This window comes from Acinetobacter sp. Swhac1 (assembly GCF_013390985.1).
GTDB lineage: Bacteria > Pseudomonadota > Gammaproteobacteria > Pseudomonadales > Moraxellaceae > Acinetobacter > Acinetobacter towneri.
This window is the reverse complement of record NZ_JACASN010000004.1, coordinates 115344-160921: the sequence shown is the minus strand read 5'-3', so window position 1 is coordinate 160921 and position 45578 is coordinate 115344. Positions and strand designations below refer to the sequence as shown.

At 40.5% G+C, this 45578-nt stretch carries 49 protein-coding genes, 3 tRNA genes and 3 pseudogenes (1 of these 55 only partly in view); 24 read left to right on the top strand and 31 right to left on the bottom strand.

The window, feature by feature from the left end:
* Positions 1-525 (bottom strand): annotated as a pseudogene (locus tag HX743_RS03535) (transposase); the annotation flags it as partial.
* 70 nt (positions 526-595) lie between these two features.
* Here HX743_RS03535 and HX743_RS16550 point away from each other — a divergent pair.
* From HX743_RS16550 to HX743_RS03525, 3 genes and pseudogenes are all read left to right on the top strand, one after another.
* A pseudogene (locus HX743_RS16550) lies at positions 596-727 on the top strand (IS982 family transposase); the annotation flags it as partial.
* 12 nt (positions 728-739) lie between these two features.
* Positions 740-1144 (top strand): annotated as a pseudogene (locus tag HX743_RS03530) (1-acyl-sn-glycerol-3-phosphate acyltransferase); the annotation flags it as partial.
* A 98-nt stretch (positions 1145-1242) separates the two neighbouring features.
* Positions 1243-1992: a YebC/PmpR family DNA-binding transcriptional regulator gene (locus HX743_RS03525; RefSeq protein WP_178318524.1), complete on the top strand. Its 750-nt coding sequence runs from the start codon at positions 1243-1245 to the stop codon at positions 1990-1992.
* A gap of 76 nt (positions 1993-2068) precedes the next feature.
* On the opposite strand, the gene HX743_RS03520 is transcribed toward HX743_RS03525, so the two are convergent.
* Positions 2069-2539 carry an Lrp/AsnC family transcriptional regulator gene (locus HX743_RS03520; protein ID WP_178318523.1) on the bottom strand — a complete coding sequence of 157 codons (471 nt, stop codon included), beginning with the start codon at positions 2537-2539 and terminating at the stop codon, positions 2069-2071.
* Positions 2540-2994: 455 nt separating this feature from the next.
* A complete protein-coding gene (locus tag HX743_RS03515) occupies positions 2995-3759 on the bottom strand; it encodes a glutathione S-transferase family protein (RefSeq protein WP_178318522.1) in 765 nt (254 codons plus the stop codon).
* A 267-nt stretch (positions 3760-4026) separates the two neighbouring features.
* On the opposite strand from HX743_RS03515, the gene ychF reads away from it, so the two are divergent.
* Positions 4027-5118: a redox-regulated ATPase YchF gene (gene ychF / locus HX743_RS03510; RefSeq protein WP_178318521.1), complete on the top strand. Its 1092-nt coding sequence runs from the start codon at positions 4027-4029 to the stop codon at positions 5116-5118.
* A gap of 127 nt (positions 5119-5245) precedes the next feature.
* Here ychF and HX743_RS03505 read toward each other — a convergent pair whose 3' ends face one another.
* Positions 5246-5737 carry a hypothetical protein gene (locus HX743_RS03505; protein WP_026438320.1) on the bottom strand — a complete coding sequence of 164 codons (492 nt, stop codon included), beginning with the start codon at positions 5735-5737 and terminating at the stop codon, positions 5246-5248.
* Positions 5738-5856: 119 nt separating this feature from the next.
* Between HX743_RS03505 and HX743_RS03500 the strand changes: the two genes are divergently transcribed.
* The 5 genes from HX743_RS03500 to dapC all read left to right on the top strand — a co-directional run bounded on the left by HX743_RS03500 (position 5857) and on the right by dapC (position 12221).
* Positions 5857-6594 (top strand): AzlC family ABC transporter permease, encoded by a 738-nt coding sequence (locus HX743_RS03500; protein ID WP_171062558.1) that lies wholly within the window; start codon positions 5857-5859, stop codon positions 6592-6594.
* Positions 6591-6938, top strand: a complete 348-nt coding sequence (gene ygaH, locus HX743_RS03495; protein ID WP_004971441.1) for an L-valine transporter subunit YgaH — start codon at positions 6591-6593, stop codon at positions 6936-6938. Before HX743_RS03500 ends, ygaH begins: the two co-directional genes overlap by 4 nt.
* 181 nt (positions 6939-7119) lie before the next feature.
* Positions 7120-8337, top strand: coding sequence for a formate-dependent phosphoribosylglycinamide formyltransferase (gene purT / locus HX743_RS03490; RefSeq protein WP_178318520.1), 1218 nt, complete (start codon positions 7120-7122; stop codon positions 8335-8337).
* 27 nt (positions 8338-8364) lie between these two features.
* Positions 8365-11031, top strand: coding sequence for a [protein-PII] uridylyltransferase (glnD, locus tag HX743_RS03485; RefSeq protein ID WP_178318519.1), 2667 nt, complete (start codon positions 8365-8367; stop codon positions 11029-11031).
* A 20-nt stretch (positions 11032-11051) separates the two neighbouring features.
* Entirely contained in the window at positions 11052-12221 is a 1170-nt protein-coding gene (dapC, locus tag HX743_RS03480; RefSeq protein WP_178318518.1) for a succinyldiaminopimelate transaminase, read from the top strand.
* Between the two features lie 73 nt (positions 12222-12294).
* On the opposite strand, the gene HX743_RS03475 is transcribed toward dapC, so the two are convergent.
* Both HX743_RS03475 and msrB read right to left on the bottom strand, forming a co-directional pair.
* Complete coding sequence (locus HX743_RS03475; RefSeq protein ID WP_019836246.1) at positions 12295-12774, bottom strand: glutathione peroxidase; 480 nt, start codon at positions 12772-12774, stop codon at positions 12295-12297.
* Complete coding sequence (gene msrB / locus HX743_RS03470; RefSeq protein WP_096902313.1) at positions 12771-13190, bottom strand: peptide-methionine (R)-S-oxide reductase MsrB; 420 nt, start codon at positions 13188-13190, stop codon at positions 12771-12773. Before msrB ends, HX743_RS03475 begins: the two co-directional genes overlap by 4 nt.
* Before the next feature lie 153 nt (positions 13191-13343).
* On the opposite strand from msrB, the gene HX743_RS03465 reads away from it, so the two are divergent.
* On the top strand, positions 13344-14579 hold the full coding sequence (locus HX743_RS03465; protein WP_178318517.1) for a pyridoxal phosphate-dependent aminotransferase: 1236 nt from the start codon (positions 13344-13346) through the stop codon (positions 14577-14579).
* A 209-nt stretch (positions 14580-14788) separates the two neighbouring features.
* Positions 14789-15520: a hydroxyacylglutathione hydrolase gene (gene gloB / locus HX743_RS03460; RefSeq protein WP_178318516.1), complete on the top strand. Its 732-nt coding sequence runs from the start codon at positions 14789-14791 to the stop codon at positions 15518-15520.
* A 47-nt stretch (positions 15521-15567) separates the two neighbouring features.
* Here the strand turns inward: gloB and HX743_RS03455 are convergent, their stop codons facing one another.
* Complete coding sequence (locus HX743_RS03455) at positions 15568-15840, bottom strand: hypothetical protein (protein WP_178318515.1); 273 nt, start codon at positions 15838-15840, stop codon at positions 15568-15570.
* Between the two features lie 420 nt (positions 15841-16260).
* Between HX743_RS03455 and HX743_RS03450 the strand changes: the two genes are divergently transcribed.
* Complete coding sequence (locus HX743_RS03450; RefSeq protein WP_004971452.1) at positions 16261-16464, top strand: hypothetical protein; 204 nt, start codon at positions 16261-16263, stop codon at positions 16462-16464.
* Positions 16465-16708: 244 nt separating this feature from the next.
* On the opposite strand, the gene HX743_RS03445 is transcribed toward HX743_RS03450, so the two are convergent.
* From HX743_RS03445 to HX743_RS03425, 5 genes are all read right to left on the bottom strand, one after another.
* Positions 16709-16793 (bottom strand) — tRNA-Leu (locus HX743_RS03445).
* Positions 16794-16829: 36 nt separating this feature from the next.
* Positions 16830-16903, bottom strand: a tRNA-Trp gene (locus HX743_RS03440).
* Between the two features lie 33 nt (positions 16904-16936).
* Positions 16937-17021, bottom strand: a tRNA-Leu gene (locus tag HX743_RS03435).
* Between the two features lie 117 nt (positions 17022-17138).
* Positions 17139-17990, bottom strand: a complete 852-nt coding sequence (locus tag HX743_RS03430) for a protein kinase (protein WP_178318514.1) — start codon at positions 17988-17990, stop codon at positions 17139-17141.
* The gene (locus HX743_RS03425) at positions 17980-19509 is read right to left on the bottom strand and encodes a DUF3336 domain-containing protein (RefSeq protein WP_178318513.1); all 1530 of its coding nucleotides are present in this window, start codon (positions 19507-19509) and stop codon (positions 17980-17982) included. The genes HX743_RS03430 and HX743_RS03425 overlap by 11 nt, the downstream gene beginning before the upstream one ends.
* A gap of 185 nt (positions 19510-19694) precedes the next feature.
* Between HX743_RS03425 and HX743_RS03420 the strand changes: the two genes are divergently transcribed.
* On the top strand, positions 19695-20567 hold the full coding sequence (locus HX743_RS03420; RefSeq protein WP_096902520.1) for an ATP-binding protein: 873 nt from the start codon (positions 19695-19697) through the stop codon (positions 20565-20567).
* 76 nt (positions 20568-20643) lie between these two features.
* Here the strand turns inward: HX743_RS03420 and HX743_RS03415 are convergent, their stop codons facing one another.
* Positions 20644-20955 (bottom strand): hypothetical protein, encoded by a 312-nt coding sequence (locus HX743_RS03415; protein WP_178318512.1) that lies wholly within the window; start codon positions 20953-20955, stop codon positions 20644-20646.
* 354 nt (positions 20956-21309) lie between these two features.
* Between HX743_RS03415 and HX743_RS03410 the strand changes: the two genes are divergently transcribed.
* A complete protein-coding gene (locus tag HX743_RS03410) occupies positions 21310-21567 on the top strand; it encodes an EexN family lipoprotein (protein WP_004971457.1) in 258 nt (85 codons plus the stop codon).
* Between the two features lie 94 nt (positions 21568-21661).
* Here the strand turns inward: HX743_RS03410 and tsaD are convergent, their stop codons facing one another.
* Entirely contained in the window at positions 21662-22678 is a 1017-nt protein-coding gene (gene tsaD, locus HX743_RS03405) for a tRNA (adenosine(37)-N6)-threonylcarbamoyltransferase complex transferase subunit TsaD (protein WP_004971458.1), read from the bottom strand.
* Between the two features lie 146 nt (positions 22679-22824).
* Here tsaD and rpsU point away from each other — a divergent pair, with 146 nt between their 5' ends.
* Both rpsU and HX743_RS03395 read left to right on the top strand, forming a co-directional pair.
* Positions 22825-23040 carry a 30S ribosomal protein S21 gene (gene rpsU / locus HX743_RS03400; protein ID WP_001136722.1) on the top strand — a complete coding sequence of 72 codons (216 nt, stop codon included), beginning with the start codon at positions 22825-22827 and terminating at the stop codon, positions 23038-23040.
* A 31-nt stretch (positions 23041-23071) separates the two neighbouring features.
* Positions 23072-23518, top strand: a complete 447-nt coding sequence (locus tag HX743_RS03395; protein WP_178318529.1) for a GatB/YqeY domain-containing protein — start codon at positions 23072-23074, stop codon at positions 23516-23518.
* Between the two features lie 153 nt (positions 23519-23671).
* Here HX743_RS03395 and HX743_RS03390 read toward each other — a convergent pair whose 3' ends face one another.
* From HX743_RS03390 to HX743_RS03325, 14 genes are all read right to left on the bottom strand, one after another.
* On the bottom strand, positions 23672-24034 hold the full coding sequence (locus tag HX743_RS03390; protein ID WP_004971462.1) for a hypothetical protein: 363 nt from the start codon (positions 24032-24034) through the stop codon (positions 23672-23674).
* A 60-nt stretch (positions 24035-24094) separates the two neighbouring features.
* A complete protein-coding gene (locus tag HX743_RS03385; protein WP_096902524.1) occupies positions 24095-24469 on the bottom strand; it encodes a GFA family protein in 375 nt (124 codons plus the stop codon).
* Between the two features lie 48 nt (positions 24470-24517).
* Positions 24518-25954 (bottom strand): M48 family metalloprotease, encoded by a 1437-nt coding sequence (locus tag HX743_RS03380; protein WP_178318511.1) that lies wholly within the window; start codon positions 25952-25954, stop codon positions 24518-24520.
* A gap of 105 nt (positions 25955-26059) precedes the next feature.
* Positions 26060-27034 (bottom strand): D-glycerate dehydrogenase, encoded by a 975-nt coding sequence (locus tag HX743_RS03375; RefSeq protein ID WP_104851813.1) that lies wholly within the window; start codon positions 27032-27034, stop codon positions 26060-26062.
* A 63-nt stretch (positions 27035-27097) separates the two neighbouring features.
* The gene (locus HX743_RS03370) at positions 27098-27748 is read right to left on the bottom strand and encodes a hypothetical protein (RefSeq protein WP_004971470.1); all 651 of its coding nucleotides are present in this window, start codon (positions 27746-27748) and stop codon (positions 27098-27100) included.
* 170 nt (positions 27749-27918) lie between these two features.
* Positions 27919-29808, bottom strand: coding sequence for a M48 family metalloprotease (locus tag HX743_RS03365; RefSeq protein WP_004971472.1), 1890 nt, complete (start codon positions 29806-29808; stop codon positions 27919-27921).
* Positions 29809-29904: 96 nt separating this feature from the next.
* The gene (purF, locus tag HX743_RS03360; RefSeq protein ID WP_096902526.1) at positions 29905-31443 is read right to left on the bottom strand and encodes an amidophosphoribosyltransferase; all 1539 of its coding nucleotides are present in this window, start codon (positions 31441-31443) and stop codon (positions 29905-29907) included.
* A 25-nt stretch (positions 31444-31468) separates the two neighbouring features.
* Positions 31469-32050: a CvpA family protein gene (locus HX743_RS03355; RefSeq protein ID WP_178318510.1), complete on the bottom strand. Its 582-nt coding sequence runs from the start codon at positions 32048-32050 to the stop codon at positions 31469-31471.
* A 3-nt stretch (positions 32051-32053) separates the two neighbouring features.
* A complete protein-coding gene (locus HX743_RS03350) occupies positions 32054-33055 on the bottom strand; it encodes a quinone-dependent dihydroorotate dehydrogenase (RefSeq protein WP_004971477.1) in 1002 nt (333 codons plus the stop codon).
* Positions 33056-33166: 111 nt separating this feature from the next.
* Complete coding sequence (gspM, locus tag HX743_RS03345) at positions 33167-33646, bottom strand: type II secretion system protein GspM (RefSeq protein WP_178318509.1); 480 nt, start codon at positions 33644-33646, stop codon at positions 33167-33169.
* Positions 33646-34785, bottom strand: a complete 1140-nt coding sequence (gene gspL / locus HX743_RS03340) for a type II secretion system protein GspL (protein WP_178318508.1) — start codon at positions 34783-34785, stop codon at positions 33646-33648. Before gspL ends, gspM begins: the two co-directional genes overlap by 1 nt.
* A 46-nt stretch (positions 34786-34831) precedes the next feature.
* The gene (locus HX743_RS03335) at positions 34832-35287 is read right to left on the bottom strand and encodes a histidine phosphatase family protein (protein ID WP_004971483.1); all 456 of its coding nucleotides are present in this window, start codon (positions 35285-35287) and stop codon (positions 34832-34834) included.
* Between the two features lie 154 nt (positions 35288-35441).
* Positions 35442-36515, bottom strand: a complete 1074-nt coding sequence (locus tag HX743_RS03330; RefSeq protein WP_178318507.1) for an NAD(P)H-dependent glycerol-3-phosphate dehydrogenase — start codon at positions 36513-36515, stop codon at positions 35442-35444.
* 27 nt (positions 36516-36542) lie between these two features.
* A complete protein-coding gene (locus tag HX743_RS03325) occupies positions 36543-37118 on the bottom strand; it encodes a nitroreductase (protein WP_104851808.1) in 576 nt (191 codons plus the stop codon).
* Positions 37119-37497: 379 nt separating this feature from the next.
* On the opposite strand from HX743_RS03325, the gene HX743_RS03320 reads away from it, so the two are divergent.
* A complete protein-coding gene (locus tag HX743_RS03320; RefSeq protein ID WP_178318506.1) occupies positions 37498-37875 on the top strand; it encodes a hypothetical protein in 378 nt (125 codons plus the stop codon).
* Between the two features lie 109 nt (positions 37876-37984).
* On the opposite strand, the gene rhlB is transcribed toward HX743_RS03320, so the two are convergent.
* A complete protein-coding gene (rhlB, locus tag HX743_RS03315) occupies positions 37985-39136 on the bottom strand; it encodes an ATP-dependent RNA helicase RhlB (RefSeq protein ID WP_004971493.1) in 1152 nt (383 codons plus the stop codon).
* 110 nt (positions 39137-39246) lie between these two features.
* The gene (locus HX743_RS03310) at positions 39247-39459 is read right to left on the bottom strand and encodes a cold-shock protein (protein WP_004648643.1); all 213 of its coding nucleotides are present in this window, start codon (positions 39457-39459) and stop codon (positions 39247-39249) included.
* Positions 39460-39936: 477 nt separating this feature from the next.
* Here HX743_RS03310 and HX743_RS03305 point away from each other — a divergent pair, with 477 nt between their 5' ends.
* From HX743_RS03305 to HX743_RS03285, 5 genes are all read left to right on the top strand, one after another.
* Positions 39937-40191 carry a sulfurtransferase TusA family protein gene (locus tag HX743_RS03305; RefSeq protein ID WP_096902533.1) on the top strand — a complete coding sequence of 85 codons (255 nt, stop codon included), beginning with the start codon at positions 39937-39939 and terminating at the stop codon, positions 40189-40191.
* Between the two features lie 165 nt (positions 40192-40356).
* Entirely contained in the window at positions 40357-41226 is an 870-nt protein-coding gene (gene rpoH / locus HX743_RS03300; RefSeq protein ID WP_004971496.1) for an RNA polymerase sigma factor RpoH, read from the top strand.
* Between the two features lie 171 nt (positions 41227-41397).
* Entirely contained in the window at positions 41398-41763 is a 366-nt protein-coding gene (locus tag HX743_RS03295; RefSeq protein WP_178318505.1) for a DUF423 domain-containing protein, read from the top strand.
* Between the two features lie 42 nt (positions 41764-41805).
* The gene (gene thiS / locus HX743_RS03290; protein ID WP_104851805.1) at positions 41806-42003 is read left to right on the top strand and encodes a sulfur carrier protein ThiS; all 198 of its coding nucleotides are present in this window, start codon (positions 41806-41808) and stop codon (positions 42001-42003) included.
* 13 nt (positions 42004-42016) lie between these two features.
* Complete coding sequence (locus HX743_RS03285; RefSeq protein ID WP_004971502.1) at positions 42017-42799, top strand: thiazole synthase; 783 nt, start codon at positions 42017-42019, stop codon at positions 42797-42799.
* A gap of 81 nt (positions 42800-42880) precedes the next feature.
* Here the strand turns inward: HX743_RS03285 and HX743_RS03280 are convergent, their stop codons facing one another.
* Positions 42881-43492, bottom strand: a complete 612-nt coding sequence (locus HX743_RS03280; protein WP_168419162.1) for a glutathione binding-like protein — start codon at positions 43490-43492, stop codon at positions 42881-42883.
* 216 nt (positions 43493-43708) lie between these two features.
* Here HX743_RS03280 and HX743_RS03275 point away from each other — a divergent pair, with 216 nt between their 5' ends.
* Positions 43709-45160, top strand: a complete 1452-nt coding sequence (locus HX743_RS03275; protein ID WP_178318504.1) for a SulP family inorganic anion transporter — start codon at positions 43709-43711, stop codon at positions 45158-45160.
* A 185-nt stretch (positions 45161-45345) separates the two neighbouring features.
* Positions 45346-45578 carry the start of a tRNA (guanosine(46)-N7)-methyltransferase TrmB gene (gene trmB, locus HX743_RS03270; protein WP_004971514.1) on the top strand. 484 nt of this gene lie beyond the right edge of the window, so the window shows 233 of its 717 coding nt (coding positions 1-233); it begins with the start codon at positions 45346-45348; its stop codon lies beyond the right edge, outside the window.

Here is a 45578-nt window from a genome sequence, read left to right as displayed (position 1 = left end):
GCTTGTGATTCCAGCAGCAACTCTCAACATGCCGTAAATACGAGAAGCACAAACCAAAGCCCCAATCGGAATTTTCCTCAGTGAGTTCAATGAGCTGTTCAGCAATGAGTGCATTGTCATCGCTGAGTTTGGCTTGATAGCGGTAGCAGGTTTCACTAATGCCAAATGCTTTACAAGCCAAACGAATACTAATGGCATGCTGGGCAACTGCCTGTTGTGCCATCTTACGCCGGCAAGATGGCTTTACCCTTGCGCAGCAGTGCTGCTCATTGCCATCGCTTTCTGGATGATTTCGGCCTTTAATCGCTCTTCCGCATACATCTTTTTAAGTCTGGTATTTTCGGCTTCTAGCTCTTTCAGTCGAGCCATTAATGATGTATCCATACCACCATATTTGGCACGCCATTTATAAAAGGTGGCATTACTCATGCCGTGTTCACGGCAAAGGGTCGCTACAGGTGTGCCAGATTCTGCCTGTTTCAATATGGACATGATCTGACTGTCAGTAAATTTAGATGTTTTCATGCAGAATCTCCTGCTCGTATCTTAAGAGAAAATTCTACTTTTAGATCCTATTATTTTTAGGGGGGATTACCAATACAATTTAGTAACGAGTAAAGCACGTAGTATTCATGGATTTTTTAGTGGAATATATGCTTCGTTATGTGCATATCAATTAACCCATCGGAATAAGCCAATAATTCAAATTATGGAATCATCGGCTTAAGCAGGATTCCGATTAATTAAAAAAGAGCTTTTTAAAGGACCGCTTAAACCTACTTTGGAAAAAATCGGCGGCATTCCAGTCGACCGTAAATCTAGCAAAGATGTAGTTTCACAAATGGTTGAACTTTTTGATCAAAATGAACATTTCAATTTGGTCATTGCACCTGAAGCAACTCGTGCAAAAACTGGTGAAGCCCGCAAGCCAATTCGTACAGGTTTTTGGCATATTGCCAAAGCAGCCAATGAGCCTATCGTTTTAATGTATGCCAACTCACAAACTAAAGTAGGCGGGATTATTGGAAAAATTTATCCGACAGATTTAGATCACGATATTGCACTTATCCAACAATTATATAAAGAGCACGTAGGCTTAGACATTATTATCCCTGAGCCAAAAACATCGCCAAGCAATGGTTAAAAACCTAAAACTCTGCCCTTTATCTAAAAAAAGGGCTTATGTTAGAATGGGCGCAATTTTGATAGGCATACTGCCAATCTGTAAGGAGCAAAGTTCGCATGGCGGGTCATTCCAAGTGGGCCAACATTAAGCATCGTAAAGCCAAACAAGATGCTAGTCGTGGTAAGTTGTTTACCAAATTTATTCGTGAATTAACAACTGCTGCAAAGCTCGGCGGTCCAGATGCGGCAAGTAACCCTCGTTTACGTGCTGTTGTGGAAAAAGCACTTTCAGTTAACATGACACGTGACGTCATTAACCGTGCCATCCAGCGTGGTGCAGGCGGTGAAGATAACGACGATCTTAAAGAAGTAACCTATGAAGGTTATGGTGTTGGTGGTGTTGCTGTTATTGTAGAAACCATGACAGACAACTTAAACCGTACCGTGCCAGATGTACGTCACTGTTTCTCTAAGACTGACGGTAACTTAGGCACAAATGGTTCTGTAGCGTTTCTATTCACAAAACGTGGGGAAATTTCATTTGAAGATTCCTCTTTAGAAGATCAAGTCATGGAGGTTGCTTTAGAGGCTGGCGCAGAAGATATTGAAGTGTCTGAAGATGGCATTTTGGTTATTACCACGCCAGAAGCTTTTGGTACAGTTCAAGATGCGCTAACAGCAGCAGGTTTGAAATCTGACAATGCTGAAGTGGTCATGAGTCCATCGACTAAAGCAGAAATTACGGACATCGACCAAGCGAAAAAAATCATGAAAATGATTGATATGCTTGAAGATTTAGATGATGTTCAAAACGTATATACCAACGTGGAATTCTCCGATGAGGTTTTAGCACACTTAGACGCCTAATCTGTCTAAGTGCAATTCCTAAAAACGCACGTTCTCGTGCGTTTTTTAATAGATCACGCAAAATAATTCTAATGAATTAAACTTTATTTAATAAACCATGACAGTTTAAAACATCATATTCTTTAATCACAAAACTAGAATGCAAACCTGCCACATGCTCAATTTTACCAATCCGCTTTAGTAAAATTTCACTGTAATTTTCCATATCTCGCGCCACAACCTCTACAATAAAATCTGCAGTCTGACCTGTCACCAAAAATGCGCGTATCACTTCAGGAATACTTTCCAGTTCATCCAAAAATTTGGCAAAAATATCAGTATCGTGTTTGCTCAAAGATACCTGCAACAACACATGTAAACTAAAACCCAGTTTTTGATAATTAATTTCACGCTTTAAACCTGAAATAATTTTATGATCGATCAGACTTTTAATACGTCGATGCACTGAACTTACCGACAGATTAACCCGCTCGGAAAGCTCATTTAAATTGACATCTTCATAGCTTAAAATTTCTAAAATATGCTTATCGTAACGATCCAATTCCATTTTAAGCACTCAATTTAATCAGATAAAAATTAAACACATACCACCATTATACTTGAATTGTTTTGCAGACTAAGCATTTTTAATGAAAATTCTTTCCATTAGTAAAGCAAAATCTTTATCTTTTAGAAATAACCGCTGATCGCTAGAGCAACTACATTGACAAAAGGGATTTCACTGAACTTATTGTTTTAAAAAGTTTAAATTTTCAACAATCCAATAAATAACGGCTTCGTTCATAAATTGTCACAATCCTAGCCGTCTATTTTTTTCAAGTTTAAGAAATGTATTAAAAACAGATGTGCTCAACAATAAGTACAATGCGCTGCCAAACTCAGTACAGAATTTTAATTAGAATCACTAAAATTCTTTGTTCTAATTCTTGGCTCTAGGGTTTTAGCCATCAGCATACAAAAATAGGCACAGATTGCGCGTAGGTTTATTTAAGGCAATAACATTCAAATACCGCGCCAATCTACACGTGCGTTACGCTCAGTTTGATAAATACGAGAAACATATTGCCCTAAAGGCAAATCCAGCAAATACTTTTTATAATCTTTAAATTCTACAGAAATGACTTCATCGTGTTCTTTTTCCCACGGCGTACCTGAAATTTCTAAAATAGGTGCAAGCATCGAACACACTGAAATATCGGCTAACCCTAAACGCTCACCTACAAAATAACGTCCATAATTATCAATTAAATGTTGATTTAAAATGACAATTAATTCATCCATTCGCTGTTTAGATTCTGCGACTTTATCTTGATCAAGCTGATAACCCTTAGATACCAAAGCTTTAATAATTGGCTTGGAATATTTAGAAAATTGACGCAAATAGCCTTTTTCACCAATTAAAATTTCCAGAGGTTCTTCACTTTCAGATAGTGCATGCGCCAAACCCCAACGACGCACATGCTGCCCCAATTCATCAGCCAAAGTATTTATGGCTAAGGCATGTTTATATTGCTCAGCATCACTGCGTAACAAGGCATGTTCGGGATAAATATCGTCCAAATATAACGCAATTTGAGTCGAATCTGCTATCCAGCGCTCTTGATCACGTAAAATAGGTAATTTATTTTGCCCTGTTTTTAATTGGGCAAAAGCGCGATGCACACCTGGAATTAAGTTTTGCGCTTCATAATATAACTCTTTATGATCCAATAACCAGCGAGCTTTCTCACAAAAATGAGACAAAGGAAACTGGTATAAGATGCGCATAAAATCTCCATATTTAAATTTTGATATCCAAAGCAGTATCAATACTGTGCTTGTCATACTTTAGTCATAGCTTCTTATAATTACAATGTACTTTTTATTCAAAATACAGGCGAGACAGTCAACACTACAAAATCAATTCCTGTTAGACATTCAACAAATAACGCCAAGCAAACTGGATTGGAGAAACATCTGTTCGATGACCTGACTTTATCAGCCCTTTCATGTAAAATCGTGCCTAATTTTTAAATAACACGTTGTGAGTTATTCATGGGTTTTAATTGTGGTATTGTGGGCCTGCCAAACGTTGGTAAATCTACGCTTTTTAATGCTTTAACCAAAGCTGCAATTGCAGCGGAAAACTTCCCATTTTGTACCATTGAGCCAAATACAGGCATTGTACCTGTGCCAGATTCACGTTTGGATAAATTGGCGGAAATCGTAAATCCGCAACGTGTATTACCCACCACGATGGAATTTGTGGATATTGCAGGTTTGGTTGCAGGTGCATCTAAAGGTGAAGGTTTAGGTAACCAATTCCTTGCCAACATTCGTGAAACCGATGCAATTGCGCATGTGGTTCGTTGCTTTGAAGATGAAAACGTGATTCACGTAAATGGTAAAATTGACCCATTAGATGACATTGCAACCATTAATACCGAACTTGCTTTGGCCGATTTAGAAACGGTAAGCAAAGCCATTACACGCTTAGCAAAATCTGCCAAAGGTGGCGATAAAGAAGCTTTAGCGACCAAAGCCGTTTTAGAAAAAATTCAACCTTTACTAGATGATGGCAAGCCTGCGCGCGCAGCCAATTTAGATGATGATGAACGCAAATTGGTTCGTGGTTTTGGTTTATTAACCTTAAAACCAACCATGTATATTGCCAACGTGGCAGAAGATGGCTTTGAAAACAACCCGCACTTAGATGCAGTTAAACAACTTGCTGCAGAAGAAAATGCGATTGTGGTTCCTTTATGCAACCAAATTGAAGCCGAAATTTCATTGCTTGAAGATGAAGACCGTGCAGAGTTCTTAGAAGCTCTTGGTATGGAAGAACCAGGTCTGAACGTGGTGATTCGTGCAGGTTATGCGCTGTTAGGTCTGCAAACTTACTTTACTGCAGGCGTACAAGAAGTCCGCGCGTGGACAGTGAAAGTAGGTGCAACTGCACCACAAGCGGCAGGTGTAATTCACACTGACTTTGAAAAAGGCTTTATCCGCGCAGAATGTATTGCTTATGAGGATTTCGTACAATACAACGGTGAAGCAGGTGCAAAAGAAGCAGGTAAATGGCGCTTGGAAGGTAAAACTTATATCGTTCAAGACGGTGACGTTTTACACTTCCGCTTTAATGTCTAACTTGTTTTAATGCTTAATTTTAGAACAATCCTTGCAGCAAAGCATTGATTCAACAAAAAAACCTCGATGTAAGCATCGAGGTTTTTTATGGAAGATTCTGCATCACATCAATGCAAAGCAACCTCAACTAAGACTGTACCACATTACCCTTTTGTTTCGGGTCGGTATTACCCAATTCAGGATGCGCCAAAGCATCGGCACATTGTTTTTTATCACGTTCATAATCGGCTTGTTTTTGTGCAAGACTGCTTGAACTGTCAATCGTCGCACGTGCCCAAATTTCCAAACTGGTCAAGGCCTTACGACACAGCGCATATTTCCCTTCCGTTACAGAGTCGGTCATTTTGACATTAATACGCCAGTCGGTACTTAATTTACGGGCAGGTTTGCGGACTTTATCTTCAATTAAGTTACGCTGTTTACGATACACGTACGGCTCAACTTCATTCATTAATTCCCACGCGGCTTGCGCATACACAGTCGCATCATTGGTGAGTTTTGGCGCAGGCTTAATTTCTACTGTTTTTTGCGGGTTGTTGTCATTGCTACACGCTTGCAATAACAGGCTACTGCATAACATTGAAGCAAGCAGGATTACAGGTGTTTTCAATTTCAACATATCGGTTCGCCCATACAAACAATTCGGCATCATGCTAATGAATTCAAGTATAATACACAATCTTCATTTGACCCATCGTTCAACTTTCTCCCACAAGGTGTGTCGTGTCCGTACACAATATTCAAACTGCGCCCGCAGCAAGTTTTTGGCAAGGTGCAAAAGATAGTCAGGCGATTATTTTCACCTATCTGCCTGTTTCTTTTGCTTTTGGTGTTTCTGCAACTCAATTCGGCTTTAGCGCATGGGAAGCCTTATTTTTATCTTGCTCGATGTATGCAGGGGCGAGTCAATTTTTAGTCGTTGCCTTATTGGGCAGTGGAACTTCAATCTGGATGACCGCATTAACGGTAATCGCCTTGGATATTCGACATTTACTTTACGGCCCGGCCTTACAAAACCTGATTCAAGATCGTTTAAACCTCAAAAAAACTGCAATTTGGTCATGGGGTCTGACCGATGAAGTTTTTGCCTCAGGCATGATTAAACTGTCACAGCGCCGTCAGGAATGGTCTGAATCATGGATGCTTGGACTGAGTTTATTTAGTTGGTTGTCTTGGGCATTAGGCTCTTTGTTAGGCGGATTATTTGCCGATCAAGTCACTAAAATGCCACAGTTTTTGCAAGCGGCGCTCGATTTTTTATTGCCTGCTTTATTTCTTAGCTTCTTATTGGCAGCATTTGAAAAGAAACACACCTTTGTCGTGGGAATCACCATTCTAGTATCTGCCGTAGCTTGTTATTTTATTGACTTATCTGCTGCAATTTTTATTGGGATTTCTTCAGGTATTTTGGCGGGATTATTTAAACACTATGTTTTAAAACAACCCGACCCTGAACATACAGGAGCAAAATCATGAGTTTAGAAATTATTTTGGTCGGTATTATGGTCGGTATCGCAAACTTCGCCTCACGTTTTGGGCCATTTTTTGTGATTCAAAAGTTTCAACAAGGCTCACAGCAACGTGGTGCTTTATGGCTTAAAATCGCTTTGGGCAGCATTGGTATAGCCGCAATTAGCTCTATGCTTGTGGTTGCAACCTTGCCACCTTTGCTTGAAACACCCAATAAAAGTTTTGCGATGTTAATTGGCTTTTTAGTACTCACAGGTTTGTATTTTAAGTTTAAGAAAATCGTCCCTGCCACGCTTACCGCAGCCATCACCTATGGTTTAATTTATACCTATGTGCCATTTTCGTTCTAATGTTGCTGAAATTTAGAGGTTGGATCGCCCAAATGAGCTATTTCAGGATTCAGCCCTAATTACTATAAAGCACTGAATGCAATACAACGAGATGACAAAATCATGATTTTATTGCAAACAGGGCTTAACTCATGGAACAGTTCTGCTATGCTAAAAGCCCACTTTAGCAAGGACGATTCACATGAGCGTGACCATTGGTACTCCCCTTCAATCTTCTGCTTTCAAGGTTTTGCTATTGGGTTCAGGGGAACTCGGTAAAGAGGTGGTAATTTCACTGCAACGCTTAGGCGTAGAAGTACATGCCGCCGATCGCTACGACCATGCGCCAGCCATGCAAGTCGCACATTATGCTTATACTTTAAACATGGCAGATGCCACAGAATTAAAACAACTGATTGAAAAAATTCAACCCAATTTAATTGTGCCTGAAATTGAGGCCATTGCGACATCAGTTTTACTTGAAATTGAAGCGCAAAATATTGCAACAGTGATTCCATCTGCCAAAGCGGTAAATTTGACCATGAACCGTGAAGGCATTCGTCGTTTGGCTGCAGAAGAATTAGGTTTGCCGACATCCGCTTATCGCTTTGCCAATTCTCTCGAATCTTTCCGCGCTGCATGTGATGACATTGGTTATCCAAACTTTGTGAAGCCTGTGATGTCATCTTCAGGCAAGGGACAATCGCGTGTCACCTGCTTTGATGAAGTTGATGCAGCTTGGGAATATGCCCAGACTGGCGGGCGCGTCAATCAAGGCACTGTGATTGTTGAATCACAAATTGACTTCGATTTTGAAATTACCTTATTAACCGTACGTGCTAAAAACCCAGAAACTGGTGCGATCGAAACTTCATATTGCGACCCAATTGGTCACCGTCAAGATGCAGGCGACTATGTAGAAAGCTGGCAACCTCAAGCCATGAGTGATGCTGCCTTGACTGAAGCCAAACGAATTGCACACAAAGTGACTACTGCCTTAGGTGGTTGCGGTATTTTTGGTGTAGAGCTGTTTGTGAAAGGCGATAAAGTCTGGTTCAGTGAAGTATCTCCACGTCCACACGACACAGGTTTGGTGACATTGGCTTCACAATTCCAAAGTGAATTTGAATTACATGCCCGCGCGATTTTAGGCTTACCTGTCAATACCACACGCCATAGCGTTGCAGCCAGTGCGGTGATTTATGCAGGTGTCGATGCAACGAATCTTTCATTTTCTGGCCTGAATCTTGCATTAGCACTTCCCGATACAGATTTACGTTTATTTGGCAAACCTGAAGGTTTTGAGCGTCGTCGTATGGGCGTTGCCACTGCACGAGCAGAAACCACAGAGCAAGCGCGTGAGCTAGCTCAGCATACTGCGGACACTGTTCGCGTACATTTAAACGAAAATCAAAATTAAGCTCGTCATTGCATAACGGAATTGTCCATGATCATTACATTACCCTTGCTGAATTATGTAAAAAGCAACCATGACATTCAGGCCATTAACCAATGGCGCACCGATGTCGAAAATCAGCTACAACAATGTTTTGAAAATGGACAATCCATTCGTGAAGTGATTTTGGCGCGTTCTAACCTGATTGATGAAGCGCTCACTTTCTTATGGCAACATGCTGAATTAGACAAAACCGATTTGAGCCTATTTGCAGTGGGCGGCTATGGGCGTAAAGAAATGCTGCCCTATTCCGATGTCGATATTATGGTGTTGTCGGAAGATGCAATCACATCAGAACAAGAACAACTTATTTCGACCTTTATTTCGTCTTTATGGGATGTTGGCAACTTCAAACCTGCCACCAGCGTGCGGACTATTCAAGACTGTGTGATTCAGGCAACCAGTGATTTAACTGTTGCAACTGCCTTGATTGAAGCGCGTTTAATTACAGGAAATCAGCAGCTTGCCAAATGGCCGCGTCGTATTGTTTCGCAGACTTGGACAGATAAAACCTTTTTTGATGCCAAAATGGAGGAGCAAAGCAAGCGTTACGCGCAGCACAATGACACCGAAAGTAATTTAGAACCTGATATTAAAAATGCTCCGGGCGGTATTCGTGACATCAACCAAATTGGCTGGATTGCCAAACGCCATTTTCGCGTCAATCGTATTTACGACTTGGTGCATTTAGGTTTTATTTCAGAATTTGAATTGGGTGTACTTGAAGAAGCCGAAAGCTTTTTATGGGAAATCCGTCATCATCTCCATCGTTTAACCAAACGTGATGAAAACCGTTTATTGTTTGATTATCAGCGAGATATTGCAGCAACTTTTGGCTATGTTCGAGAAGAAGGTAAACCGCAAAATTACCCGATTGAACAATTTATGAAGCGTTATTATCGCTCTGCACAGCAAGTTTCCACTTTAAATGAAATGTTGCTGGCCTATTTTAATGAGTCGGTCATTACCCCGCGTTTGCCTAATTATGAACGTAACATTGAAGAAATTAATGAAAATTTTAAACTGGTCGATGGCAAACTTGCCGTGCAGCACCACAAAATTTTCTCAGAAAAACCAAGCGCAATTTTAGAAATTTTCTATTTATTGGCCAATCGTCCTGAAATTGAAGGAATTCGCGCACGAACACTGCGCCTGCTGACACTTGCAGCCAAGCGTATTGACCAAAGTTTCCGTGATGATCCAACGCATCAAGCGCTGTTTATGGCAATTTTGCGCTCACCGCACCGCTTGTATAATACCTTGGTGACTATGAAACGCTTAGGTGTATTGGGCAATTACATCCCCGCTTTTGGTCAAATTACAGGTTTAATGCAATACGACTTATTCCATATTTATACAGTCGATGCCCACACTCTACTATTGCTGCGCAATTTAAGCCGCTTCAAAGAACCTGAATTTGCGAAAGATTTTCCTGTGGTCAGCTCGGTATTTCAACGTTTAGCCCGTCGTGACATTATTTATTTGGCTGCGATTTTCCATGATATTGCTAAAGGTCGTCGTGGTGATCACAGTGAACTTGGTGCGGTAGATGCGATTGAGTTTTGCCGTAAACACGGATTTACTGAACGTGAATGTAACCTTGTGGCATGGTTAGTCAAAAATCACTTGTTGATGTCAGTCACAGCACAGAAAAAAGATATTTCTGACCCCGATGTGGTCAAGGAATTTGCCGAAAAAATGGGAGATATGGAGCATTTAGATTATCTCTATACCTTAACGGTTGCTGATATTAATGCGACTAATCCAACACTCTGGAACTCATGGCGTGCATCCTTAATGCGCCAACTTTATACGCAAGCGCGTGATGTCATTCGCTCAGGACTTGGGCGTCCCGTCGATTATCAAATGCTGATTGAAGACACCAAATTTGCGGCAAGCGAGTTACTGGTTAAAGATTTTGAACTCAGTGCTGTTGAAAAAGTCTGGCAAGAACTGGGCGATGAATACTTTATTAAAGAATCTGCCGATGAAATTGCATGGCATACCCGCGCGATTTTGGAGCATGGCGATAATCCTGCACCATTAGTGCTCATGCGCGCGCACCGAAAATCAGCACAAGACGCAGTACAAATCTTTATTTACACGCAAGACCAACCCAACCTATTTGCCACAACTGTCGCTATTTTAGACCGCATGAACCTTGACGTTCAGGATGCACGAATTATTACTGCGACCAAAGCCTTTAGTTTGGATACTTACGTGGTCTTAGACCGTTTTGGCACACTCTTAACAGACCCTGAACGTGAAGAAATGGTGATTGAGGCTTTAGTGAATGCCTTGAGCCAGTCAGATAAATATCCGGGTCTGATGCAACGCCGCATTCCGCGTCAATTACGTCATTTTGACATTGAAAATACAGTAGAAGTGACTTTCAATGCAGCGCTGAATCAAAACATGGTCGAAATTGCCACACTAGATCATCCCGGGTTACTCGCCAAAATTGGCGGCTTGTTTATGATGCAAGGCTTAGATATTCACTCCGCCAAAATTGCCACCCTGGGCGAACGTGCCGAAGATATTTTCTTCGTCACCAAAAAAGATGGCAACCCAATGACAAAGTCTGAAGCAGATATCTTTGCCATCCAGCTCAAAGCTGCTTTAGATGAGGCCTCTAATCAGGTCTGTGGTCAACATTAACTTCAATTTACGGAACATCCATGAACTCAAGTTTGTCCTTATTACATCCTTACCCTTTTGAAAAGTTAAACAAACTATTTCAGGACGTACAACCTGCAAATTTGCCGTTAATTCCACTATCTATTGGCGAACCTAAACATCCTGCACCTGAATTTGTCAAACAAGCCATTATTGATAATTTTCAGCATTTATCGACTTATCCGAACAGCAAAGGTCTGCCTGAATTACGTCACAGCATTGCCAATTGGCTGACACAACGCTTTCATTTAAAGCAAGTTAATCCAGACACACAAGTTCTCCCCGTTTCAGGTACACGTGAAGCGATTTTTTCCTTCGTACAAGCCTTGATTCGACGTGAAGATGCGCCTTATGTAGTGATGCCCAATCCGTTTTATCAAATTTATGAAGGGGCAACTTTATTGGCAGGTGCTCAACCCTATTTCATCAATTGCACCGAAGACAATAATTACTTGGGTGATTTTGATGCTGTACCTGCAAAAGTCTGGGAAAAAACTGCTTTATTATTTGTCTGTACACCGGGAAATCCAACGGGTGCTGTCCTTTCAAAAGAACAATTTAAAAAGCTGATTGCCCTGTCAGATCAATATAATTTTGTCATTGCATCTGATGAATGTTATTCAGAATTATGGTTTGACCAAGCGCCTACAGGTTTACTGGAAGTCTGTGCCGAACTTGGACGCGATGACTACAAAAACTGCATCGTATTCCATTCTTTGTCTAAACGCTCAAACTTACCCGGCATGCGTTCAGGCTTTGTTGCGGGCGATGCCAACTTATTAAAACCTTATTTGCAATATCGTACCTATCATGGTGCGGCAATGCCTGTACAACATCAATTGGCATCTATTGCAGCTTGGGATGATGAACAGCACGTTGAAGATAACCGTATGCAATATCGCGCCAAGTTTGAATTATTCCAAACGGAACTTGGGCATTTACTGCCATTAAAAAAACCAGATGCAGGTTTTTATTACTGGCTCAAAGTCGACCATGATGAAAATTTTGCCAAAATATTGATGGAAAAAGCCCATATTAAAGTGCTTCCAGGGCGATATTTATCTCGTGAAACCGCACAAGGTAACCCAGGTGAAAACCATGTTCGCTTAGCTTTGGTTGCAGATTTGGCGCAATGTGAACAAGTAATTCAACGTCTTAAAGCGATTTTATAAGTTAATGATTTCAATTAAATTTAAGGCGATCATCTGATCGCCTTAATTATCTTACTTGCACAAGCGCAAGCCTTTATCGTAAAGCCTTTTCAATTTCCGCCTGCAAATCTTCAGGTTTTGTGGTCGGAGCAAAACGGTTCAACACCTTGCCATCTTTGCCAATTAAAAACTTGGTGAAATTCCATTTAATTCCGTTGCCCAAAATACCTTTACTATTATTGGTCAGGTAACGGAAAATCGCATGTGCTTCAGGACCTTTCACATCAATTTTGCTAAACATTGGAAAACTGACACCATAGTTTTTTTGGCAGAAGCTCCCAATTTGCTCATTGGAGCCCGGATCTTGCCCACCAAACTGATTGCACGGGAAGCCCAATATTTCTAGCCCCTGATCTTTATATTGTTGATATAACTTTTCTAAACCTGCAAATTGAGGCGTAAAACCACATTTACTGGCTGTATTTACAATCAACAAAACTTTCCCTTCATAATCACTAAAAGCTTTATTTTGTCCATCTAACAACTCGGCTTCAAATTGATAAATGTTAGTCATGGATAATTTCCCTCATCATTTTTTTCTTGTGTTTTGAGTTCTAAAGAAGCCGAATTGACACAATAGCGCAATCCTGTTGGCTGTGGACCATCATCAAAAACATGCCCTAAATGTGCGTCACAATGATGACAAACAATCTCAGTACGCTGCATGCCATGCGAACCATCCTGATGTTCTTCAATCACCCCAGGCTGGATTGGACGATAGAAACTTGGCCAACCGCTACCGCTGTCATATTTTGTTTCAGATGAGAATAGCGCTGTACCGCAACAACGACAGGTATAAATCCCCTCTTGTTTAGTATTCCAATATCTCCCCGTAAAAGCAGGCTCCGTGCCTTTTTGACGTGTAATCCGAAATTCCTCTGGTGATAACTCTCTTTGCCATTCTCGGTCTGTTTTATTGAGTTTTCCCATCACTAACTCCTTTAAATCTTTGACATTCAGTGTCATGCTTCAGTACTTCCATTTTTACGCTAGACCTTGCAAAATATCTAGCTAAATTTCAGCATAGATTGTGATATTTCAGTAATCTATAATTTATTTATCTTCTAATCATTGGATGGAACTATGTCCGTACTAGGTAACACGACTCCGCGCGAAATAAAAAAATCATCAAAACTTGAGCATGTATGCTACGACATTCGCGGACCTGTGTTACGAGCGGCCAATGAAATGGAAGAGGCCGGTCATAAAATTATTAAACTGAATATTGGCAACCCTGCCCCATTCGGTTTTGAAGCTCCACAGGAAATTATTAATGATGTCGCATTGAACTTGCCTAATGCGATTGGTTATACCGACTCCAAAGGGATTTTCCCTGCGCGTAAAGCGATTTGTCAGTACTATCAGCAAAAAGGCATTTTCGATATGCATGTCAATGATGTGTATATTGGCAACGGCGTGTCTGAACTGATTGTTATGGCGATGCAAGGCTTGTTAGACGATGGCGATGAAATGCTGGTACCAATGCCTGACTACCCGCTTTGGACTGCGGCAGTGAATTTATCGGGCGGTACTGCTATTCACTACAAATGTGATGAAGAAAACTTTTGGTATCCAGACATTGCCGATATGGAAAGCAAAATCACGCCAAATACGCGCGGTATTGTCATTATTAACCCGAATAACCCAACGGGTGCGGTTTATCCACGTCATGTGTTGGAACAAATTGTAGCATTGGCAAAAAAATATGACTTAATTTTATTTGCCGATGAGATTTACGACAAAATTATTTATGACGGCATTGAGCATGTTGCGGTTGCAGCTTTAGCGGGTGATCAGCTTTGTATTTCATTCAATGGCTTGTCTAAATCGTATCGCATTGCAGGCTTCCGTTCAGGCTGGATGGCGATTACAGGCGATAAATCACGCGCTGCAGACTACATTGAAGGTTTAGACATGCTTGCGTCTATGCGCTTGTGTGCTAATCATCAGGCGCAGTACGCGATTCAAACGGCATTGGGTGGTTATCAGTCTATCAATGACTTAATTCGTCCGGGTGGTCGTTTATACGAACAACGTAACATTGCATGGGAAATGCTGAACGACATTCCTGGCGTGTCTTGTGTCAAACCTGAGGGTGCAATGTATTGCTTCCCGAAACTTGATCCAAACGTCTATCCAATTGAAGATGACGAAAAGTTAATGCTCGATTTACTCAAAGCAGAAAAAGTTTTATTGGTTCAAGGTACAGGTTTTAACTGGCCAACGCCTGATCATTTCCGTGTCGTGTTCTTGCCTGCAGAAAATGAATTACGTGAAGCAATGACACGTTTAGGTCGTTTCTTGGGAAAAATCCGCTAAGATCAAACCGAATCTCTGTTTTAAAATGCCGTGTTGATCACGGCATTTTTTATGGATTTGATTTTTATTTCTATTTTATCTTTACATCTCTTGTTCATCATCAAGTGGTCACATAGCAAAGCGATACTCAGACACTTGGGGATACACTTTTACACGCCCGCAAAAGCATGCTGTAATAGCCACAAGCGATTAAGTTTCAGGAACTGAGCATGCACTACCAAGTTCATCTTATTGATGCGCAGAAACCATCACAAAACTATATTTGGTTGCTTGAACATTGTGCCAGCAAACAAGTGGTGGTGGTTGACCCAACTGATGCCAAACCTGTTGAAGGTTTTTGCCAAAATCATGGTTTAGAGATCGCGCAAATTTGGTTGACACATTGGCATCAAGACCATATTGGCGGTGTACCTGAACTCATTGCAGAACGTAATTTACCTGTTTATGGGCCACGTGAAGAATTGAGCAAAATTCCGTTTATCACGCATCCTTTACAAAACCAAGACCATATCAATTTTCATGATTTACAGGTCGATGTTATTGCCGTTCCGGGACATACCTTGGGGCATATTGTGTATTTTATAGATGCATTGGATGTATTGTTCTGTGGTGATACTTTATTTGCGATGGGCTGTGGACGTGTTTTTGAAGGTACACATTTGCAAATGTATCAATCTTTAAACCGATTGGCTGCCCTGCCTCCGCGTACCCAAGTATATTGCACCCATGAATATACATTGGCGAATGCTCAATTTGCACTGCATGTAGAACCCGACAATGTTGCCATTGAAGAGCGTTATCAACAGATTGAAAGTTTACGCATGCTTAATCAACCGACTTTACCAAGCAGCATCGAACTAGAACTGGAAACTAATCCATTTTTAAGAGCCGAAAGTGTCGAAGAATTTCAGAAATTACGTGAACTCAAAGACAACTTTTAAATTGAAATTTGGATAAGAAAGTGCATGATATTTCATATTTTCTCGGCTTATAAAATTTGATTACTGGCAGCAAACTCATCTAATTGAGTTTGTGTCACCACATGCACAGCATTCATTTCATCGACCCGCACCAAAAGCAAATTGGACAATGCGGGCTGATAACGGCGTGCACTGCCAAAAGGCGTATAAGCCACATTGGATTGTGAAGAAAATAGCAACCAATCTTCATGCCCAAGCATCACGGCAACAGGCTCTAGCCCTTGATTTTGCATCTGCTTCACTATGTGCTCAACCTGCTGTTGGATTGTTTGTGCAGTCATGTCTATTTTCCAAACCTTCAAACTCAACCATAGTATAAGCTAATGTCTATTTGGTACCGACATGCTCCACACTGATATGCATTGCGCTAAATTAAAGCTTTGCATGAAAACAATGGAAAATCTTCATGTGTTCATGCTGAAAATAAATACAGTCTAAAACCAAAAATCATTAACAAATTATTTCCAAGTCATCTTTTGGCAATATATCTAAGACCTTAAAATTAATTACGCCACCTCAGTTAAAATAATAAATATCAATAATTTACAAATAAATAATTCTTTTAAAATATTCTAATTGCTTAAAAGGACTTTAGATTTCTAAAAATCAGTGAAAAAAATGTCAAAGAAATACATTTCTGCCCTTTAAAAATTCAAGAAATATCCCTATTAATAATTAAATAAATGGATAGGAGTTCTCTCGTGAAAAAAGTTGTTAAAGCAAAAAATTTAATTGCGTTTCGTATTTGGTTAGAAAAATTAGGTTATTCAGTCAAAAATTTGGCGGATGGTCACGGTTTCACATTTAGCTTTCAAAAAGAATATGGTTTGGTCACTTGCGAGCTTTCTGGTAATGCTTTAGCAATGAAATTAGGCGAGGAATTTGAAGACCATTTAAAAGCATAAGTACTTATACAATATAGATAAGTATGCGATAACGGTTGAACTTGATAGGATGCAAAAATAAAAATTCAAATCGTATTTCATCAACACTTAAAGATGATCTTGCCCATAACCTGTTTATGGGCTTTTTTTTATACTGAACTTTAAATCTTAAAATACATCTAAGCCTTGTCAAAGAGATGCAATGATTTAAAGCTAAAATAACAGGCAATAAAAAAACAAGGTCATTGCCTTGCTCTTTAATGTATGGTGGGGACGGAGAGACTCGAACTCTCACACCTCGCGGCGCTGGAACCTAAATCCAGTGCGTCTACCAATTTCGCCACGTCCCCAACATTGGGTACCAACTCAGTTGTTGGATTTTAATTTGGCAGAGGATCAAGGATTCGAACCTTGACGAACGGTTTTGGAGACCGTCATGCTACCATTACACCAATCCTCTGTAACTTAAAATCAAGCTAGCTTGATGTTTAAGTGGTGGGGACGGAGAGACTCGAACTCTCACACCTCGCGGCGCTGGAACCTAAATCCAGTGCGTCTACCAATTTCGCCACGTCCCCGATGGCTGTGTATATTATAGAGATCACTTCCTGATGACAAGCCTTTTTTATAAAAAAGCGCAATGACTGTTTAAATAAAAAACAAAAAACTATTTTTTGATTTTTTCTTAAGCATATTCAGCCACTAAGCCATAATTTCAACTCTGCAATACTCGTTGCACGCTGCGAATAGGACTTTGCCAACATGTGATTCAGCAGTGGTAAAAATGCTTGTAGATGCGTAGAAAGTTGGATATGCAATCTTTGACAATGTAAATACGCCCAATCATGGTAACTATTTGCCTGCAAGCGTTGTTGCGTTAACCATTCATAAAAAATAATGCCTAAAGCATAAATATCACTTTGTGCAGTTTTGAGCTGTCCGTGAAATAATTCTGGTGCCATATAACGCGGTGTAGCGGTTATCTCCTGACATTGAATATCTGTAACTTTCTGTACTTGCTCAAAATCTAATAACTTGATTTGTCCATCAAACTGTACAAGATGTTCAGCTTTTAGGTCGGCATGAATCCAATCCAATTGATGCAATGCTTCTACTGTTTCAAAGACACGCCAAAATATGTGTTTAATCTCTTCTGTATGCTCAGGTAAATTACCCATCGCAAGAGCGGCTTTTGCTTCAGGCAAAATCAAAGCACGTGAATAGACCTGTGAATAATGAAATGAAATGTCATGTGAATTGCCATGCGACTGAATATGAATGGGTACAGCATCCATCAATTGACATGGCAATAAAAAAGATAAATGTGATGATTGCGCGTACTGTTTATAAAAGTTCCATTCTTGTGCAAAGCCCTGCTCGACTGTCCTATGAACACCTGGTTGTTGGGCTTTAAGCCAATAAAACTGCCCTTGATGTTCAAAACGATAGATATGCCGACCATGTTGCAAACTTTTTGCTTTACTACGCAACTCGAACTGCGCAGAATCTAACTGTTCAATATCCAAATTCAAAACATTAAACAACACTTACACCAGGGCGAATTTCTGCTGCGACTTCATTAGATACTGCTCTTTGAGTTGCAGTTAGTAACTCTAAGCAATGTTGCAAAGTTTTACCAACACGTGCATGCGTTTCAATTGATGAAATTTTGGGCCAAGTCGCGCGTTCGCCCTCACGCTGCAAAATTTTAAACAATTGTGGTTTCGGGTTTTGCAGCATATATGTGTAATGGCGCAGGTTGTAGCTTCCTACAATATTCACATCACCATAATAGCGCTGATCGACAATGCCATAGCCATGATCTAGCAAACGACGCACTGGCGGTACAGCTCCTGCGCGCTCACGTACAAAATCCATTACCCCACGACTAATGACTTTGCCCTGACGACGAATAATCCGTTCTGGCCAACTCAGCATATCTTTACGATAACGCTTAATATCATCCTGCATAAAAGGCACTACATGCGGATTGACCTGACTGGCGATGGTGTAGTTAATATTATACAAACGTGCCATTTTTTCCTGTGGGAAATCGCTACGCACACTGCCATCCACCCAACGGGTTTTACCCATATATGGAGTGTGTTCGCCATCATAACGCTTGTTGGTTAAACGTACTGGTGGAAATAAAATTGGCACAGCACACGAGGCCAACACCGCACTCCAAACCAACAAATCTGGCGCAGTGAAGCTGTTCATAATGCGTGAGTCTTGCGATGCATCATAAGGCGCAACCGCCACATTAATATGCAAACCTGATTTTTGAAAAGCTTCTTCAAACGTGGTATCGCCCAAGTTTTTGATCAGGAATTTTTTTAAATAATGCACATCGGCAATTCCACCATTGCCTTTAAGAATTTCGCGCATTTGTCTAAACTGAAATGCTTCGTGGAAAAATGACTCACCACCCAAAATATGCTGTACTTCTTCAGGTTTTGCGATGCCTAGCATTGCAGTCATTATTGCGCCCGCACTCGAACCCGACAGCACTTTTGGCATTAAGTCCTGCTCAAGTAAGGCCTTACAAACACCTGTATGAAACAAACCTAGCGTTGCCCCACCAGAGAACATCAAGGCAGGTTGTCCGTATGCAGTTTGGCATTGCTGAAAAAACTCTATTTTTTCTACTTTGGTTAAAGCCTGACATTCATCTGAAGCGACAAAAGCCAAACTTTTACTGACTTCATCCACATAATCTTCAATAATTTTTTTAGTACCCACATAGGTTGCAGTAAACAACATCGGATGGGCAATATTGGCTATGTCAAAAGTTAAACCTTCACGCAAAATATAAATTAAATCGTGACTGCGTTCGGTGGTGCGATAACGGCGTAATAAATTTAAACGATGCGAGATAATTTCCGCATCAAAATATGGCGAACTGTTGTCATATTTCCATTCTTGCGCACCAGTTTCTTCATCTATACGAATGGCAATACTTTTCCATTCTTCATACGATTCGGCATTTTGAATTTGGCGCTTGAGTTTTTTTATGCGATAGGCTTGATGCGGATTAACATCTTCGGTGAAATCTTTAAATAACATAGCATTCCTCAATCCGTTGGTTTATTCGCAGCACTACGCTTGCCTATGCCTACTATACACAACAATATCTAAAAAATTGTAATACGCGTCAATGACTCGATTCACACTTTGATTGTCAAATCTAGGTCAATTGCGCTAGTCTTAAAGTGTAGCAATCTGATCTGCATTTTTTAAGCTGAATTATCATGGCAAACCTAGATTTACCCGACAACATCTTATTATCACTTTCTCATGTACTCCAACAACTACAGCAAAGTTTACCTGCTTTAAAACAAGAAACCGACTTTTCCGCCATCGCATTCAAATGGCAAGATCGACAATTGATAGCGATTCAACAACCAAGAAAAATTGATTTAGATGATTTAAAAGGCATCGAAAAGCAAAAAGAAAAAGTCATTCAAAACACCTTGCAGTTTTTAAATGGCTTACCTGCCAATGATGTGTTACTTACAGGCTCACGCGGTACGGGAAAATCATCTATTGTACGTGCCCTATTGACCGAGTATGCCAATCAAGGATTACGTTTAATTGAAATTGAACGCGATGATTTGTCTGAATTGCCAGAAATTCAAAAAATCATTCAGCATCGTCCTGAAAAATTTATTGTCTACTGTGATGATTTAGCTTTTAACGCAGAAGATGAAAATTATCGTAGTTTAAAAAGTGTTTTAGATGGTTCATTACAATCAGGTTCCAGTAATTTTATTATTTATGCAACCAGTAACAGACGTCATCTATTACCTGAATTTATGCATGAAAATACACCTGTCACTCGTGTAGATGTACCGCAATATACTGAGTTGCATCCTCAAGAAGCAATTGAAGAGAAAATTTCACTGTCTGATCGCTTTGGTCTATGGCTGTCGTTTTATCCAATGGATCAAAATCTATATTTAGAAATTGTGGAGCATTATTTACACAAAGCCGAAATGCCAATGACTGCCGAAGTACGTGCAGAAGCATTAAGATGGTGTCAGGCACGTGGACAGCGTTCAGGGCGTGCTGCCTATCAATTTTCTAAACACTGGATTGGCTCGCAGCAACTTAAAGCACTTTAAATATTTTAATGGGTTGTTTGCATATAGAAGATAGTCAGCAACCCACTCTATTTAAACGCGCTAAATGACTGAGCGACTACTGACCTTGTTCTGCAGCAATCCGTGCCAATGTGTCTTTATAAAATTCTTCGCCATGCGCCTGCATTTCTGCCACAGTCAGCTCTCCTACATATACTTCTTGCGGTACTGTCGCTTCAGGTGTGATAGCCGAAGGATGAGTTGCTACAGTAGTCAAACGAGTCGGTACTTCGACCTGTTGGGCTGTCACTGAACTCGGCTGATTTTCTGTACTATTTATATTTTGCTGTATTGACTCAGCCCCTTCGCAAGCGGTCAATACCATCATCCCCATCACACAAATAATGCAAAATGTATTTTTAAATCGCATGTTTATCTCAATTGGTTTTATATTAAATATCTACCAAAAATCATAGTTTAAAGTTGAAAACACAACAATTGGACAGGATTCACAGATTTAAATACTGCTGTCAGCTACTTTATGGATTTCTATAAATTGTAGGATGAGTGCACAAAAAAAATAAAGAAGTTCTATTTGAAACCAATACGTGAAATAAAGTTTGGGATAGAATATGACTATAAAACTTCAAAAAAATTAAAAATATTTATATTGCAATTATTTAATTTTACTTAATAAGATCAACTTTAGTCCATTGTATTATTTTATGAACCCATTATTCGCTTAAGATGCAATCTCTTTAAAACAAACAACGGTTAAAAAATAATGTTTAAATTTAAAAATTTGTTAATTACAGTAAGTTTAATTACAACGCTTACAGCATGTACACAAGTGAAAACGCAAGAGTATTATGCCGAGAACTTAGATGAAGCTAAAAAAGTTTTGCAGAAGTGCGAAGAAATGGCCAATCAAGGTAAATCACTAGAAGGTAAAAAATTAGAAAACTGTACAAATGCAGGGAATGCTGTGATGCAAGGCATGATGAAAGATCTTACCAAAGGTTTAATGGACGCAGTTCGCTAAGTCTTAAGTATTCGTTTCTAATATTAATGTAAAAACTTAGCATAAAAGTCAGAGGCAGATTATTGCCTCTGATTGATTTTATGCTACGAACAACTTAACCCGCAGTTGGATTGGTAAGCTCCGTCATTGGCCAACGTGGTGTAGTCGTAACCGATAAACCATCTTGCTGCCCTGCTTTTAAACGCTGATAGCCCGCAAAAGCAATCATTGCACCATTGTCGGTGCACAATGCAGGTTCTGCATAATAAACCGTTGCACGAATTTTAGCTAAATCTGCTTCTAAACGCTCACGTAACCGAGTATTTGCACTCACCCCACCCGCGATCACCAAGCGTTTTAAACCTGTTTGTTTTAAAGCTTTTACCGATTTTTTCACCAAAGTATCAACAATCGCTTCTTGGAAACTTGCCGCAATATCGGCATCACGGTTTTCATCACCTAACTTTTTCATTTGTACTGAAACCGCAGTTTTTAAACCGCTAAATGAAAATTCTAAGCCTTGGTGCAACATTGGACGTGGAAATTCAAAAGCTTTGGCATCGCCTTGTTCAGCTAGTTTGGCGATATTTGGCCCACCCGGATACGGTAAACCCATCATTTTGGCAACTTTGTCAAAAGCCTCGCCTGCAGCATCATCAATCGACTCGCCTAACAATTCATATTGGCCAATGCCATAAGCTGCCATGAGCTGTGTATGTCCACCCGAAACCAATAAAGCGACAAACGGAAATTCTGGCGGTGTCGCAGACAATAATGGTGCAAGCATGTGCCCTTCCATGTGATGCACCCCAATTGCAGGTTTATTTAAGGCAAAAGCTAAAGTTCGTCCAAATAATGCGCCTGTCATGAGTGCGCCCATTAGCCCCGGCCCACGGGTATAAGCCACTGCATCAATTTCAGATTTTTTGACTTGGCTCTGCTCAAGCAATTGATTGATTAAAGGAATAAGTTTGCGCACATGGTCACGTGAAGCCAGTTCGGGTACCACACCACCATACTCTGCATGCAATTTAATTTGGCTATACAGTACTTGCCCGCGCAAACCTAACTCGCTGTCATACAGTGCAAGTCCTGTTTCATCACAAGATGTTTCTAAGCCTAAAACGATCATTAAATTGCCTATAACCTGTATCAATTCTATTGCGAAACCTATTATAGACTTGTGATATGAGATGTAAATGAGTAAAATACTGACCTTCACTTGTGATCGTGGGCAATTTCGCCCAGATCTTATCCATAACTTAATGAGGATTCTTCATGCCACAAGTTAAATTGAAAGAAGGCGAACCAGTAGACGTAGCTATCCGTCGTTTCAAACGTTCTTGCGAAAAAGCAGGTGTTTTAGCTGACGTACGTAAGCGTGAATTCTACGAAAAACCAACTCAAGAACGTAAGCGCAAAAAAGCTGCTGCTGTTAAACGCTACCAAAAGAAATTGGCGCGTGAATCAGTACGTACTACTCGCCTTTACTAATTAATTTGTGATTGCCTGTCTGGATTAAATGATGACGACTTTGAAAAACCAAATTACTGACGTTTTGAAAGCGACAATGCGCGCCAAAGAAATGCATAAGTTAACGGTAATTCGTAGTCTACAGGCGGCAATTAAGCAAATCGAAGTCGATGAGCGCAAAGAGCTTGACGATGCTCAGGTTCTTGCGGTCATTGAAAAGCAAATTAAACAAGGTAAAGAATCGGTTAAAGCCTTTGAAGGCGCTGGCCGAGAAGATTTAGCTAGTAAGGAACAAGCCGAAATTGAGGTGTTATCTCAGTTTCTACCAGAAGCTATGACTGAGGAAGAACTTGATTCCATGATTGCGCAAACCATTGAAGCGCAACAAGCTACTAGCATGAAAGATATGGGTAAGGTGATGAACTCTCTGCGTCCGCTCATAGCCGGGCGCGCCGATCCTGCTCAAGTATCTGCCAAAATTAAAGCCAAATTAAGCTAATTAGCTCACCCCAAATTTGTGCTTCTCCGAACACTGATTTAAATGTCAGATTAAGCCCGCTTTAATCTTTCTATCTAATGCTATTAAGTAAAATGCTAAACCTAGGATGAGATAGATTATCTATTCACCCTTAGACACTTCTGCTTTAACTTTTTACTTTAAATCGCAGTTCACTTGATATTTTTTCAGTAATTGCATTTCTTTAGATGTGCTGACCTGCTGAATCACGTCCTGTTTATTAATATTCTGATAACGACGATCCAAATAGGCACGGTTTTCATCTGCTGCCTGATATAAACGATCAACATAACGACTAACAATGCCGCAAAACTGCTGCTGTTGCTGCGGATTAAAACCCTGCTGTTGTGGGTTTAAGCCTCGTAAAAACTGTCGGGTATCTTGTTTATATTGCGCATTAATTTCTTCAACAGCCAACACATACTGCTCTGCACTCGCAGCATAGACATTTTGCAAGGTCATCCCCAAAGTAAGGCATAAATAAATATATTTTTTCATTTTCAAGTCAGGGTCGTTTCAACTCAAGTTCTATTTTAGCATTGTATATTCGGTGAATAACTATTCACACGACTCAATTGCCAAAAAGTTGGGTTTGTATTGCGCAAATGCTTGCTCACATGGTTCGGGAACTTTGCCTTGAGTCACTGTCCCTAAGCGTAAGCGAATAATATCGGGTAAATCTAGCCGATAAGAATAAATCGGGCTGCCACACTCCTGACAAAATACCCGTGCTTTATTGGGACTATGAAAATATTCTTTTAGATATTTTAAGCCACGCACCACTTCAAAATGTTCGCGTGCCACTGGACTATTCCATCCCATAATACCGCCTTGCGCACGACGGCAATGCTGGCAAAAACATAATATTGTTTTTTCAATTTCGGCATGGTAACGGTAATACACCGCACCACATAAACATTGTCCCTCAATCATTCTTAAACTCCTTTTCTTTATTGTTATGCCACCGTATGTACGCCCGACTTATATTTTTAACTGTCGTTCTCTTTGCATTTCAGTCACACGGTTTTTTATATTTGCCGACATCGCCTGATTGTCTTTGGCTAAACGCTGCGCGTGCAGTAATGATTTAATTGCCTCTTCTTCCCAACCTGACCAATACTGTACTTCTGCACGATACCGTAACACATTTACCGTGCGTAATGCAGAGCTTCGGTCTACATTTGCCGCTTGCTGCATTAAATTCCATGCCGATAAATCACGTGGATTTTTTTGCAAGAAATCCTTCAAAATACTTTCTGCTTGCGTAGTTTGATTTTGACGAATCAAAACCTCGGCCCATTTATAATTCAGCGCACGATTTTCAGGCATAATTCGCGCAGGTGAACCAATTGTTTTGAGCGCTAAATCAATTTTATTTTGCCCTAAATAAATGTCAGTTTGAATAAGTGTCAATAAATTATGTAAACGATTGTGACTTTTGGCCTGATCTATACTTTGTTGCGCCAAAACAAAATCGCCTTGCTGGCTATAAAAATAAGCCAAAGCCAAATTCGCCGCAAAATGGTTACGGGTTGCAAATGCTTTAAGCTGCTGTTCTGTCGCCTGCTGCGAAACCACCAAACTATATAACTTTAAAATCTCAAAGTCTTCATCACGCAGCGAGGTTGGCACTGGTGGCAATTGATTGGCACGTAAACGCGCCTCACTCATCCGCTCTGTGGTTAAGGGATGGGTAAACCAAAAGTCAGGTAAGAAGCTCACTCGACTCGTAGTACGGTGCATCACCTCAAAAAAATCTGCCATGCTTTGTGGGTTATAGCCTGCGCTATACATATATTGCATGCCAATACGGTCTGCTTCACGTTCCTGATTACGGCTATAAGTCAATTGCTGATCCATTAAAGCGGCTTGAGAACCCATCATCACCGCTGCGCCTGCATCACCATCGGCTTGTGAGGCAACCAATGCCCCAACCACAACCCCAGCGAGTGCCAACAAACCCTGTCCTTTAAATGCCTCTTGAGAGCGACTGTAATGACGTTGCGACACATGCGCAATTTCATGCGCCATCACGCCCGCAACTTCATCCATATTACGGGCAGAATTAATAAGACCTGTGTTTAACGCAAATAAACCACCCGGCACAGCAAAAGCATTAATTTGTGGATCATTGATAATGAGTAGCCCAATGGGTTGCCCCAATTGAGTTTGGCTGAGTAGATGCGAAAACGTATTGATTAATTGATCTTCCAGCCACGGGTTTTGCGTGACAGGCATTTTACGCTGCACTTCCCGATAGACTTTTTCACCAATACTGCGTTCTTTTTGCTGATCAATTAATCCCACACCACTGCCTATTTCAGGCACATTAAATTGTGGTGTGGTGGTTAGATTGGCACTTTGGGTTGTCGCAATACTGGCAAAACTCAAACCGCAGATCAGTAATAGATGTTTCAATGGATGATCTCAAATACATATTTTGCATAATGATTCACTATAACATTGAAAAATGAACGCATTTGCAATGATGTGTTATCAATTTTTACCAAATCATCTTTAACTTTAAGACGTATAACAAGCAGGATTAACAACATATTGCGGGCGACGTCCTTCCAGCGCATCAACTAAATTTTTATAGGCTAAGTTTGCCATTTGTCGACGAGTTGCTGCAGTTGCTGAACCAATGTGCGGCAAAGTCACGACATTATCTAACTCAAATAATGGTGATTCTTGCAGTGGTTCTTTGTCATAGACATCCAAAGCTGCGGCAAAAATTTTGCCTGCTTGTAAGGTCTGAATAAGTGCCTGCTCATCAATGACCGAACCACGCGAAATATTGACCAAAATTGCATGAGACGGCATTAAATCAAGTTCACGCTGACCAATTAAGGCTTTAGAGTCTGCATTTAAATCGACTGCCAGTACCACAAAATCAGACTGTTGCAGCAATTCATCCAGACTTAAATATTCTGCATTAAATGCCTTCGCCACTTCCATTTTTTCACGACGATTGTGGTACACCACATTCATATTAAAACCATGAAATGCTCGACGTGCGATAGCCGCACCAATATGCCCCAAACCTACAATACCAATGGTTTTACCATAAATATCCTGTCCAAACTGTGCTGCACCCACGGTACGTTTCCATTGCCCTTGTTTAGTCCACCGATCTAAATATGGCACTTGTCGTGCTGCACTCATCAATAAAGTAAAGGCTAAATCTGCTGTGGTTTCAGTCAAGACATGCGGTGTATGGCAAAGACTAATCTTTTGTTGGGTTAAATAATCTACATCATAGTTGTCGTAACCGACACTTACACTCGAAATCACTTTGAGTTTAGTCGCAGTATGCAAGTTGCTTTGATTAAGCAAGCGCCCTGCACCAATCATGCCATCCGCATCTTGCACATGCTCAAGCAACTGTTGATTCACGTCACCCAACTTCGGGCTGACCTGCACCACCTGATAATCTTGCTCTAGCTTACTTAAAATTTCTGCATCAATTTGACTAAACACTACCACTTTTTTACGCATGATTATCCCTGTTTCGTGTCTACAATAGCTTGTATATGTAGAGTTTTAAATATCTGAATTGACTTAGGCTTTAGGCTGTAACGATGTGATTTGTATCGCATCCCACAGACTTTTTTTCAACAGCGGTTGATCTAACATCTCTTGCAAGCTGGCTAAATGCAAACATTGTTCAGATTTAAAATGTGGTAATTGACCTAAAATCAGCATGTTTTTATCTGTGCTCAAGACATCAACAAAACCTTGCACATAATTTTCTACCCCGATGCCGTCTTGTAATACTTCTAAAGCAAAAGGCCATTGCAATACGTGATATTCGGCCTGTAGCGCATGTTGAATATTACGCCACAATTGTTGCTGTTCCTGACTCAAGGTAGTGCTTTCTACCAAAATGACACAATGTGGCAACTGCAAAGCTTCAATACTAAATGCTTCAATTTGCAGCATGACACGCGCTTCAGGAACAACTTCTGGCGCGGCCGCTTCAACTGTCGTATGTTGCGGAGATGGTTCTTGCTTAGGCTTTTCGTGAATAATCGGCTGTTGTTGTTTTAATTGTTGAGGTACTGCAGCAGGAACAATAATTTCGCTGTGTATTTCAGGTGCAGCTTGGTCGCGCCAAACCGATGATTGTGGCAAAGTTTGAGACACAGCCATTCTGGAAACCCAAATATCGATTCCCAAACTGGCTAAAATGTCACGCTGATGCCCCATCATGTTTATCATCACCTATCTAATTTTTCGCTGCACGTATTTATCACAGAACAACATGCAAGATAGCACCTATTCTACCTAGAAAGGCTGCACAATGCTGTGCTTTCTTTCACCCAATCTGACCTATTCGTATTTTTTCAAAATCTGCTTTAAACACACCTAGTCAATCAGTGTCACACAATCATCAAACTGTTTTGTTTTTGCATTTGCTCGACAATTTCTTCGGTTTTAAAACCTAAACGCCAATAGAGCAACTCCAAAACATCCAATTCATCTTGGGTGATAATACGGTCATTCCACAAACAAATTTCAGCAATGCCTAACACCATCAGTCGATCACGCAGCAGCAAACCTGCCATATCATTTAAAATTTCTGATAAATCAATCGGTTCATCTGAAATTTCTTCATAATCAATCAATTCATCTGCAGTTAAAACACGTTCTAAAATACGTTCACGTACATCTAACTGATTAACACTATTAATTTGCTGCACATGCAATAAAGCATCGATTAAACGTACAATTTGCGGTTTAACTTCGTGTAACGCTGCAGGTGTATGTAAAGGCAGTAAGTTTAATTCAAACTTGATTCGTTCAAGCAGCAAAGCATCTAACAAACCAATTTCACCATCTTCCTGAATGATTTTTGCCAATTTGGTTAAAAACTGCCGTGCGATACTCAGCGGCATACCACCAATATTTTTACATGCTTCATGGAAAATCGAGATATGTACTCGCCCATCCAAATGTAATAAAGCATCTACAATTGCACGACTCACTTCTGCTTCAGCAGGAATAAATTCACGATATTGGCGAATCATCAAAATAGCGACAATCACCTCACGCGAACCCGTTGCCGTTTGTAAGGCACGCTGAATTAGCTCTGGACGCGGCATGTTATTGCGAATTTCAGGCTTGAGTGGCTTAATTGCATCATTAATTGCAAAGCTAATCGGCGACAAGCGCAGCAAAGGCAAAGGTTGCGGCGAGCTCCACGGCGCATAATATTCAGCATTCATTTCTTCTAACGAGCGAAATAGGCTAAACAAAGGCTGATTGCGTAAACGCTTCAAATTTTCGAGTTGTAAGTCTTGCACCAAGGTTGGATCAAGCTCAAAAATACGGGCTTCAATACTTGGATGAATATTCATCCAGCTTTGCGGACTGAGCGAGTTAGCAAAGCACATGTGGGAAATCGATTCTGAATATTCACTATGAATTTGCGATCCCGCATGATGCACATAAATCCGCAGCAAAGTTTGAATATTGGCATTATTTTGAATCAAACGTTTGGTTTTTAAATCATTTTTAAAGGTACGTCCGCTTAGACTAATATATTTAATTAAGCGGGTAATCAACACTCCTAAACTGCCAAACAACCAAATACCACCACCTACAGCCACAAAAAAAGTCGCTAACTTATGTGGCGGCGCATCACGATGTTGTCCAAAACCAAGTTTGGCGATGCTACTGCCCCACTTACTAAACGTGGTTAGACTACTGTAGAGGATTTTAAGTTTAGTATTATCAATGGTTTCACCACTTAAAATATGGTTAAACTCATGGCTGAGCAATCCATAAAGCTCTTGCTCATCCAAGTTTTGCAAAGCGCCCCAAGTCAAAATAATCACAATGTCTTTATGACTAAAGCCTGCGGTTAAGGCATTCACCCCAATTTCATCGGGCAATACATATACAGTAGGCGCTGGGATTTGAAAGGTATCGGCCAATTGTTCGGTCAGTTTAAGTGCGGTACTTTCTTCTGGGGTACTTTCGAACTGGGTTAAACGACGCGCACCCAATTGTTTTGCCAAAGAATGACCACCTGAGCGAAAAACGTAAAATTCCAAAATGACGGATACTGTCATAATCAGCACCAAGACCGTAATCCAGTATGGGCTTAGACTGTGCCAATAGATGGATTGGCTTGAATCGACATAATAGACCAACAGACCCAAAACTGTGTTTAAGATAAACAGGGTCAAAGCGACTGCAACCAAACATAAAATTGCAGACCAAATCATATTTTTGTTTTTAATCAAGTAACTACTCACAGACCTCAATGTAAACATCCTGAATTACATTGTATTTGAGCCACCATCATAAATGAAAAAAGCGGGAATTTCCCGCTTTTCTCACTGAGCTGATCAGAAAAAAAATTAACTCTCTTTTACACCAGTTAAGTCTACTGACGCGGCATCAATATTGACATCAATATAACCATCTTTGCCTTTTTTAGCCAAGTCGTTGCGCTTTTGCTCAAGATCATTCAGATAAGCTTCGTCAATTCCGCCAGCTACATACACGCCATCAAATACTGAACAATCGAATTCAGTTAAATGCGGTACTTTATGGGTACGAACGGCTTGTTTTAAATCTTCTAAATCTTGGAAAATTAAACGGTCTGCACCAATAATTTCACGAATTTCTTCGACATTACGGTTAGACGCGATTAATTCATCTTTGGCTGGCATATCAATACCATACACGTTTGGATATTTCACCATTGGCGCTGCAGAAGCAAAGAATACTTTTTTCGCCCCAGCATCACGTGCCATTTGAATAATTTCGTTACAGGTCGTACCACGGACAATCGAGTCATCCACCAACAGTACATTTTTGCCTTTAAACTCAAGCTCTACAGGGTTCAGTTTTTGGCGCACTGATTTTTTACGCAATTGCTGACCTGGCATAATAAAGGTACGTCCGATATAGCGGTTTTTCATAAAACCTTCACGGAATTTAACCCCTAAAGTATTTGCCAATTCTAAAGCTGATGTACGTGATGTATCTGGAATTGGAATAACGACATCAATATCGTGTTGCTCGCCCCACTCTTGGGTAATTTTATGCGCCAGTTTTTCACCCATTTTCAAACGCGCTTTATACACTGAAATACCATCAATGGTCGCATCTGGACGAGCAAAATATACATACTCAAAAATACATGGGCGATATTCAGGTTTAGCGGCACATTGCTGGGTAAATAATTCACCTGCGTCATTAATAAAGATCGCTTCACCCGGCGCAATATCACGTTCAACTTTAAAGCCAAGTGCAGTAATTGCCACAGATTCTGATGCAATAATATATTCCATGCCCTGTTCAGTTTCACGTGAACCGTAAATCAATGGACGGATACCATTTGGATCACGGAAGCCAACCAAGCCTTGACCTGTAATCATAGCAACAACGCCATAAGCACCCTTACAACGCTCATGCACACGGCTGATCACATGAAAAATATCTTCTGAAGTTGGGTTTAATTTGCCACGTTTTTGCAATTCATGTGCAAATACGTTCAATAACACTTCTGAGTCAGAATCGGTGTTCATGTGACGTAAATCTGTTTTAAACAGATCTTCGTGAATTTCTTCGGCATTGGTCAAATTACCATTGTGTGCCAAAGTAATCCCGTACGGCGAGTTCACATAAAATGGCTGCGCTTCGGCACTGCTAGATGAACCTGCAGTTGGATAACGCACGTGCCCAATACCATAATTACCTTGCAACGCACGCATGTGACGCGTATGGAATACATCACGCACCATACCGTTATCTTTACGCAAGAACAAACGTCCATTGTGGCAAGTTACGATCCCAGCTGCATCCTGTCCACGATGTTGTAACATCGTTAATGCATCAAACAACATTTGGTTAACAGGTGATTTACCAGCTATACCAACAACTCCACACATAGCAACCTCGCAGACCAGCTAGGGATTAATAAAAAGGATTATTCGTTGAGCCATCTGCGCCAGAGCGGTTTTCTTTTGCGTCAGATGCGATGTCGGAAGATGGCGCGGCATCTTTCGACTTGATGTGCTGTAAAGCCTCATTGGCAGCGTCTTTGGAGAGTTCTGTTGCCCACGGTGCATACGGCAATAAAGTTTGCACAAATTTAGACTGTTTCCAATAAGGCGAGCTTTCGACCCAAGGACCAATGCCTTGAATGGTAATAAGAACAATGAGTAAGCCTTTCAAGGTACCAAATGCACCGCCTGCCAAACGATTTAATGGACCAAGTTTCAAGCTCTTTAAAACACCATTTAAAACAGCGGTTACAATCCAGGTCAGTACCACAATCACCAAGACAATAAATGCAAAGGCTGCAATTTTTTGTACCACAGGATCGCTACTGAGTGCTGTCATCGAAGGTGTTAGGACAACTGCATATTTTGCCGCAACAATTAGGGCAAAAATCCATCCTACCAAGTTCGCAAAGGCTTTAATAAATCCTTGTCGCAAACCGTTCAACCCTCCAATAAGCAAGAGAATCAGAATAACGATATCAATGGTATTCATAAGTTATAAGGCGTTCACACAATCTTGAACCAGCTCAGGACCTGCATAGATTAAACCACTATACACCTGAACCAAGCTTGCACCTGCATTTTTTTTGGCAACCGCTTGTTCGCCCGACAAAATGCCACCTACACCAATTAAAGGAATTTCACCTTTCAGTGCTGCTGAAAATGCTGCCAAACATGCAGTACTTTTTTCAAACACAGGCGCACCCGACAAACCACCTGCTTCATCGCCATGCGGCAAGTTTTCTACACCTTCGCGCGACAAAGTGGTATTGGTCACAATCAGACCATCAATTTTGAATTGCAATAATTGTTTGGCAATAAACTGAATATCTTCAGGGTCTAGATCTGGAGCAACTTTTAATACCAACGGCACATAATGTTGATGTTCTTCGGCTAACTCCAACTGACGCTGTTTGAGGGTTTGCAATAACTCAGTCAGCGCATCACCACTTTGCAAACTGCGCAAGTTTTTGGTATTGGGTGATGAAATGTTTACGGTGATATAAGAGGCATAGTTATAGACTTTTTCTAAACAAATCAGATAATCATCTACTGCATTTTCAACTGGCGTATCGGCATTTTTACCAATATTAATCCCTAAAATACCTTTAAATTTTGCCGCTTTGACGTTTTCAATCAGCTGATCGACCCCATCATTATTAAAACCCATACGGTTAATAATGGCTTTGGCCTGTGGAATACGGAATAAACGTGGATGCGGATTGCCCGCTTGAGGACGTGGCGTAATGGTGCCAATTTCAATAAACCCAAAGCCTAAACCAGCCAAGGCATCAATATATGCACCATTTTTGTCTAGACCTGCTGCCAAACCTACTGGATTAGGGAATTCAATTCCCATACAAGTCACAGGTTTCGCTACAGTCTTTTGACGCATCAAGCCCATTTTATGGCTCGATTTCAATAGTGATAGTGTCAGCTCATGTGCACGCTCTGGTGCTAAAGAAAATAACAACGGGCGGGCTAGAGAATACAACATATCTGCAAAAGTCTACTGCTTTCTAAGTCGCCATATTATAGGCTTAGCCCAGTCAAAACGCTATGCTTGACATGGGTTTATTTTCCGAGTTTCGGACTTTATTTTTAACCTTTACTGGACTGTCGCTGTTAATTTAATCTGCCCTGCTTCAGAAATTAATTCCATTTTTTCGATACTTAAACCCATTTGCGCCAATTGGGTTAAAAAATTTGCCAACACAGCATAATTGGCATGACTCGCTACAAGTTGCATCTTGTCACCACTTTGCTGCGAAGCAACCGATAAACCCTGTTGCTGAGCCACACGCTGAATTTTATCGGCTGCACTGAGTTGAGCATCATTAGCTGGTTTCATGGTGACTGCATGAGTTTGCATCACCACCACCAAATCTTTAAGATCATTCACCCGTTTTTGCTGTTTTTCGGCTGCGGCATGCATATACCACAATGCAGAACCCACCGCAGCAACGATCACAAAGATTGTGGTAAACACCACCAAAACACGCTCACGTGTATTTAAACGATCTAAATAATCTTGCACCAGTTCAATACGTTGATCGAACCAAGTCGACATTTTTTCAATGGCTTTCATTATTGTATTTTCACCAATCCTACTGCACCTGACGCGCTCGGCTGAATATTACCCAGCTCGACCTTAAAACCCTGCTGATTCAATTGCTGAGTGAGCGCTTGTAAGGTCGCTGCCGAGTTGGTATTCAATTCCATGTTCAACATATTGGCATCAAAACTCACACGATTGGCCACAATTTGATTTTGCATCAACACAGGGCCAACACGACTGAGCAATTGCAGCGCTTGAGTATCTGCATTTTTACTCATGCGTACCTGACTTTCAAACTGGCTTTGAATATTTTGTTCGGTAATACGACTATTTGCACCAAACCAATATTGATATTGTTCTATGGCTTGAACCGCTGTTTGATCTGCTACTTTTTTAAGTTTGCTCCAACGCAGTGCATCATAGCTAAACTGTACAATTAAAATCCCAAGAAATACTGCTGCACAGGCTTTCCAATAACCTGAAACACCCGTGTCTTGCTTGGATTTTGGCAGCATATTGAATGGATGCTGTTTGGCTTTCACTAATGCAGGTACTACATAATGAAAGCTTTCTAATTGTTCTTGTGTTGCAAATGCTTCAATACTTTGCATTTGTTCTGCACTAAAGTTGGTGATTTTATAGTTTCGTTCTGCAGTTTGATAATCTAGATAAAGTGCCAGATCATCAACTGAATAACCTAAAAATTCACTTTCACGTACCAACAAGCGTCCGCAAATATTTCCAATCACCGTTTGCCCTGGTTCAGGTTGCGGCAAAATTAAAAAATCAGGTAACAATGCACTGATTTTAACTGGCAACAAACTTAATACATGCAAATAGGTTTCAATACTATGCTTGGCAACTCCCAGCACGGTTATTTGCTCAGGTGGCTGAAAATGATGAACCACCTGCATCGCATCAATTGGCAATACGGTATATTCTTCTAATAAATACTTCACGCCATCTGCACCCAATTGTTTATATTGGGCTTTAGGCAAAGTTTGTTGCATGATTTGTACATCACGGCTTGGAAAAAACACCACAGCATCTTTCCCTTGAAAAGATTGCAATGCCTGAATCAAGGCATCAAGATTATCTGCCTGTGTCCAGTGTTCCCCATTTGACCATTGCCAAACCCCATTGGCTTCTGGCATCCATAAATACAGCATTATTATCGTTCTACCGTTGAATTGTATTTAACTTTATACATTTATTTTATGCGTTTGGAATAAAACTTTTGATTTGGGTTGAAAGTCCCGCAGCAATTACTGCCTGCTCATAAATACGTGCTTCTGCCAAATGATAGGGATGGAAAGATTCTGAAGTCAAAATTTCTGCCATGTGTGCCACCACATTCATGTGACACACCACCGCAATTGACTCATACGGCAATTGTGACAACCATTCCACCGCAACTTTTGCATCATCTTCAGGTTTAATGGTATTGCAGACCACCACAGGCACATCTTTAAAATATTGCTGCAAATGTGCCAAGGTTTCTTGTGCACGCAATAAAGGACTAACCACAAACACATCGGGCTGAATGATATTTTTTAAATAGTCTGCCGTTTCTTGTGCTTGTATATGACCACGCTCAGTCAATGGACGCTGATGATCATTGCCCATAATCGCAGGAGCGGCTTCACCATGACGAACAAGAGTCAGTTGCATAGAATTTCCTTATAGGATGATACACATTAAGTTGTGTCAATTTAACTCAAATTATGCGCTCAGTATAACCTGAGAATATGACAATTCAGTTCACCAAACTGTCATATTCCACGCAAGTTTTTACCTACTGTGGCGCAGTTTTATGGATGTAAAACTAAACTTGATGATGCGGCAAGACAAATTCCACATCACTGCGATGTCCATTTTTCATTAAAGACAGCGCAATGTTCATGGGTGGCGCACCTTCAAAAATCACTTCATAAAGCGCACAAGTAATTGGCATATACACATCTAATTCATTCGAGCGCGCCCGCACTTGTACAATGGTATTAATCCCTTCGGCTGTTTGCCCCAATTCTTCTGTGGCTTGTTCCAAAGTTTTGCCTTTGCCCAATGCATAACCCACTTGATAGTTACGACTCAATGGACTGCTACACGTTGCAAATAAGTCACCGACACCCGACAAACCCAAAAAGGTCAATGGATTTGCACCAAGCTTAACCGCAAAACGACTCATTTCTGCCAATGCACGGGTTAAAATCATACTCTTGGTATTTTCACCCACGTTATAAGCGGCTGCCATGCCCATCGCCACAGCATAAATATTTTTCAGCGCACCGCCTAATTCCACACCATTCACATCATCGCTGGCAAAAACACGGAATAACGCACTGTGTAAAGCTTGCTGCACCGCATAACGCACCAATTCAGAATGACTGGCAATAACCGTACCTGCAGGCTGCCCCGCCACAATTTCTTTGGCAAGGTTCGGGCCAGACAATACACCATACGGCACTTCTGGCAATTCTTCACGGATAATATCGCTCATAAAACTAAAGGTTTTGGCTTCAATACCCTTGGTTAAAGACACCACTGCTTGTGCGCTAATAAAAGGTTTAATTTGGCGCAACACATCACGGAAAGAGTGACTTGGAATAGCCACTAAAATAATGTCACGGTCACGAACTGCAGTTTCCAAATCTGAAACGGCTCTTAAACCCTGCTCCAACTGAAAATCTGGCAAATAACGTCGATTAATATGCGTTTCATTAATTTCTTTGGCAGTCGCTTCATCACGAATCCAAATCATCGTGTCGCAACCGTTACGCACAGCGGTGTTGGCCATTGCTGTACCAAAACTGCCACCACCCAATACTGTAATACGTAACGCAGTTTTTCGATCTACTGCAACAGGTTCAACCAAATCGGTAAAATTTAATTCTGACATTATTGTTATATCCTAAAAAATAAAGACTTATGCGTTCCAATAACGAACATAAGCTTGTGTATTCAACTCAGTGCGGGCAGGAATGGCTTTGGCTGCTGTTCCCACATAAATAATGCCTGAAATTAAATCATCTGCATTTAAGTTTAAAGCTTGTTTCAGCAAGTTTGACTCAACGACTGCACCACTGCGCCACATACTGGCAAAACCCTGCGCCTGCAAAGACAATAAAAAGTTCTGTACCGCAGCACCTGTACTTAAAGTCTGCTCAAAACATGGCACTTTTGGATGATCCTGAAATTGTGTTAACGCCAACACTAAAAGTGGCGCACGAAATGGATGCTGTTTCACTCGCTCCAACTGAACCGCATCGGTTTCGCCCATGTCTGCCAAGGCTTGAGAAAGTAACTCACCAAATGCTGCACGTTGCTCGGCAGTAATCACCACAAAGCGCGTAGGTTTTAAACGATGATGATCTGGTGCGGTTAAAGCTGCCTGAAAAGCCATTTCTAGCTGCTCAGTATTTGGTGCAGGTTCAACTAACTGCCCCGTAGACTGACGTTGATGAATATTTTGATGAACGATTTCTACCGCTGTATCCGTCATTGACTTATATAACTATTTCAAAAAGCTCGGTTAAGATTAGCATAAACTCAAAAAATTGCGCTATTTCCGTATGCTTATTTGCAAGATTCTGATTAGGGTCTATATGTCTGCACTTTTAAGATGAACCTGCTCAGCACATCTAAAAAATGATGCTTTGACGCATTCATCTATAGTTTGAGAGCATGAAAATACATTATGGATTGGGTTTGATGTGTATAAATGAATGACGAATTATCAACACAGCCTATACAGTGTCTACATCTAAAACCATCCAGATTATGTTCAACTAGATCAAATTGTTATTTTCAATCTCTACACATTTGAATTGAAATATCATCAACAAACAATACGCGCTACAGCGTTTAGCCCCGAGGTAGATATGAAAAAAATAGTCGCCTTTTCTAGCCTTGCCGTTTTTGCACTTTTAACCGCATGTGCCACCACGCCAAATAATTCTCTTGCCATTCAAAAAGAAAACAACCTATATGAAGTCACAGGTTTAGGTAAAAGTAATATTATTGCCAAAAATAATGCAATTACAGCTGCCAATAAAACCTGTGGTACGCGTGCCACTCCAGTCTTGGTTGATGAAAAAACATCTTATAACGGCGCACTCAAAGGTGTAGTCGATGAGCAAACGGGACAAATGATTCAGGCGGCAGCAACTGTTTTAGGTACAATTGCGGGACGTAATACTGATATTGCCCGTGATGATGATTATCAAACTGTGCTGACCTTTAGATGTCAGGCAAAGTAAATTATTACAGCACGACATAAGAAGCAAATACAAAAAAGTCGCTCCACTGAGAGCGACTTTTAAACTAAGAACAGCAGGATTTAAACTAAAAAATAGCTTAAATGAGTAATTAGCAATAACCATCTAAACGTGTTAATGGCAATTTTTGACCAATGGCTTTTTCAATTTCTGGTAAATAGAACGCATCATCTTCCGACAAGAAGCTAATACTCACACCACGTGTACCTGCACGACCTGTACGACCAATACGGTGCACATAATCATCTGACTGTTCAGGCAAAGTGAAATTCACCACATGCGAAACACCATCGACATGAATACCACGCCCTGCAACGTCTGTTGCAATCATGATGTTATGTTTGCCATTTTTAAACTGATCCAGCATTTTTAAGCGTTTGTCTTGGGCAATTTCACCTGACAACATCACCACTTTATAGCCATCACGCTTTAAATGATCATAAAGCTTACGCACCTGATCACGCCGATTGGCAAAAATCATGACTTTTTCAATCGGCTCATCACGTAAAATTTCTTCAAGCAATTTGTATTTATCGGTTTTGGCAACCATATATACCCGTTGCTCAACATCGGCATTGGTTTTCTTTTCAGGTTCAATTTCGACTGTAACAGGTTCAAATAACCACTGTTGAGCCAAGTTCAACACATCATAACTAAAAGTTGCCGAGAACATTAACGTCTGACGCTGTTCCTTACGCGGTGAATAACGCACAATACGTTTTACCGATGGAATAAAGCCCATATCCAGCAAGCGGTCTGCTTCATCAATCACTAAAAACTCAATCTGATCTAGCCAAACTTCTTTTTGTTCTACAAAATCAATCAAGCGCCCTGGTGTCGCAACAATAATATCGACAAAGTTTTTATTGAGTTGTGACTTTTGCTTATCAAAATCTACACCACCCAACAAAGTCACCACATTTAAGTCGGTAAATTTGGTTAAGTCTTTTGCATCACTTTCGATTTGCAAAGCCAATTCACGCGTAGGCGCTAAAACCAATGCACGTGGTTCACCACGATAACGCTGTCCTTGAATTGGGTTATTCAATAAATCGTTGATCACACTAATTAAAAAGGCAGCAGTTTTTCCTGTACCTGTTTGCGCACGACCAATGGCATCATGTCCAGCCAAAGTAAATTTTAAAACCTTTTGCTGAATTGGCGTCATTTCCTTGAAACCCAAAGCATCAATAGCCTGTTTCAATTGCGGATGTAAATTTAAGGTTTCAAAACCAGATGACATAAATATGTGCTCGAACTTATACAGACAAAAAACTGACCTATTATAAACAGAAATACAAATAAAAAACGCCCCAATCAGGATTGGAGCGTTTTTTTAGAATAATCGAGTGATTAGTCTAATGGCTGTACTTCTTCAGCTTGGAAGCCTTTTTGGCCTTTTACTACGCTGAATTCAACACGTTGGCCGTCACGAAGTGAACGGTGGCCGTCACCTTGGATCGCACGGAAGTGAACGAATACATCGTCGCCGCCATTGCGTTGGATAAAGCCAAAGCCTTTAGTGTCGTTGAACCATTTAACTACGCCTTGTTCACGAGCTGTCATAAGTTAATCCTCATTGATTAAAAAGAAGGACCACCCGGTGTTGCAAACAGCAGAGCAAACAAAGTTTAAAAATATTTTTATTTCTAAGCTTGTAATCATTCTGTATAACTATTAACAAAATCCCGGTTACATCCATTTGTAATAGGGCGACAAACAACGATTGTCTATCTAAAATCCTAAATACGCATCGAGCTTAACACGGCTTTATGACAATTAATAGATTTTTTTTGATTTATCTTGTTCAGTTTGAAACGAGTTGAACAAATAGAAAATTTTTATTTCTGTTAAGTGACTTAGCACAATTTTGATCTATAAATTTTATTGCAAATATCTCACAAAATAAGCCAATTCTCTTGCCCTTATGCGCAGTAAGCCGCGCAATGAATAGCCCCGATGCTTCAGATGAAATTTATTTGGGATTTGTGAGCGAATTTGCTAGTATGATCATTCTGTTTTTTAAGGCGAATTTTTACTTCAATGCTGTGTGATGCTGAACAACCTATCATAGTGATTGATGCCATGGGACAACCTTGTCCTATGCCTTTATTGATGCTAAAACGTGCCCTTAAACAATCAGATTCTGCACGGTTTTTATTGAAGTCATCTGATCCGCATAGCCAGCAAGATGTGGCGCGTTATTGTCAGTTACATCAATACAGCTGTGAAGCAAGTCAGATTTCGGCAACAGAGTTTCATTATGTGATTGATGTTGCCAAGCCAAAAGCATCGTAATAAGCATATCTGTTTGATTGTTCATTTGTTTTAATGACTTAATATTCGCCGCTTATTGCTATAAAGATTTACATATCTACACCAATTTTACTTATTTAAGTAGAATATTGGCATTAAGATAAAGACATCGGTTATTTTACCTACCTAATCCTATAAGGAGATCTCATGAGTGACAGCAGCAATCAGTTGATGCCCCTGTCATTATCTGCACCAGGGGTAAACCTCGGGGCTTATATTAGTACTGTTAACCAAATTCCTATTTTAACGGCTGAACAAGAAAAAGAGTTAGCCGAGCGTTATTATTACGATCAAGATTTAGACGCGGCCAAAATGTTGGTCATGTCGCATTTACGTTTTGTGGTGCATATTGCACGAAGTTATGCGGGCTATGGTTTACCGCAGGGCGATTTAATTCAGGAAGGCAACTTGGGCTTAATGAAAGCCGTGAAACGCTTTGACCCGAATATGGGCGTGCGTTTGGTGTCATTTGCCGTGCACTGGATTAAAGCTGAAATTCACGAATATGTGATTCGTAACTGGCGTATTGTTAAAATTGCCACCACCAAGGCGCAGCGTAAATTGTTCTTTAATTTGCGTAGCCTCAAAAAATCTAGCAAAAAACTGACGCTTGAAGAAGCACAATCTATTGCCAATGACTTAAATGTGACTGCAGAACAAGTCTTGGAAATGGAAGGTCGTTTAACGGCTTATGACGCAGCTTTTGAAGCACAGGGCGATGATGACGATGAAGGTTCAACTTATGTTGCACCTGCATTGTATTTGGAAGATAACCGTTACGACCCTGCACGTTTAGTCGAAAACGAAGACTACGAAGAACAAAGCACTTCTGCTCTGCATGAAGCTATGGAGCAGTTGGATGATCGTTCACGTAATATTTTGCAGCGTCGCTGGTTAGATGATGATAAATCGACCCTACATGAATTGGCAGCAGAATATAATGTTTCAGCAGAACGTATTCGTCAGCTCGAAAAAAATGCCATGGAAAAAATTAAAGTGGCAATGTCATCAAACTAAACTGACACTCTCAAGATGAATACAAACACATCGAAAAATAAAATTGGGCAAACTGCCCTTTTTTATTGTCTTGGATTTGTACAACCCACATACGGGCAGGCAATTCTCAGATTTTCCCAAGCTTAAAAATGTGCTAAGGTTAAGCGCAAAATTAAATAGGTCAATTTGCGTATGTGGATTGCAATTTCTGCCTTGAATTTAGCGGTTGCGGTATTACTTGGTGCATTTGGTGCACATGGTTTAAAAGCCCGTGCAACTGAGGTTCAATTGGATTGGTGGCAAACTGCAACAGATTATTTTTTCTATCATGCTCTTGGACTTTTGGCATTAGGCATCTTAGCTAAAGTGATTCCACAACTTCCCATTAAAGCCAGTTTTATTCTAATCCAACTGGGTATTTTATTTTTCTGCGGTTCACTTTATATCATGGCATTGGACATTGTACGCGGCTTGGGCATGATTACCCCAATTGGTGGTGTGCTCATGATTGCGGGCTGGCTGACCTTAGCATGGCAAGCCATGAAATATGCTAAATAAAGCTCAATTGTATTTTGTAATTTTGAAGATGGATTCACGGTCATGCAAATTTATCTGAATGGCGAAACACAACAGACCTCTCACACGACCCTGTTACAACTGATTCAGGCATTAGATTTAGAAGGCAAACGTTTTGCTGTGGAGCAAAACGAAAAAATTATTGCCAAAAGTAAACTTGCCGAAACCCCTATTTGCGATCAAGACCGCATTGAAATTATTCATGCCGTTGGTGGCGGCTAAACTCGGAGCACCCATGCAAGATACCTTTAAAATTGGTTCACGTACCTTTAATTCACGTTTATTGGTGGGTACGGGCAAATATAAAGATTTAACCGAAACAGATTTGGCGATTCAAGCCAGTGGCGCAGAAATTGTCACGGTTGCCATTCGTCGTGTAAACATTGGGCAACATCCAGATCAGCCAAACTTACTTTCCGTAATTCCACCAGAAAAATACACCATTTTGCCAAATACAGCAGGCTGTTTTGATGCCAACAGTGCCGTGCGCACCTGCATGTTGGCGCGTGAATTGCTAGATGGTCACAACCTCGTCAAACTAGAAGTTTTGGGCGATGAAAAAACCCTCTACCCAAATATCACCGAAACTTTAAAAGCTGCACGTACGCTGATTGACGATGGTTTTGAGATCATGGTCTACACATCAGACGACCCGATTGTGGCACAAGAACTGGAAAGTATGGGTTGTGTGGCCATTATGCCATTGGGTAGCCTGATCGGTTCTGGATTAGGTATTTTAAACCCGCACACCATTTCTATTATTAAAGAAAATGCCAAAGTACCAGTATTGGTGGATGCAGGTGTAGGTACAGCCAGTGATGCGGCGATTGCCATGGAATTAGGCTGTGATGGCGTACTCATGAATACTGCAATTGCAGCTGCACAAAACCCTGTATTGATGGCTTCTGCTATGCGTAAAGCGGTTGAAGCAGGTCGTGAAGCTTATTTAGCAGGCCGTATGCCACGTAAACGTATGGCCAATGCCAGCTCACCTGAAACAGGTTATTTCTTTAAATAGTTTGTTTAAGCCAAACAAAAAAGACGTTGCGTGAGTACCCAACGTCTTTTTTATTATGTGATTTTGGTGCTTAAAAACCAATTAAGGAATTAACCCTTCATCACGCATCGCAATTTGTACAGACTGACGTGCAGCCACTTTATTGCGAATTTCTACCACATGGCTATATGGGGTTAAATCATGCTCGATATAGTTTGACCAATTCGTGATCACAAATAAATACGCATCGGCAGGGCCAAAGTTATCATCTACCAAATACTCATGATCTGATGCCGCAATGGCTTGATCAATATACGTTAATAAACGATCAATTTCTGCATAGGCTTTTTCTTTGGCTTCTGCATCTAAAGGCGCACCAAAAAATACTGCGTAGGCATCATGTAATTCTGAGTTGAGATATCCTAACCATTCTAAAACTTTCGCACGCCCCAAACCTGATGGCGGAATTAAGTCTTGCTTAGGGTCTTGCTGCGCCAAAAATGGTAAAAGTGCAACATTTTCAGTCAAAATTAAACCCGGGTTAATTTCTAAAGCAGGCACATAACCCTTTGGATTAATTTCGTAATAATCGACACCCTTTTCTGTTTTATGGGTTTTTAAATCCACACGTTCTATATCAAAATCGACATTGACTTCATTTAAAATAATATGGGCTGCCAAAGAGCTTGCACCAGGTGAATAATAAAGCTTCATATTTGATCCTTGTTATATAACTATCTCTGTTGTAAATCGCTTGGCATCAACTTGCAAGTGATTGAACCTATAAATTGCAAAAAAGCATAAATGTTTTAAAAGTTCTTACGCTTTGACTATCCTGCAAATGAAAGTCTTTTTCAAGTCTGTTTAACCTGCTTTTTATCTAAAGATGTTTTAACATACAGCCCTTTAAAGTTTCATGAAATTTAGATTGTGATTAGCCTGAAAAAAGAAGAATGGTTTTCCAATATCCGTACCGATGTATTGGCAGGATTAGTGGTTGGCTTGGCGCTGATTCCTGAATCAATTGCTTTTTCTGCAATTGCAGGTGTCGACCCGCAAGTCGGTTTATATGCCTCATTTTGTATTGCGGTTACGATTGCTTTCTTAGGTGGTCGTACTGCCATGATTTCTGCAGCAACAGGGGCAATGGCATTGCTGATGATTACCTTGGTAAAAGAGCACGGCCTGCAATATTTACTGGCTGCGACAGTACTCACAGGGCTGATTCAGGTTATAGCAGGCTATTTTAAAGTTGCCAAACTGATGCGTTTTGTTTCGCAATCGGTAGTTTATGGCTTTGTAAATGCCTTGGCGATTTTAATTTTTGTGGCGCAACTGCCTGAATTATCACAAATGGATGGCTTAGGCTATTTATTTGTAGGATTAGGTTTAGCGGTAGTCTATCTGTTTCCATACATTCCTAAAATTGGTAAAAGCATTCCCTCGCCTTTGGTCTGCATTATTGTGCTGAGTGTGGTTGCTTTATTACTTGGTGCAGATATGCGTACCGTAAGCGATTTGGGACAATTTCCCGACACGCTGCCTATTTTTCTAGTGCCTGACATTCCACTGAATTTTGAAACTTTATTTATTATTTTTCCTTATGCCATGACCTTAGCCACAGTCGGTTTACTCGAAACCATGATGACCACTACGATTGTCAATGAAGCCACAGGCACAGAAGCAGATCGGCATCAGGAATGTCGTGGTCAGGGTTATGCCAATATTGTCAGTGGCTTTATGGGCGGTATGGCAGGCTGTGCCATGATTGGGCAATCTATTATCAACGTCAGTTCTGGGGCGCGTACACGGCTATCTACACTTACAGCAGGCGTATTTTTGCTGTGCTTGGTGGTATTTCTCAAAGATTGGTTGGCATATATTCCTATGGCAGCATTGGTCGCAATTATGATTATGGTGTCATTCACGACTTTTAACTGGGATTCCATCCGTAACTTTAAAAAGCATCCCAAACAAAGCAATATTGTTATGTTAGCTGTGGTCATTGTGGTGTTAGTTACCCACAACCTTGCTTTGGGTGTCTTTGTTGGCGTACTGCTTTCTGCTCTATTTTTGGTGAATAAACTGGAAAGTGAAGTTAAAGTCAGTTCGTTTTTATTAGGCGAACATACCCGCCAATATGTGATTTCAGGGCAAATTTTCTTTAGCAGTTCAGAAAAGTTTTATCAGTTTTTTGATTTTTCAGAAGATATTAGCAATGTCACCATCGACTTAACGCATGCGCATATTTGGGATATTACCTCTGTAAATATGCTGAATAGCGTGGTGAACAAATTTAAAGCCCAACAAATTAAAGTGCATATTATTGGATTGAATGAGGCCAGTCATACCTTAATTGATCAATACAGTACCCATTCGTAATTATTGTATTAAAATACCGTTGATGATGTTAAATGCTGAATCTTAATGATTCGGCATTTTTTATGCTCAAAAGATGCAGATGTATCGCAATCTTGCACGGCGCTGCGAAAAACAGCGAAAAAATTTGACTTCAATGGCTCAGGACTTAAAATACCGCATTCGAATTTATTAGATTTGCCAAAATTATGTCGAACGATCAATTAGACCAGCACGTTGTCGAGCTGGACAACCTCAACGAGCATCGTGAAATTGTAACGTTCATGCGCCGTTCTTCACCATTGAATACGTCACAACGTAGCGCCTTGGAACAATACGGCGACTTAATTTTGGAATATCCTGTTGGCGATTTACGTCAACATTTTGAACACCCTGAACGCCCGCTTACAGTAGAAATTGGTTTTGGGATGGGGCGTTCTTT

Coding starts and splice junctions, on each gene's coding strand:
- HX743_RS03525 (WP_178318524.1), top strand. CDS start 1,243: ATGGCGGGTCATTCCAAGTGGGCCAACATTAAGCATCGTAAAGCCAAA.
- HX743_RS03520 (WP_178318523.1), bottom strand. CDS start 2,539: ATGGAATTGGATCGTTACGATAAGCATATTTTAGAAATTTTAAGCTAT.
- HX743_RS03515 (WP_178318522.1), bottom strand. CDS start 3,759: ATGCGCATCTTATACCAGTTTCCTTTGTCTCATTTTTGTGAGAAAGCT.
- ychF (WP_178318521.1), top strand. CDS start 4,027: ATGGGTTTTAATTGTGGTATTGTGGGCCTGCCAAACGTTGGTAAATCT.
- HX743_RS03505 (WP_026438320.1), bottom strand. CDS start 5,737: ATGTTGAAATTGAAAACACCTGTAATCCTGCTTGCTTCAATGTTATGC.
- ygaH (WP_004971441.1), top strand. CDS start 6,591: ATGAGTTTAGAAATTATTTTGGTCGGTATTATGGTCGGTATCGCAAAC.
- purT (WP_178318520.1), top strand. CDS start 7,120: ATGAGCGTGACCATTGGTACTCCCCTTCAATCTTCTGCTTTCAAGGTT.
- glnD (WP_178318519.1), top strand. CDS start 8,365: ATGATCATTACATTACCCTTGCTGAATTATGTAAAAAGCAACCATGAC.
- dapC (WP_178318518.1), top strand. CDS start 11,052: ATGAACTCAAGTTTGTCCTTATTACATCCTTACCCTTTTGAAAAGTTA.
- HX743_RS03475 (WP_019836246.1), bottom strand. CDS start 12,774: ATGACTAACATTTATCAATTTGAAGCCGAGTTGTTAGATGGACAAAAT.
- msrB (WP_096902313.1), bottom strand. CDS start 13,190: ATGGGAAAACTCAATAAAACAGACCGAGAATGGCAAAGAGAGTTATCA.
- HX743_RS03465 (WP_178318517.1), top strand. CDS start 13,344: ATGTCCGTACTAGGTAACACGACTCCGCGCGAAATAAAAAAATCATCA.
- gloB (WP_178318516.1), top strand. CDS start 14,789: ATGCACTACCAAGTTCATCTTATTGATGCGCAGAAACCATCACAAAAC.
- HX743_RS03455 (WP_178318515.1), bottom strand. CDS start 15,840: ATGACTGCACAAACAATCCAACAGCAGGTTGAGCACATAGTGAAGCAG.
- HX743_RS03425 (WP_178318513.1), bottom strand. CDS start 19,509: ATGTTATTTAAAGATTTCACCGAAGATGTTAATCCGCATCAAGCCTAT.
- HX743_RS03420 (WP_096902520.1), top strand. CDS start 19,695: ATGGCAAACCTAGATTTACCCGACAACATCTTATTATCACTTTCTCAT.
- HX743_RS03415 (WP_178318512.1), bottom strand. CDS start 20,955: ATGCGATTTAAAAATACATTTTGCATTATTTGTGTGATGGGGATGATG.
- HX743_RS03410 (WP_004971457.1), top strand. CDS start 21,310: ATGTTTAAATTTAAAAATTTGTTAATTACAGTAAGTTTAATTACAACG.
- tsaD (WP_004971458.1), bottom strand. CDS start 22,678: ATGATCGTTTTAGGCTTAGAAACATCTTGTGATGAAACAGGACTTGCA.
- rpsU (WP_001136722.1), top strand. CDS start 22,825: ATGCCACAAGTTAAATTGAAAGAAGGCGAACCAGTAGACGTAGCTATC.
- HX743_RS03395 (WP_178318529.1), top strand. CDS start 23,072: ATGACGACTTTGAAAAACCAAATTACTGACGTTTTGAAAGCGACAATG.
- HX743_RS03390 (WP_004971462.1), bottom strand. CDS start 24,034: ATGAAAAAATATATTTATTTATGCCTTACTTTGGGGATGACCTTGCAA.
- HX743_RS03385 (WP_096902524.1), bottom strand. CDS start 24,469: ATGATTGAGGGACAATGTTTATGTGGTGCGGTGTATTACCGTTACCAT.
- HX743_RS03375 (WP_104851813.1), bottom strand. CDS start 27,034: ATGCGTAAAAAAGTGGTAGTGTTTAGTCAAATTGATGCAGAAATTTTA.
- HX743_RS03370 (WP_004971470.1), bottom strand. CDS start 27,748: ATGATGGGGCATCAGCGTGACATTTTAGCCAGTTTGGGAATCGATATT.
- purF (WP_096902526.1), bottom strand. CDS start 31,443: ATGTGTGGAGTTGTTGGTATAGCTGGTAAATCACCTGTTAACCAAATG.
- HX743_RS03355 (WP_178318510.1), bottom strand. CDS start 32,050: ATGAATACCATTGATATCGTTATTCTGATTCTCTTGCTTATTGGAGGG.
- HX743_RS03350 (WP_004971477.1), bottom strand. CDS start 33,055: ATGTTGTATTCTCTAGCCCGCCCGTTGTTATTTTCTTTAGCACCAGAG.
- gspM (WP_178318509.1), bottom strand. CDS start 33,646: ATGAAAGCCATTGAAAAAATGTCGACTTGGTTCGATCAACGTATTGAA.
- gspL (WP_178318508.1), bottom strand. CDS start 34,785: ATGCTGTATTTATGGATGCCAGAAGCCAATGGGGTTTGGCAATGGTCA.
- HX743_RS03335 (WP_004971483.1), bottom strand. CDS start 35,287: ATGCAACTGACTCTTGTTCGTCATGGTGAAGCCGCTCCTGCGATTATG.
- HX743_RS03330 (WP_178318507.1), bottom strand. CDS start 36,515: ATGTCAGAATTAAATTTTACCGATTTGGTTGAACCTGTTGCAGTAGAT.
- HX743_RS03325 (WP_104851808.1), bottom strand. CDS start 37,118: ATGACGGATACAGCGGTAGAAATCGTTCATCAAAATATTCATCAACGT.
- HX743_RS03320 (WP_178318506.1), top strand. CDS start 37,498: ATGAAAAAAATAGTCGCCTTTTCTAGCCTTGCCGTTTTTGCACTTTTA.
- rhlB (WP_004971493.1), bottom strand. CDS start 39,136: ATGTCATCTGGTTTTGAAACCTTAAATTTACATCCGCAATTGAAACAG.
- HX743_RS03310 (WP_004648643.1), bottom strand. CDS start 39,459: ATGACAGCTCGTGAACAAGGCGTAGTTAAATGGTTCAACGACACTAAA.
- HX743_RS03305 (WP_096902533.1), top strand. CDS start 39,937: ATGCTGTGTGATGCTGAACAACCTATCATAGTGATTGATGCCATGGGA.
- rpoH (WP_004971496.1), top strand. CDS start 40,357: ATGAGTGACAGCAGCAATCAGTTGATGCCCCTGTCATTATCTGCACCA.
- HX743_RS03295 (WP_178318505.1), top strand. CDS start 41,398: ATGTGGATTGCAATTTCTGCCTTGAATTTAGCGGTTGCGGTATTACTT.
- thiS (WP_104851805.1), top strand. CDS start 41,806: ATGCAAATTTATCTGAATGGCGAAACACAACAGACCTCTCACACGACC.
- HX743_RS03285 (WP_004971502.1), top strand. CDS start 42,017: ATGCAAGATACCTTTAAAATTGGTTCACGTACCTTTAATTCACGTTTA.
- HX743_RS03280 (WP_168419162.1), bottom strand. CDS start 43,492: ATGAAGCTTTATTATTCACCTGGTGCAAGCTCTTTGGCAGCCCATATT.